This window comes from Pseudomonas sp. VE 267-6A (assembly GCF_024126555.1).
Taxonomy (GTDB): domain Bacteria; phylum Pseudomonadota; class Gammaproteobacteria; order Pseudomonadales; family Pseudomonadaceae; genus Aquipseudomonas; species Aquipseudomonas palmensis.
Window position 1 is genome coordinate 1 of sequence record NZ_JAMYBY010000001.1, and the last position, 57671, is coordinate 57671.

A 57671-nucleotide genomic window follows, 5' to 3' on the forward strand; every position below is an offset into this window, starting at 1 on the left:
TCAACCGAGGCGCGCATTCTACGCTTTCCTCAGAGTCTGTCAAGCGTTTATTTTGAAGTTTTTCGTTTCACTTCAAACACTTGACTCGCTTCGATCTCTCGTAGCGGGAGGCGAATTCTACAGCGTTACAACCTGCTGTCAACCACCTTTTTCACCGCTGCTGATCTTTCGATCGAAGCACCTCCAGCCCGACCTGAAACGTCCAACTCGTTGATATTCAAGAAGTTTTTCGTTCCGACTGCGCCGGAAGTGGGGCGAATTATAGAGAGATTAAATCGTGCGTCAAGGGCTAATTTGAAACTTTCGCAAAACAAAGCAAACCAGCCCTTCTCTATATAGGAAGGGCGGCTTACGCCGCCCTCTCTTTATTCAGCCTTCAGACTGATACGTGCAAACGCCTTCTTGCCCGCCTGACACACATGGGTGGAGCCCAGCTCGAAGACGAAGCCACGATCAACGACCTCACCATCGACCTTCACGCTTCCTGCCGCCAGCAGATCACGGGCTGCCGCCGAGTTCTTGACCAGGCCCGCCTTGTTCAGCACAGCAGAAATCGGCATGGCCTCGGCAGCCAGCACGTCGATCTGCGGCAGGTCCTCCGGCAGCTCGCCATCCTTCATGCGATTACCCGCTGCGCGGTGGGCATTGGCCGCAGCCTCCTCACCATGGAAGCGTGCCACGATCTCTTCAGCCAGCTTGATCTTGATATCCCGCGGGTTGGCACCAGCAGCCACTTCAGCACGGAACCCATCGATCTCTTCCATGGAGCGAAAGCTCAGCAGCTCGAAGTAACGCCACATCAACGTATCAGGGATCGACACCAGCTTGCTGTACATCACCCCTGGCGCTTCCTGGATACCTACATAGTTACCCAGCGACTTGGACATCTTCTTCACGCCATCCAGCCCTTCGAGCAATGGCATGGTGACGATGTTCTGCGCCTCCTGGCCGTAGCCACGCTGCAGCTCGCGCCCCATCAGGAGGTTGAACTTCTGGTCGGTACCGCCCAGCTCGACATCGGCCTTCAGCGCCACCGAGTCATAGCCCTGCACAAGCGGATAGAGGAACTCGTGAATCGCGATCGGCTGGTTGCTGGTATAGCGCTTGTCGAAGTCGTCGCGCTCGAGCATGCGCGCCACGGTGTACTGTGAAGCCAGGCGAATGAAGTCGGCCGGGGTCAGCGCGTCCATCCAGGTAGAGTTGAACGCAACCTCGGTCTTGGCCGGATCAAGAATCTTGAACACCTGCTGCTTGTAGGTCTCGGCGTTCTCCAGCACCTGCTCGCGGGTCAGCGGCGGGCGCGTGGTGCTCTTGCCGCTCGGGTCACCGATCATGCCGGTGAAGTCGCCGATCAGGAAGATCACCTGATGCCCCAGTTCCTGGAACTGGCGCAGCTTGTTAATAAGGACGGTGTGCCCCAGGTGCAGATCCGGCGCAGTCGGGTCGAAACCCGCCTTGATCCGCAGCGGTTGCCCGCGCTTGAGCTTCTCGACCAGTTCGGCCTCGACCAGTACCTCTTCCGCACCACGCTTGATCAGCGCTAGCTGCTCTTCAACCGACTTCATAACAGACCCGCAAGGCTCAGATTCAAAGGGCCCCAACCATACAAGATCAGCCATCAAATACAAGTTTTTGCCCCGGATGTGACCGCACACCCGACTGATGACGTCTGCGCGCTTGCGCTGAAGGGGATTTGGTTATATTTTATACAGTTATTTCATCTTCATCATGTCATTCATCTTTTCCAATCCATCTTTTTCAAAGTCAATCTACCTATGACCAACGAACCGACTAAAGCGCCTCCGCTTTATCCGAAGAGCCACCTGTTGGCCGCCAGCGGTATCGCCGCCCTGCTCAGCCTGGCCTTGCTGGTGTTCCCCTCCAGCGAGGTCGAAGCCAAGAAAACCACCCTTAACCTCGAGCTGGAATCCCCTGCCGAGCAGCTGAAGCAACAGGAAACCACCCAGGCCGACGTCCGCGAAGAAACCACCGCCTCGCCGTTCGCCCAGATTGACACTGCCCCCGCGCCCACCGAAGAAACCGCCAAGACCGAACCCACCCCAACTGCCGAACCCGCCAAGGATCCAAGCCACCGCGAAGTCACCGTGGCCCGTGGCGACACCCTGTCGACACTGTTCGCCAGGGTCGGCCTGCCGGCCAATGTGGTGCACGAGGTGCTTGCCAGCAACAAGCAGGCCAAGCAATTCAGCCAGCTCAAGCATGGCCAGGTACTGGAAATCGAACTGGACAAGGACGGCCAACTGGCCAGCCTGCACAGCAAGGTCAGCGATCTCGAGACCATCCGCCTGACCAAGGGCGACAAGGGCTATGCCTTCAACCGTGAAATCACCAAGCCTGTGGTTCGCTCGGCCTACGTGCACGGCGTCATCAAGAGTTCGCTGTCGGCTTCCGCGCAGCGTGCCGGCCTGAACCATTCGCTGACCATGGACATGGCCCGCATCTTCGGCTACGACATCGACTTCGCCCAGGACATCCGCCAGGGTGACGAATTCGACGTGATCTACGAACAGAAAGTGGTCAATGGCAAGGTGGTCGGCAACGGCAACATCCTGTCGGCACGTTTCACCAACCGCGGCAAGAGCTTCACTGCGGTGCGCTATACCAACAAGCAGGGCAATACCAGCTACTACACCGCCGACGGCAATAGCATGCGCAAGGCGTTCATTCGTACCCCGGTGGACTTCGCCCGCATCAGCTCGCGCTTCTCGGCAGGTCGCAAGCACCCTATCCTGAACAAGATCCGCGCCCACAAGGGCGTCGACTATGCAGCGCCGCGCGGCACGCCGATCAAGGCCGCCGGTGACGGCAAGGTACTGCTGGCCGGTCGTCGTGGAGGCTACGGCAACACCGTGATCATCAAGCACGGCAATACCTACCAGACCCTGTACGGGCACATGCAGGGCTTCGCCAAGGGCATCAAGACCGGCGGCACGGTCAAGCAGGGCCAGGTGATCGGCTACATCGGCACCACGGGGCTGTCCACCGGGCCGCACCTGCACTACGAGTTCCAGGTCAATGGCGTGCACGTCGACCCGCTCGGACAGAAGCTGCCAATGGCCGATCCGATCGCCAAGGCTGAACGCCAGCGCTTCCTGCAGCAAAGCCAGCCGCTGATGGCGCGCATGGAACAAGAGAAGGCCACCATGCTGGCCTCGGCCAAGCGCTAAGCCATGGCCCTGTATCTGGGAGTGATGTCCGGCACCAGCCTCGATGGCCTGGACATCGCCTTGATCAGACAGGAGCAGCGTCTCACGCTGCTCGCTACCCATTACATTCCGATGCCCCAGGCGCTGCGCGACGACTTGCTCGCGCTGTGCGCCAGCGGCCCCGACGAAATTGCCCGCGCCGCCCTGGCCGAGGCTGCCTGGGTGAGACTGGCCGCCGAGGGCATTCAGCAATTGCTGGCCGAACAGCACCTGCAGCCTGCAGATATCCGCGCTATTGGCAGCCACGGACAGACCATTCGCCACGAGCCTGCCCAGGGCTTCACCGTGCAGATCGGAAACCCGGCGCTGCTGGCAGAGCTGACCGGGATTACAGTGGTCAGCGATTTTCGCCGCCGCGACGTGGCTGCCGGCGGCCAGGGGGCCCCCTTGGTGCCGGCCTTTCACGAAGCGCTGTTCGACAATCAGGGCGAGCGCCTGGCAGTACTCAACGTCGGCGGCTTCAGCAACCTGAGCCTGATCGAGACCGGCAAGCCGGTCAGCGGCTTCGACTGTGGCCCGGGCAACGTACTGCTGGATGCCTGGATCAACGAGAAACAAGGTCACGGCTATGATGCCGACGGCGCCTGGGCGGCCACAGGCCACGTCATCCCCGGGCTGCTCGCCAGCCTGCTCAGCGATCCGTTCTTTGCCGGCACCGGTCCCAAGAGTACCGGCCGCGAGGTGTTCAACCTGACATGGCTGCGCAAGCACCTGGCCGGCCAGCCCCCCGGCAGCGATGCCGACGTGCAGGCCACCCTGCTCGAGCTTACCGCCCATAGCATCGTCAGCTCGCTGCAGGCGGCGCAGACAGCCACCCAGGCGCTGCTGGTCTGTGGCGGCGGCGCCCACAACGGCACACTGATGAAGCGTCTGGCCTGCCTGCTGCCCAACGCCCGGGTCAGCAGCACTGCCATCAACGGCGTCGATCCAGACTGGGTGGAAGCCATGGCCTTCGCCTGGCTGGCACACTGCTGCCTGGAGGGCATCGCCGCCAACCGCCCCAGTGTTACTGGCGCCAAGGGCCTGCGCGTTCTGGGCGCGATCTACCCCGCCTGAACGCACACAGCAAAACGCCGCGCAGAGGCGCGGCGTCAGCAGTACTGCCTGTAACTCAGATCGAGAACGAAGAGCCGCAACCGCAGGTGGTGGTGGCGTTCGGGTTCTTGATGACGAAACGCGAACCTTCCAGACCTTCCTGGTAGTCCACTTCCGCGCCCGCCAGGTACTGGAAGCTCATCGGGTCGACCACCAGGGCAACACCCTCGCGCTCGACGATGGTGTCGTCTTCAGCCACATCTTCGTCGAAGGTGAAGCCGTACTGGAAGCCCGAGCAACCGCCACCGGTCACGAACACGCGCAATTTGAGGCGATCATTGCCCTCTTCATCGACCAGGGTCTTCACCTTGTGCGCGGCACCCTGCGTGAATTGCAAAATCGTGGGGGTGAAGGATTCGACGCTCATGCTGACTTTCTCCCGGCGCTGTTGCCGCCTTAATGCGTGATGACGCGCATTATCCGCTTCTCCGAGAAAATCGGTCAACAATAGAAGCAGCGGCAGGCCGCAAGCGACAAGCGGCAAATGCCGCCCTATGCCCGCTTGCAGTCTGCCGGTTGCGCCTTAAGGCAGCAGCCCGGCGTGGGACAGGCCCATACGCTCGTCCAGACCGAACAGAATGTTCAGGTTCTGTACCGCCTGGCCCGAGGCCCCCTTCACGAGGTTGTCGATTACCGACAACACCACCACCAGATCACCCCCTTGCGGGCGATGCACGGCAATGCGGCATACGTTGGCCCCGCGCACGCTGCGGGTTTCCGGGTGGCTGCCGGCTGGCATCACGTCGACGAACGGCTCATTGGCGTAGCGTTTTTCGAACAGCGCCTGCAGGTCGACCGAGGTGTCGGCGACGGTGGCATACAAGGTCGAATGAATACCGCGGATCATCGGCGTCAGGTGAGGCACGAACGTCAGGCCGACATCACCACCGGCTGCCCGGCGCAGGCCCTGACGGATCTCGGGCAGATGGCGGTGGCCTTTCACCGCGTAGGCTTTCATGCTTTCACCGGCTTCACAGAACAGCGAGCCAACGCTGGCACCGCGGCCCGCACCACTGACCCCAGACTTGCAGTCGGCAATCAGGCGCGAGGCATCAGCAATGCCCGCTTCCAGCAACGGCAGGAACCCCAGCTGGGTCGCGGTGGGGTAGCAACCCGGCACGGCGATCAGGCGGGCGCTGCGGATCTGCTCGCGGTTCACTTCCGGCAGGCCATACACCGCATCCTTGAGCAGCTCTGGCGCGCCGTGGGGCTGGCCGTACCACTGCGCCCACTCATCGGCGTCCTGCAGTCGGAAGTCGGCCGACAGGTCGATGACCTTGGTGCCGGCTGCCAGCAACTCGCCGGCCAGTGCATGGGCCACGCCGTGCGGGGTGGCGAAGAACACCACGTCACAGGCCGCCAGGGTCTTGGTGTCCGGCACGCTGAAAGCCAGGTTGTCGTAGTGGCCACGCAGGTTCGGGTACATCTCGGCCACCGGCAGGCCCGCTTCGGAACGCGAGGTGATGACTGCCACTTCAGCCTGTGGATGCTGTGCCAACAGACGCAGCAGCTCGACACCGGTGTAACCCGTGCCGCCGACGATACCGACCTTGACCATATACCTGCCCCTTTCAACGAACCGACTGGAAAACCACGGATAATATGGGCCCACAGCCTTGGTAACAACCGTTCGGGTGACGCCTGCACACACAAGCCACTACTATCTGACGACCGTGAACCTGAAGGACTACCTAAAAATGCTGTTTCTCTGGATCAAAGCCCTGCACATCGTCAGTGTCGTCTGCTGGTTTGCCGGCCTGTTCTACCTCCCTCGCCTGTTCGTCTATCACGCCCAGAGCCAGGACACCATCAGCCAGGAACGCTTCGTCACCATGGAGCGCAAGCTGTACCGCGGCATCATGGGCCCGGCAATGATCGCGACTTTCGTGTTCGGCATCTGGCTGCTCAGCCTCAACCCCGACTTCCTCAAGCAGGGCTGGATGCACGCCAAGCTGACCCTGATCATTCTGCTGACCGGCTACCATCACATGTGCGGCGCCAACGTGAAGCGCTTCGCGCGCGGCGAAAACACCCGCAGCCATGTGTACTTCCGCTGGTTCAATGAAGTGCCTGTGGTCATCCTGTTGCTCATCGTCATCCTGGTCGTGGTCAAACCGTTCTGATCCTCCACTCCGAGAGCCCGCCATGTCATTGCCCGCCCTGCTTGAACAACGCCTGCGCCTGCCCGTGGTGGTAGCGCCGATGTTCCTGATTTCCAATCCACAGCTGGTCCTGGCCTGCTGCAGCAATGGCGTGGTGGGCAGCTTCCCGGCGCTCAACCAGCGTGACAGTGCCGGCTTCAGGGCCTGGCTGGAGCAGATAGAGGCGGGCCTGGCCGGGCTCGACAACCCCGCGCCCTATGCGGTGAACCTCATCGTGCACCCCAGCAACCCGCGCCTGCAGGCCGATCTTGCGATCTGCATCGAGCACCGCGTGCCCATCGTCATCACCAGCCTGGGTGCGGCAAAGGAAGTGGTCGATGCCGTCCACGGCTATGGCGGCCTGGTGTTCCATGACGTGACCACCCGGCGCCATGCCGAGAAAGCCGCCGAGGCCGGCGTGGACGGCCTGATCGCCGTGGCGGCGGGAGCCGGTGGTCACGCCGGTACGTGGAGTCCTTTTGCCCTGATTACCGAAATTCGCCAGTTCTTCGACAAGACGCTGCTGCTGGCAGGCTGCCTGAACAGCGGTCACGAAGTTCTGGCCGCGCAACTGCTGGGCGCGGATCTCGCGTACATGGGCACCCACTTCATTGGCAGTACCGAAAGCCAGGCGCCTGACGCCTACAAACAAATGCTGCTGGATGCCAAGGCAGCCGATATCATCCACACCGCCGCAGTGTCCGGGGTGCCGGCCAGCTTCATGCGCCAGAGCCTGGAAAACGCCGGGTTCGACCTCAACGCTCTGGGCAAGTCGGGCGAAAGCCGGCTCAAGCCACTGGATGACGAGGCCAAGGCCTGGAAGACCGTATGGTCCGCCGGCCAGGGCGTCGGCGCCATCGACAGCCTGGGCACGGTTGATCAACTGATCGCTCGACTCGACCACGAATACCGCCAGGCCCAGGCCGCGGCGATCCAGCTGGGCCAGCACCGGCCTGGCTGAACCACTCTCAACGGCAAAGGAAGCCCGATGCGCGACACCTACATCAACCCCCTTCAACTGAACAACGAAAAGCTCAGGGTCATGAGCGTGCGCGGCCGCATTGGCAGGGTGCGGCTACTGGCCTGGAGCCTGGTGCTGATTGGCGCAGTGTTCGGGACGGTGCTACTGGTCGCACTGATGTCCTCGCTCTCCAAAGACCTGGCCGCCGCCATCGTGCCGATGTTGCTGGCCGCCAAGATCTTCAGCCTGGTGTTCATCGCCCGGCGCATGAACGACCTGGGCTTCAATGGCTGGTACAGCCTGTTGACCCTGATCCCCTACTACATCGGCAACCTGGTTTTCCTGGCCCTGCTGTTGATTCCCGGCAACCCCGCCAGTAATCGTTACGGGCCGCCACCGCCCCCCAACACCAAGGCGGTTATCGTGGTGGCCTCGCTGTGGATACCGTTCATGGCGTGGGGTATCTACATGACTGCCCTCAACGGCTGACCGCAGCCTTTACCTGCTCCAGTCTGTAAACTAGGCGCCAGCCGCACCGCCCCCTGCCGATTGGAGAACTGCATGACCCGTTACGCCATGATCACCGGCGCCTCCAGTGGCCTGGGCCTGGCATTGGCCGAGGCCCTCGCGCGCCGGGGGCGCAACCTGATACTGGTGGCCCGGCAGCGCGACCTGCTGGAAAGCATCGCCCTGGAACTGACCCAGCGCTTCGGCGTGGAAGTGCTACTGCGCGCCTGCGACCTGGGCGAGCCATTGCGCCTGTCCGGCTTTCTGCTGGAGCTCGAGGAAGGTGACAGACAGATCGACCTGCTGGTCAACTGCGCCGGCATCCGCACCTACGGGCACTTCCTGGCCCAGGAATGGGGCGACGAGCAGGACATCATCGAGGTCAACATCCTCGCCCTCACCCGCCTGTGCCATGCGCTGGGCAACGCGATGGCGGTGCAGGGTGGCGGGCAGATCCTCAATGTCGCGTCGCTGGCCGCCTTCGCTCCCGGCCCCTGGATGACCACCTATGCGGCGAGCAAGGCTTATGTGCTGCATTTTTCCGAAGGCCTGCGCGAGGAACTCAAGCAGACCGGTATCAAGGTTTCGGTGTTATGCCCCGGCCCGGTTCGATCGCCGCTGCGGCGCATCCCCCGGCTGGACAACGGCAACCGCTGCATGAGCCCCGAGGAAGTGGCCCTGTACACCGTGCGCGCACTGGAAAAGAACCGCGCACTGATCATCCCCGGTCGGCGCAACCGCTGGCTGGCCGCCAGCCCGCGTTGGCTGTCACGCTGGCTTGCGCGCAAGCTGGCCGGCGCAATCAACCGGGCCTACTGCCCACGCTGAAGCGAATCGGCACTGGGCGAGCAAGCGGCGCCTGAGTACACTCAAGCCCGAACCCCACCATGGAGCAAGCGTTGTGGAAACTCTGTTCACCAAGATCATCAACCGGGAGATTCCGGCCAGGATCATCTACGAGGACGACCAGGTTCTGGCCTTCCACGATATCGCCCCCCAGGCGCCGGTGCACTTTCTGGTCATCCCGAAAAAGCCGATCCGCACCCTCAACGACCTCACCGAAGAAGACAAGGGTCTGGCCGGTCATATCCTGTTCACCGCCCAGCGACTGGCCAGGGAACTGGGTTGCGAGGACGGTTTCCGCGTGGTGATGAACTGCAACGAGCAGGGTGGGCAGACCGTCTACCACATCCACATGCACGTGCTCGGCCAGCGCCAGATGACCTGGCCCCCGGGCTGATCCAACGCAAGCCCTGTCATCTGGATTGGGTTAAACTGTCGGGCACATTCTTGCGGAGGTGCCCGATGGCTACCGAACGTCACTATTCGCCGCTCGACCGCTTGTTGCTGCAGGCCGATACCGCCATGCGCACCTTGCTCCCCTTCAGCGGCCAACCGTCCCGCCCGTCGCCTGCGATCATCCAGCCAGACGCCGACCTGAGCGACGACCAGACCCGCCACGTCGCCGGCCTGATGCGCATCAACCACACCGGTGAAGTCTGTGCCCAGGCGCTGTACCAGGGCCAGGCCCTGACTGCCAAGCTGCCGCAGGTACGCAAGGCGATGGAACATGCCGCCGAGGAAGAAATCGACCACCTGGCCTGGTGCGAGCAGCGCATCCGCCAACTGGGCAGCCACCCGAGCGTTCTCAACCCGCTGTTCTATGGCATGTCGTTCGGCATCGGCGCTGTCGCCGGCCTGATCAGCGACAAGGTCAGCCTCGGTTTCGTCGCGGCCACCGAGCACCAGGTGTGCAAGCACCTGGACGAGCACCTGGAACAGATCCCGGCCGAGGACGAAAAGTCCCGCGCAATCCTCGAACAGATGCGCGTCGATGAAGAGCAGCACGCCGAGTCGGCACTGGATGCTGGCGGCTTTCGCTTCCCCGCACCGGTCAAGTTCGGCATGAGCCTGATGGCCAAGGTCATGACCAAGAGCACCTATCGAATCTGATGGAACACTTCGATGCCAGGGACCTGGCCCGCGCCGTCGATGCCGGCGTACTGAACCCGGGCCAGGACAAGGCCCTGCTTGAATTCCTCAAGCGCCAGCCCGCACAACGGCCCAGCTTCCAGCTGGCCCATGTCGCGTTCTACTTCGGCGCCCTGCTGATCATGGGGGCCATGGGCTGGCTGCTGAGCGAGGCCTGGATGCGCATCGGCGACAGCGCACTGTTGCTGATCGCGCTGGCCTACATGGCCGTGTTGACCGGCGGTGGCCTGGCACTTCAGCGTCGCGGCCAGCGTATTCCTGCCGGTCTGCTGGCAGCGGTGGCGGTCAGCATCGTACCGCTGGCGGTGTTCGCCCTCGAGCGCCTTACCGGCTTCTGGCCCCTGGACGATACCCAGACTCACTACCACAGCTACTACACCTACGTGCAAGGCGGCTGGCTGCTGATGGAAGCGGCCACCGTGATCGCCGGCCTGCTGATGCTGCGCCTGATCCCCTTCCCGTTCATCGTGATGCCCATCGCCGTGGCGCTGTGGTTCATGTCGATGGACCTGACCGAGTGGATCTACGGCGAGCCGTTCAACTGGGCGCAACGCCAGAAGGTTTCGCTATGGTTCGGCCTCGGTCTGTTGCTGGTGTTCCTCGGCATCGATGGCCGAACCCGCGAGGACTATGCGTTCTGGGGTTATCTGGCCGGGCTGCTGGCCTTCTGGGGCGGGCTGACCTCGATGGACAGTGACAGCGAGTTCGGCAAGGCGCTGTACTGCCTGATCAACCTGGGGCTGATGGCGGTCGCCGTGCTGCTGCGCCGGCCATTGTTCATGGTGTTCGGGGCCATGGGCGTTTCGGCCTACCTTGGCTACCTGTCGTATGACGTATTCGCCGACTCGCTGCTGTTCCCGGTAGTGCTGAGCATGATCGGCCTGGGGGTCATCGGCCTTGGCCTGCTCTACCAGAAGCATCGCGAACGTCTGAGTACAAACCTTCGCGCACTGCTGCCGAACGGCCTGCTCGACCTGTTGCCGGGGCTTCGTCGATGAGGGTGCGCCTGCTGCTGATTCGAGCGCTGCAAAGCATGGGGTTGGTGCTGGTGGGCTACCTGTTCATCTTGGCGATGACCGCAAGCCTGCGCGAAACGCCCTTCAGCATGTCGCTGCCCTATCTGGGCGATTCCGACAACAGCGCGCTGGATCTGGCGCTGTTCTGTGTACCCGGAATGCTGCTGTTCGTGTTGCTGGGCAGCATCATCCGCCGGCGCCGCGTATTGGGCGGCGTGTTTGCTGCCATTGCGGCCGTCAGTGCCTGGCTGCTGTGCGAGCTGTTCTCCACCGCGTTCGGCAATACCTGGAGCACAAGCGAAGTACTCGGGCTGCTGGTGCTGAACCTGCACTGGTGGTTGCTGGCGCTGGTACCGGGGCTGATGCTGCTGTTTGCGCTGGAGCGCTTCGCCAGCAAGGCTGGCTCCTATAAGGGACGCGGCATCCGCCTGTAGGAGCCGGCGTTACCGGCGAATGGCCACGCAACGATCAACCCAGCTCGACAATCTCGTAGGCGTGGGTGATCTCGACCCCGGCGCGCCCCAGCATGATCGATGCCGAGCAGTACTTCTCGGCCGACAACTCCACCGCGCGCTTGACCTGGGCCTCCTTCAGGCCGCGGCCCTTGACCACAAAGCGCAGATGAATCTTTGTGAACACCTTGGGGTCCTCGTCGGCCCGCTCGGCCTCGAGAAACGCCTCACAGCTCTCTACCGCCTGGCGCGATTTCTTCAGAATGCTCACCACGTCGAAATTGCTGCAGCCACCCAGGCCCAGCAGGAGCATCTCCATCGGCCGCACGCCCAGGTTGCGCCCACCACTCTCGGGTGGACCATCCATGACCACTACATGGCCACTGCCCGATTCGCCAAGAAACATGGCTTCGCCTGCCCACTGGATACGCGCCTTCATCACCCGGATTCCCTTGCTTTGAAAAAGGCTGTCAGCTTAGACCTTGCGCGCACGTGCGAAAAGGCTAAGCGTTCGAGTAAATATGCCGATACACCTACAGGCGTCTGATAAGCTGGCGCCAAACTGCTGGCACCCGCGCCCAGCGGTCGACAAGAATGCCCACGCGTCGCGTCTTTCCAGGATTCAGCCATGGTTGCAACAACCCTTCCAGCCAAGATCAAGAACATCGACAAGTTGCTCGCCCACTGCCAGCGTCGCCGCTTTGCAGCCAAGAACAACATCATCTGCGCTGGTGATCGGGCCGATACCCTGTCGTTCATCGTCAAGGGCTCGGTGACCATCCTGATCGAGGACGAGGAAGGCCGCGAGATGATCATCGCCTACCTCAACAGTGGCGATTTTTTCGGTGAGCTGGGCCTGTTCGAACCTATCGGCAAGGAACACCAGCGCAGCGCCTGGGTACGCGCCAAGACCGAATGCGAAGTGGCTGAAATCAGCTACGAGAAATTCCGTGAACTGGCCCGCCAGGACCAGGACATCCTTTACGCCCTGGGCAGCCAGATGGCCCAGCGCCTGCGCAACACCACGCAGAAGGTCGGCGACCTGGCGTTTTTCGACGTGACCGGTCGGGTGGCCCGCTGCCTGCTGGAGCTGTGCAAGCAGCCCGATGCCATGACCCACCCCGACGGCATGCAGATCAAGATCACCCGCCAGGAAATCGGCCGCATCGTCGGCTGCTCGCGAGAGATGGTCGGCCGCGTGCTCAAGGACCTCGAAGAACGTAACCTGGTGCATGTCAAAGGCAAGACCATGGTGGTCTTCGGCACCCGTTAATCGCGCTCGATCGCCGCGATCACCTGCGAGTAGGCCTGCTCCAGGCGCGCCAGCAGCGGTGCCTGGGGCACCACTTCATGCAGGGCGATATGACTGTCGGCGCGGCAGCGCTGCTCAAGCTCGCAACATTCATTGAAGCGATTGACTGCCGCCACCATCGACTCGCGCTCGTTGTCCAGCAGCAGGGCGCCATGCACCAGCACCACCGGGCGCTTGCCGCCCAGGCCCTGACGCCAGCGCTGCGCCGTGCCGACCAGCTTGCGACCATTGAGGTTGACGTTGTAGCGCCCATCGCAGAACGCCCCCTCGATCTCCCCCACCGACGCCAGCCCGCCCCATTCGCGCAGCACCTCGCAAAGCGGCAGGCACAGCCGCTCGTAGGCCTTCTCGATACGACCGTGATCACCCTCGCTGCGCGGCGCCACATACACCAACGCGATATTGATTGTCGCAGCCGACTGCGGCACTGGCTCACCGCCGGTCTCGCGCAGCAGCACCGGCCAGCCGGCAACGGCCAATTCGGTGCAGGCGGCCTCGAAACCTTCCAGCCGGCTCATGCGCCGCGGCATCACCAGCGCGCGGTCCGTCGGCTGCCAGAACAGCAGGCCATGTTGCTTTTCGCCCTTGCACACAGCCGCCAGCAGATCCTGCTCGGCCTGCAGGCCCGCCTCCACCGTCACCGCAACAGCTTGATCAGTCATCACACCCACCTTGTCGATACAAAAAAGCCGGCAACGCCGGCTTCAGTGTGGATCAGTCCAGGCCTTGCGCCGGGTTGTGCACCACGCGCTCGGGGAAGAACAGGCGCTGCAGTTCCAGCCCCGGGTGCTCGGCACGCATGAACGCTTCGCCCACCAGGAACGAGTAGACCTCGTTGATCTCCATCAGCTCGACGTCTGCCCGATTGAAAATGCCACTTTCGGTGATTGCCAGGCGATCACGCGGGATGCGCGGCAGCAGGTCGAGGGTGGTTTCCAGGCTCACCTCGAAGGTGTGCAGGTTGCGGTTGTTCACGCCCACCAGCGGTGTATCCAGGGTTTTCAGCGCACGCTCCAGCTCGTCGCCGTCGTGCACTTCGACCAATACATCCAGCCCTACGCTCTTCGCCGTGGCCGCCAGCTCGGCCATCTTCACGTCATCCAGTGCCGAGACGATCAGCAGCACGCAATCGGCACCCAGCGCACGGGCCTCGACGATCTGATAAGGATCGATCATGAAGTCCTTGCGGATCACCGGCAACGTGCACGCGGCGCGCGCCTGCTGCAGGTATGCATCGGCGCCCTGGAAGTAATCGATATCGGTAAGCACCGACAGGCAGGTGGCCCCGCCCTTTTCATAACTGACGGCAATGTCGGCCGGCACGAAGTCTTCGCGAATCACGCCCTTGCTCGGCGATGCCTTCTTGATCTCGGCGATCACTGCCGGCTGCTTGCGCTTTGCCTGCTCGATCAGCGCATTGGCGAACCCGCGCGGCGCATCGGCGACGGCCGCCAGGCGCTCGAGTTCAGCCAGGCTGACGCGGGCACTGCGCTCGGCCACTTCCTGAACCTTGCGCGCCAGGATGTTTTCCAGAACCGTCGGTACGCTCACTCTTCATTCTCCTGCTTGAATACCGCGGTAAAGGCGCCCAGCTCTTCGAGCTTTTCTCGCGCCAGCCCGGTGTGCAGTGCATCATGGGCCAGCTCGACGCCTTGCTTTAGGCTCATGGCATGGTCGGCGGCATACAGCGCAGCGCCGGCATTGAGCACGATCATTTCTGCCGCCTTCTGACCGTTTTCGGTCTTGCGGCGCCCCAGGGCATCGCGAATCAACTCCAGCGACGCGACCGGGCTGTCTACCGCCAGGCCGTGCAGGCTCTGGCTCTTCATGCCCAGGTCTTCGGGCTCTACCCAGTACTCGGTGATTTCGCCGTTCTTCAGTTCCGCAACGAAGGTCGGCGCGGCCAGGCTGAATTCGTCCAGGCCGTCCTTGGAGTGCACCACCAGCACATGCTTGCTGCCCAGGCGTTGCAGCACCTCGGCCAGCGGCCGGCACAATGCCTGGGTGAACACGCCGACCACCTGGTGCCTGACCCCGGCCGGATTCGTAAGCGGGCCGAGCATGTTGAACAGCGTGCGCAGCCCCAGGTCACGACGCGGGGCGGCGGCATATTTCATCGCCTTGTGGTGGGTCTGGGCGAACATGAAGCCGATACCGACACTGTCGATGCAACGCGCGACCTGCACCGGCGTCAGGTTCAGGTAGATACCGGCGGCCTCGAGCAGGTCGGCGCTGCCGCTCTTGCCCGATACCGCACGGTTGCCGTGCTTGGCCACAGTGCAGCCGGCAGCGGCCACGACAAATGCCGAGGCAGTGGAAACGTTGAAGATATTGGCGCCGTCGCCACCGGTACCGACCACATCGACCACCTGGTCCAGGGTCTGCAGTTGTACCTGGTCAGCCAGCTCGCGCATCACCGATACCGCACCGACGATCTCGTCGATGCTTTCGCTCTTCATGCGCATGCCCATCATGAAAGCGCCGATCTGCGCCTCACTGCACTGGCCGGTCATGATCTCGCGCATCACATCGCGCATTTCCTCGGTGCTCAGGTCCAGGTGACCGACGATGCGGCCCAGCGCGCTCTTGATATCCATGGTGTCAAATCCTTAGCGGCGGCCGCCGGTCTGCTTGAGGAAGTTGGCGAACAGCTCGTGGCCCTGCTCGGTGAGGATCGACTCGGGGTGGAACTGCACCCCTTCGATGTTCAGTGTCTTGTGACGCAGGCCCATGATCTCGTCGACCGAGCCGTCGTCCAGGGTGGTCCAGGCAGTCACTTCCAGGCACTCGGGCAGCGTTTCGCGCTTGACCACCAGGGAATGGTAGCGGGTCACCGTCAACGGGTTGTTCAAGCCTGCGAACACACCCTGGTCGATGTGCGACACGGGGCTGGTCTTGCCGTGCATCACCTGGCGCGCCCGTACCACATCACCGCCAAAGGCCTGGCCGATGGACTGGTGGCCCAGGCACACGCCCAGGATCGGCAGCTTGCCGGCAAAGTGCAGGATGGCTTGGAGCGATACACCGGCCTCGGTCGGGGTGCACGGGCCAGGGGACACCACAATGCGCTCGGGCTGCAGTGCCTCGATCTGGGCGATGGTCAGTTCGTCATTGCGAATGACCTTGACCTCTGCACCCAGCTCGCCGAAGTACTGCACGACGTTGTAGGTGAAGGAGTCGTAGTTGTCGATCATCAGTAACATCTGGGTCAACCTCTTGAGTCTGGCGACTCTGAATTCTGTGTTGCGCCGCAGCGGCGCCCTTCTCAGCTGAGCGGTGTCTGTTCAGCCAAGGCTACCGCGCGGAACATCGCCCGACGCTTGTTGATGGTTTCTTCCCACTCCAGCGCCGGCACCGAGTCGGCGACGATGCCGCCACCGGCCTGCACATGCAGCTCACCGTCCTTGATCACGGCGGTGCGGATGGCAATGGCGGTGTCCATGTTGCCGTTCCAGGCCAGGTAGCCGACGGCGCCGCCGTACACGCCACGCTTGACCGGCTCCAACTCGTCGATGATTTCCATGGCGCGGATCTTCGGCGCCCCCGACAGGGTACCGGCGGGCAGAATGGCGCGCAGCGCGTCCATCGCGCTCAGGCCCTGCTTGAGCTGGCCGGTGACGTTGGACACGATGTGCATCACGTTGGAGTAACGCTCGATCACCATCTTCTCGGTGACCTTGACCGAGCCGGTTTCGGAAACGCGGCCGGTGTCGTTGCGGCCCAGGTCGATCAGCATCAGGTGCTCGGCGATCTCCTTGGCGTCCGACAGCAGGTCCTGCTCCAGCGCTCGGTCGGCCTCCTCGTTGGCACCACGTGGCCGGGTGCCGGCGATCGGGCGCACGGTGACCAGGTTGTCTTCGACCCGCACCAGCACTTCCGGCGAGCTGCCCACCACATGGAAGTCGCCGAAGTTGAAGAAGTACATGTACGGCGTGGGGTTGAAGCAGCGCAACGCGCGATACAGATCGATGGGCGCGGCCTTGAAGTCGATGGACATGCGCTGCGACGGCACCACCTGCATGCAGTCGCCGGCCAGGATGTACTCCTTGACGGTATCGACGGCGCGTTCGTAGTCGGCCTGGGTGAAGCTTGAACGAAACTCCGGCTCAGCAGCCAGAGGGCCACCCAGGGCCAGGCCGCGACGCGGGGCGATCGGCTGGCGCAGTTGTTCGAGCAGTTCTTCAAGACGCGCCAGGCCATTTTCGTAGGCGTTGTCCTGGGCGGGGTCGGCCAGCACGATGGCGTGCATCTTGCCGGCCAGGTTGTCGAACACCACCACGGCGTCCGACACCATCAGCAGGATGTCCGGCACGCCCAGCGGATCGGGATTCGGACACTTGCCCAGGCGCTTCTCTACATAGCGCACGCAGTCGTAGCCGAAATACCCCACCAGGCCACCGTTGAAGCGCGGCAGGCCGTCGATGGTCGGTACGTTGTAGCGTTCCTTGAACGCCTCGACGAAGGCCAGCGGGTCTTCGACTTCATGCTGTTCGATCTCGACACCGTCATGGGTGATGCGCACCTGATGGTCATGCACGCGCAACACGGTACGACATGGCAGGCCGATTATCGAATAACGCCCCCACTTCTCGCCGCCCTGCACCGATTCGAGCAGGTAGGAGTTGGGCTGGTCGGCCAGTTTCAGGTAGATCGACAGCGGCGTGTCGAAGTCGGCCAGGGTTTCGCAGGCCAGGGGAATGCGGTTGTAGCCGGCAGTGGCCAGGCGCAGGAATTCTTCGCGGGTCATGATAGCCTCGTGGCAATGGGGCAATAGGTCGTACAGGCAAACGCGCCGGATCAGGCCGGCCAGAAAAAAGTCAGGCGCGCCAACGCCAACGGGCCAGGGCCTTGATGACTTTCATCCAGAGTTTGCCGGGTGCCACCACGATGGAATCTCTATCAGGGGGGGATTGATCGTCCGACATTAGCTCAGTGGCCGAATCTAAGCAACCAGGCAGCAGCGCGCGCAGGTCATCGATCACCAGCGCGGGCGACTCCTCGCTGATCGGGCGGCCATGGTTGTAGCCGTAGCTGAGCGCCACGCATTGCACCCCTGCCGCCCGGGACGCCAGCACATCACTGCGCGAGTCGCCCACGAACAGCGCCTGGGCCGGCGCCACGTTGGCCATCTGCATCACGAACAGCAATGCGGCGGGGTCGGGTTTCTTCTGCGGCAGGGTGTCGCCGCCGATGATCCAGCGAAAGTATCGCCCGATCTTCATCTGGTCCAGCAAGGGAGCGACGAAGCGCTCCGGCTTGTTGGTGATCAGGGCCATTTCCACGCCCTGCTTGTGCAGCCACTTGAGGGTGTCACGCACGCCGGGGTAGACCACCGTCAATTCATGGTTGTCGGCATAGGCCTGCATGAACAGCTCGAGCCCGCGCGCGGCTTCATCGTCGTCCACCCCGGCATGCTCGATGCTGCCGGCCAGGGCGCGGCGTACCAGCACCTGCACGCCATTACCGACCCATTCGCGCACGGCAGCGACACCGGCGGGCTGGCGGCCCATTTCGAGCAGCATGTGATCCACGGCGGCCGCCAGGTCCGGCACCGAATCGATCAGGGTGCCATCCAGGTCGAACATCACCAGCTTGGGCAGGCCCCCGGGGAACAGCTGCTCGAAGCCGCTCATGGGCGGGCCAGGGCCAGTTCGGCGTGCATCCTGGCGATCACCTCTTTGTAGTCCGGGGCATTGAAGATCGCCGAGCCGGCCACGAAGGTGTCGGCGCCAGCAGCGGCGATTTCCCGGATATTGTTGACGTTGACCCCACCGTCGATCTCCAGGCGGATATCACGCCCGCTGGCATCGATCAGCGCGCGGGCTTCGCGCAGCTTGTCGAGGGTGGCCGGAATGAACTTCTGGCCGCCAAAGCCCGGGTTGACGCTCATGAGCAGGATCATGTCGACCTTGTCCATCACGTACTTGAGCGCATCCAGCGAGGCAGCCGGGTTGAACACAAGGCCCGCCTTGCAGCCGCCGTCACGGATCAGCTGCAGCGAGCGATCGACGTGCAGGGTGGCGTCGGGGTGGAAGGTGATGTAGGTGGCGCCGGCTTCGATGAAGTCGCCGATGATGCGGTCCACCGGGGTGACCATCAGGTGTGCGTCGATCGGCGCGGTCACGCCGTACTTGCGCAGGGCGCTGCACACCATCGGGCCGATGGTCAGGTTGGGAACGTAGTGGTTGTCCATCACGTCGAAGTGGACGATGTCGGCGCCGGCTTCGAGCACCTTGTCGACTTCTTCGCCCAGGCGGGCAAAGTCGGCTGAGAGGATGGAGGGGGCAATAGCGTAGGGCTGCATGGCGCACCTGTTGGGCAGAATCACGGTGGCGCGCATTGTACCTCAGGCAAACCGTCAGGGGCTGACTGGCATCAAGCCTGGATCAGGATCGGTAGTGCCCACTTCGCCGGCAAGGCCGGCTCCTACAGGAGCCAGCCCTGCCGGCGAAGGGTCATCTGTTTCAGCCCGGCTGTTGGGTACGCAGCTTCTCGCCACGCCCGCGCAGCCATTCCAGGGTCAGCAACAGCACCACCGAGAACGCGATCAGCAAGGTCGCCGCTGCAGCAATGGTCGGGCTCAGGTTCTCGCGGATACCGCTGAACATCTGGCGTGGCAGCGTGGCCTGCTCCGGCCCGGCGAGGAACAGCGTCACCACCACCTCGTCGAACGATGTCGCGAAGGCGAACAGGGCCCCCGAGATCACACCCGGGGCGATCAGCGGCAGGGTCACCCGGCGGAACGTGGTGACCGGCGAGGCGCCCAGGCTGGCCGCAGCCCGTACCAGGTTGTGGTTGAAGCCTTGCAGGGTGGCCGACACCGTGATGATCACGAACGGTACACCCAGCACCGCATGCACCAGAATCAGCGAGGTGAAGCTGTTGCCCAGGCCCAGCGGGGCGAAGAACAGGTAGCTGGCCACACCGATGATCACCACCGGTACTACCATCGGCGAGATCACCAGCGCCATCACCAGCGATTTGCCGGGGAAGTCGCCACGGGTCAGGCCGATCGAGGCCAGGGTGCCGAACACCATCGCCAGCAGCGTCGCGGCCGGGGCCACGATGATGCTGTTCTTGAGGGCGCGCATCCACTCGGCCGAACCGAAGAAGTCTTGGTACCACTGCAGCGAGAAGCCTTGCAGCGGATACACCAGGAAGCTCCCCGAGTTGAACGACAACGGGATGATCACCAGTACCGGCAACACCAGGAACAGCAGCACCAGCCCGCAAAGGATGCGCAAACTGTAGTACCAGACCCGTTCGACGGGCGACATGTAAGGGCTCAGCATGACAACGCTCCTCAGCTCAGACGCAGGCGGCTTGCGCCAACCAGCCAGCTATAGATCAGGTACAACAGCACGGTGGCCAGCAACAGCAACCCGCCCAGCGCGGTGGCCATGCCCCAGTTGATGCTGGTGTTGGTGTAGAAGGCGACAAAGTAGCTGACCATCTGGTCGTTCGGGCTGCCCAGCAGTGCCGGGGTGATGTAGTAGCCGATCGCCAGGATGAACACCAGCAGGCAACCTGCGCCGACGCCGGCATAGGTCTGCGGCAGGTACACCCGCCAGAAGCTGGCGAACGGATGGCAACCCAGCGAGATCGCCGCACGCATGTAGGTCGGGGAAATGCCCTTCATCACGCTGTAGATCGGCAAAATCATGAACGGCAGCAGAATGTGGACCATCGAGATGTACACGCCGGTACGGTTGAACACCAGTTCCATCGGCTTGTCGATCAGCCCCAGCGCCATCAGGCCGCTGTTGATCAGCCCCCCGGACTGGAGCAGCACGATCCACGCCGCCACCCGCACCAGGATCGAGGTCCAGAACGGCAGCAACACCAGGATCATCAGCAGGTTGCTCTGCCGGGTCGGCAGGTTGGCCAGCAGGTAGGCCAGCGGGTACGCCAACGCCAGGCAGATGACGGTGATCACCAGGCCCATCCACAGGGTGCGGGCAAAGATGTCGAGGTAGATGGCCTGGTCCGGGGTGGTCGGCGCCAGCTCGCCCAGGTCATCGATACGGTGGTCCACCGAGGCCAGCAGGTAGAACGGCGTCACGCTGCTGGTGTTGCGGCGGATCGCCTGCCAGTAGGCCGGGTCGCCCCAACGCTCGTCCAGCTCCTGCAACGCATCCTTGTAGGATTGCGGCTCGGTCTTGAACGGCAGGGCCCGGGCAGTCTTGGCCAGCAGGCTGCGGTAGCCGGCCAGCTCCATGTTCAGACGCTTGGAAACATCGCCCAGGGTCTGATTCTTGCGCGATTCGGCGAGGTCTTCGCTGAGGGCCTTGTACACGTCCTCGCCAGGCAGGCTCTTGCCGTCCCATTCAGCCACCGCGGCGACGGTGCGCGGCAAGCCGCCAACCACCTCGGGGTTGCCGACGCTCTTGTACAGCAGCGCGGCGATCGGCACGATGAAAACCAGCAGCAGAAACACTGCCAGCGGTGCGATCAATGCTTTTGCCTTCCAGCGGTTGACGCGTTCAGCACGCGCCAGGCGCTTCTTGAGGTTGGAACCTGCGCCTTCGTTCAGGGGCACTGCGATGGCCATAGCGAACTCCGAAAATCTTGGAAACAAGAGGCGTCAGCACGATGCCGACGCCCCATTGGCACGGCTTACTTGGCCGCCCAGGCGTTGAAGCGTTGTTCCAGCTGCTCGCTGTTGTCAGCCCAGAACACCACGTCGATCTGCACCTGATTGGCGATGTTCTCCGGCGTGGTCGGCATGTCCTTCTTGACCTCGTCCGTCAGCAACGCCACGGCCTTGCTGTTGGCCGGACCGTAGGCGATGTTCGAGGAGAACACCTTCTGCTGCTCGGGCTGGATCGAGAAGGCGATGAACTTCTTGGCGTCCTCGAGGTTTTTCGCGCCCTTCGGAATGGCCCAGGCATCGAAGTCGTAGATACCGCCGTTCCATACCACCTTCAGGTTGCTTTCCTTCTGCACCGCAGCGATGCGACCGTTGTAGGCCGAGCTCATCACCACGTCGCCCGAGGCCAGGTACTGCGGCGGCTGTGCACCTGCTTCCCACCACTGGATGTTTGGCTTGAGGGCGTCGAGCTTCTTGAAGGCGCGGTCCTGGCCTTCCTTGGTGCCCAGCACCTTGTAGACGTCTTTAGGTGCCACACCGTCGGCCATCAGCGCGAATTCCAGGGTGTACTTGGCACCCTTGCGCAGGCCGCGCTTGCCCGGGAATTTCTGGGTATCCCAGAAATCCGCCCAGCTGGTGGGCGCAGTCTTGAGTTTGTCGGCGTTGTAGGCCATGACGGTCGACCACACGAAGAAGCCCACGCCACACGGCTGGATGGCGCCGGCCACATAGTCGGACTCATCGCCGAACAGGGCCGGGTCGAGCTGCTCGAACATGCCTTCGTCACAACCGCGAGCCAGTTCCGGCGACTCCACTTCCACCAGGTTCCAGCTCACGCTCTTGGTGTCGACCATGGCCTTGACCTTGGCCATTTCACCGTTGTAGTCGGCGGGGATGATCTTGCCGTTGCCGGCCTTTTCCCACGGCTCGTAGAACGCCTTGACCTGGGCGGCCTTGTTGGCCCCCCCGAATGCGACCACGGTCAGGTCGGCGGCGATGGCCTGGCTTGCTGCGAACAGGCCCAGGGTCAGAGCGGTCAGCTTCAAGTGTTTGTTCATTATTGTTCTCTCCGCGTTGCTGGGATGGGTGAGGCGATCCTCACTGGGCTTCCAGAATAGGATCGAGTGCGCGACCGTGCTCGACCTCCCAGCCCAGTGGCACCACATCGCCCACGGCCAGGGCCGGGTCGAGTTCGGCGATGGGTTGCTTCACGAAGAAGTCCGCCTTGCCGCACACTTCCAGACGCACCCGCACGTGGTCGCCCAGGTAGATGAATTCGGCCACCCGCCCAGAGAAGCGGTTGACGCAGCTTTCGCTGTGACCGTTCAGGCGCACGCGCTCCGGACGGATCGACAGGGTGACCGGCTCGCCCGGCTGGCCGACGTTGACGGCCAGTGCCTCGACCTTCTCGCCACGGGGCAGCGCCACCAGGCAGCGATCGCCGGTCTGGCTGAGCAAGCGCCCGTTGATACGGTTGTTCTCGCCGATGAAGTTGGCCACGAAGGTATTCTTCGGCTCTTCATACAGGGTGCGCGGGTCGGCGATCTGCTGGATTTCGCCCTGGTGGAACACGGCCACGCGGTCGGACATGGTCAGCGCTTCGCCCTGGTCGTGGGTCACGTAGACCACGGTCACGCCCAGACGCTGGTGCAGGTGCTTGATTTCCATCTGCATGTGTTCGCGCAGCTGCTTGTCGAGGGCGCCGAGTGGTTCGTCCATCAGTACCAGTTGCGGTTCGAACACCAGGGCGCGAGCCAGCGCAACACGCTGCTGCTGGCCGCCGGAAAGCTGGCCAGGGTAGCGCTGGGCGAAGGTTTCGAGCTGCACCATGTTCAGCACGCGCTTGACCCGCTCGCTGATGTCGGTCTTGCTCAGGTTGCGCACGCTCAGCGGGAAGGCCAGGTTCTCGGCCACGGTCATGTGCGGGAACAACGCATAGTTCTGGAACACCATGCCGATGTCGCGCTTATGCGGCGGCACGTTGTTGATCGAACGCCCGTCCAGCAGGATCTCGCCGGCGGTAGGGGTTTCGAACCCTGCCAGCATCATCAGGCTGGTGGTCTTGCCCGAGCCCGAGGGGCCGAGCAGGGTCAGGAACTCGCCTTTGCGAATATCCAGATTCAGGTCTTTGACGATCAGCGACTCGCCGTCGTAGCTCTTCTGCACACCACGGAAGCTGACCAGCACTTCGCCGGTTGCAGCGTTCGAATTCACCTCACTCATACCTGCACCTTCTTGTTGGATGACTGCTGTGACCCAAGACTAGAGAAGGCAGAAGGTGGCGCAAATCGGGGGTGCTGAGAGAATGCCATCAGCCGGATGGAAACTTGCGGGTAGGGATTGCCCTACAAGGGTGGCGTTTTCAGACACGTTGATAGCCGTGCTGCCCCCTTCGCTGGCAAGCCAGCCCCCACAAGGTTTGTCGGTACACGCCGAACCTGTGGCGGCTGGCTTGCCAGCGAAGGGATCAACCCGATGTCGTTTTTGGAACACTCACACCAGCTTGTGCTCCATCGCATACTTCACCAGCTCGGCCAGCGAAGTCACATTCAGCTTCTGCATCAGGCGCGCCTTGTGGGTGCTGATAGTCTTGTTGCTCAGCGCCAGCTGCTGGGCAATGTCGTTGACGTTCGCCCCCTGGGCCAACCGTTCGAACACCGAGAACTCGCGCTCCGACAGCATCGAGTGCAGGGGGCGCGAATCCGTCAGCCCCACCTCGAACACCATGCGGTCGGCCAGGTCCGGATCGATGTAGCGCCCGCCCCCCGCCACCCGGCGAATTGCGGTCAGCAGCAGCGCCGGATCACTGTCCTTGGTCGCGTACCCCGCCGCGCCGATCTTCAGCGCCCGCGCCGCCATCTGCGCCTCGTCATGCATCGACAGCACCAGGATCGCCGGCGGCGCGCTCAACGCGCGAATTCGCGGTATCGCCTCCAGCCCGTTCACCCCCGGCATCGAGATATCCAGCAACACCACCTCGCATTCGGTGTGGCGCAAGGCTTCGAGCAACTGCTCGCCATTGCCGGCCTCGCCCACCACCTGCATGTCCTTGGCCAGGCCGATCAACTGCTTGATGCCCTCGCGCACGATGGTGTGGTCTTCGGCAACCAATACTCGAATCACTGTCAGCTCCTGTCGTTGTTCAGGGGGATGCGTACGCTCAACGTGGTGCCCTCGCCCGGTTCGCTGTCCAGGCGCATGCTGCCGCCCAGCATGAGCACGCGCTCGCGCATGCCCACCAGGCCGAACGAGGTCGGGCGCTGGTCACTCTGCACGAAACCCACGCCGTCGTCGCTGATGGTCAGGCACAGCATCGCACCGTCCAGGCCCAGGTTGATCTGCACAGTATGCGCGTGGGCGTGGCGCATGACGTTGGTCAGGGCCTCCTGCAGAATGCGGAACAGGCTGGTGGCCTTGGCGTCGCTGAGCGGCGGCAGGTTGTCCGGTACCTCGACCAGGCACGGGATCTGCGTGCGGGCCTCGAAACGCCGGGCCTGCCACTCGATGGCCGAGGCAATGCCGGCATCCAGAATCGGCGGGCGCAAGGCCGTGGCGACGTCGCGCACCAGCTGGAACAGCTGCGCGATCAGGCGCTTCATGCTGCCCAGGCGCTCGTTCAGGCCCGGGTCCAGCCCGGCATAGGCCAGCTCGCACATCGAGGTTTCCAGCTTGAGCACGGTCAGCATCTGCCCGAGCTCATCATGCACCTCGCGGGCGATCCGCGCTTTCTCTTCCTCGCGCACGCTCTCCAGGTGCGCCGACAGTTCGCGCAGCTGCTCCTGGGAGCGCGCCAGTTCCAGCTCGGCGCGCTTGCTCTGGCTGATGTCCCATACCACCCCGTCCCACACCACGCGGCCGTCGCGCAGATTGCGGGTACTGGCCTTGATGTCGGCCCAGCGCTGCTCACCCTGGCGCGTGACGATGCGGCCCTGCCACGACCAGTCCTGGTCGGTGGCCAGCGCCTGGTCCTGCACGCGGTGATAGTCGGCGCGGTCTTCGCTGTGCACCAGGTTGCGCAAGCCCATGTCCGGGTGCTGCAGTTCGATGGGCGAGTAGCCGACCAGGGCCTCGCTGCCTTCGCTGATATAGGGGAACTCCAGGTCGCCGATCGCCGGGTTGCGTTCCAGCCGGAACACCAGCCCCGGCACGTTGCCGGCAATGCCCTTGAGCCGCGCCTCGCTCTCGCGCAGCGCCGCCAGGGCACGGCGGCGCTCGGTGACGTCATTGATGAACACCACCAGGTATTCGGCATCGCGAAAGCGCAAGAAGCTCAACGACACATCCACCGGTACCAGGCTGCCATCGGCGCGCAGGCACTGGGTCTCGAAGCGCTGCGCCGCCTCGTCGCTGGCCCGTGCACGCTTCCACAGGTCCAGCCAGCGGTCCATGTGCAGGTTGGGCTCGATATCGATCAGCGGGCGATCGTTCAGCGACCCAGAGGTATAGCCGAGCATGCTTTCGACCGCGCGGTTGGCATAGCGCACATGGCTGTCCCAATGCACCCACAGGATGCCCACGGTGCTCTGGTCGAGGGAGAACTGGCTCAGGCGCAGCGCCTCTTCGCGGGCCAGGCGCTTGGCGATGTTTTCCCGCGCAGCCAGCAGATTGAGTTCCAACTGCTGCTGCTGGCGCCGCTGCCAGATCACGATGAAGACGCAACTGAAGAACAGCGCTGCGAACAGCAACGCCAGGTTCTGCCAGAACCCCGGTGACTCGCTCAGGCGCGGGTAGCGGGGTTGCAGCCAGCGGTTGTGCAATTGCTCCAGGTCCTTGGCCGGAATGGCCTGCAGGCCGACCTCGATGATGTCGGCCAGCATCGGCCAGTCACGCCGCGAGCCCACCCGCAGCAACTGCGGCAAGCCGATGTCGCCCACCACCACCAGATCGCTGAACTCGTTCTCGCGCGACAACCGGCTCAACTGCGCTTCATCCAGCACCGCGTAGCGCACCTGCTCGCTGAGCAACAGCTGCAAGGCCTGGCGCTCGGCCGGCACGCCTTGAAGATTCAGGTTGGAATAGGTCGCGCGCAGATAGTCGGCCAGCGAACTGGGCATGCGCACCGCCACTCGCTCGTTTTCGGCGAGCCGCTCCAGGTCCACTGCCATCGAGCCGTTGCGCGGGCCCACGATCAACTGCGGTACGCGCATGTAGGGGTCGCTGAACAACCAGCGACGCAGGCTGGCCGGGGTCTGGGTCAGCCCTGGCGCCAGGTCGATCTCGCCGCCGGCCAGGGCATGCTCGAGCGCGGCCTGGTCGGGGAAGTTGCGCCACGTCAGGTCCAGGTCCAATGCCCTGCCCAGCCAGTTCATCAGCTCTACGTTGACACCCGACAGCTGCTGCAGGCGCCGGTCGAACTGCGCGAACGGGGCCTGCAACACCAGGCCTACCCGCAAGCTGCGGTGCTGGTCGAGCCATTGCTGTTGCGCCGGGGCCAGGCGTACCGCAGCCGGTACGGATGCCTGCTCCGCGTTCGCCATAAAGGGCCAGCACAAGCAGCCGATAAACAACAGGCAGCGCAAACGCATCATCTTGAATCTCGTCAATGAAGGGACCGCCATCGAACATGGCCGTCGTCGACAAATACCATTAGGCTGCCGGTATCACTCTGGCCTGGATCGATCAATGTTCGTACTCAAACGCACGGCGCTTTCGGCGCTATGCCTGTCCTTGATACTACCTTGTACCGCACAAGTTCTGGCGCAGGAAACGCCGGCCGCCGACGCCGATGCCGCGCCGGCCACGCGCGAGGCGCTGCCCGAGCGCAGCCAGGAAGACGCCCAGGCCCTGGAGCGGCAAGTGCCCAAGGATGAGCAGCAAACCCTGCAGGCCGGCAGCGACAGCTTCCTGGCCCTGTGGAAACCTGCCAACACCCCGGCACCCGAAGGCGTGGTGATCATCGTCCCGGGTGCCGGCGAGAGCGCCGACTGGCCACGCACCGTCGGCCCCCTGCGGCGCAAGTTCCCCGATGCAAAGTGGGCCAGTCTGAGCCTGAGCCTGCCGGATCTGCTGGCCGAGAGCCCGGTGGCCCGCAAGGAAACCCCGGCACCGCCCCCGCAACCGGACAAGGACGTGAAGGGCGCACCGGCCAAGGCCACGCCGGCCGATGCCAATGCCAACATCGCCCAGGCCACCGCAGCAGAAACCGAAAACAGCGAAAGCGCCGAAGCGCCCGCCAGTACCGATCCGGCGGCCAGTGAAAAGGCCGACGCCGAGCGTATCTTCGCCCGCCTGGATGCCGCCGTCGCCTACGCACAGCAGCAGAACGCACGCAGCGTGGTGCTGCTGGGCAGCGGCAGCGGTGCCTACTGGTCAGCCCGTTACATCAGCGAACGGCAACCGCCGCAGGTGCAAAAGCTGGTGATGGTCGCTGCGCAGAACCCGGCCCGCGTCGAACACAGCCTCGACAGCCTGGCCGCCACGCTCAAGCTGCCGACCGCCGACTTCTACTATGCCAACCAGGCCGGCGCCAGGCAGGCGGCCGTGAACCGCCTGCAGGCCAGCAAGCGACTCAAGGACAGCAGCTACCACCAGGTCGCCCTGACGGCCATGCCCGGCAACCAGGCTGCCGAGCAGGAGCAACTGTTCCGCCGCATTCGCGGCTGGCTGAGCCCGCAAGCGGTCGACTAGAAGCCGCGCCGCTTGCGTACCACCGCGTAGGCCTGATGCAGGTCCCGGGTACGCTCGGTGGCGTCGCGCACCTGCGCCGGGCTCGCGCCGCTACCCACCAGTTTGTCCGGATGATGCCGGCTGAGCAGGCGCCGGTAGGCCTGCTTGACCTGTACAGGCTCGGTCTCGGGTAACACCCCCAGCAAGCGCAGGGCCTCGGGATAGCTGATGCCCTGATTGCCCAGGGCCGCCCGGTGCGGCTCGTAGTCGCTGGCCAATGCCTGCACCCGGGTCGTCGACCAGCCCAGCTGCTGCCCCCACTGCATCAGCAGTTCGCGCTCGTGACGCCCTACCCGGCCATCGGCCCAGACCATGCGCCAGCAGGCACGCAGCAAGCCTTCGGCAGCATGGGGTTGCTGCTTGAGGCGACGCAGGTGCGGATGCAGGCGCTCGCTGCCGCTCTTGCCCCGGTTGAATGCGGCAATCGCGCGCAGACGTGCCGGTTCGCTCATCTCCAGGCGCTGCATTTCCTGACGCGCCTGCTGGATATGTCCGTCGACCACCCGCCCTTCACTCTTGGCCAGGCGCCCAAGCAGCACGAACAGCACTTCGTCGTCGCGCAGCACCGCGCGCCCGCCCAGACGCTCGCGCAGGTGCGCCCAACTGTGCAGTTGCAGACGGCGGTCCATCGCCTGACCGAGCAATGCCCCCAGCAACGCCCCTGGAATGCTGGCGATGGCAAAACCCGCTCCGGCACCAATCACTGTGCTCGGCCACAACATGTCAGCGGCGCTCGGCGAGCAGGCGCTCGACTTCGGCAAGGCGTTCAAGGGTACCGACATCCACCCACTGGCCAGTGAAATGCTCTCCACTGACCAGGCCCTTGGCCATCGCCTGGCGAAACAGCGGTGCCAGCTTGAAGGCGCCGGCCTGGCAACCGTCGAACAGTTCCGGGTGCAGCACGGCGATCCCGCTGTAGGTCAAGGTCGGCGAAACCGCGTCGGCATCCTTGACCTGCCCGGCCTGCAGGCGGAAATCACCTTTGCCGTGATGGCCCGGGTTGTCCACCAGCACCAGGTGCGCCAGCCCGGACAGCGACGCAGGCAGGCGGCTGAAGTCGTACTCGGTCCAGATGTCGCCGTTGATCAGCGCAAAAGGCGCGTCGCCAAGCAGCGGCAGCGCCTTGTAGATCCCGCCACCGGTTTCCAGTGGTTCGCCTTCGGCGGAATAGCGGATGCTCAGGCCCAGTTGCGCGCCATCGCCCAGGTGCTCTTCGATCTGCTGCCCCAGCCAGGCATGATTGATCACCACCTCGGTGAAGCCCGCCCTCGCCAGGGCGCGCAGGTGATACTCGATCAACGGCACGCCGGCTACCGGCACCAGTGGCTTGGGTGTATGCAGGGTCAGCGGGCGCATGCGCTCGCCCTTGCCTGCGGCCAGAATCATCGCCTTCATGCGCGCGCCCCGCCTGCGGCCTGCAGGCTGTCGATCAGTTCATCCAGCTCGGCCAGCTCAGGGCGGCGGGCGATCACTTCATCTATATAAGCAAAGAACCGCGGCACATCGGCCAGGTAGCGCGGCTTGCCGTCACGGTGGCAGATGCGCGCGAAGATGCCGATCACCTTGAGGTGGCGCTGCACGCCCATCAGGTCGCTGGCACGCTGGAAGTCCTCGAAATCGGCCTGCACCGGTACGCCCAGAGCCTGCGCCCGCTGCCAGTAGTCCTTGAGCCAGCCCTCTACCCGTGCCTGCGGCCAACTGAGGAAGGCGTCCTTGAACAGACAGGTGATGTCGTAGGTCACCGGGCCGTACACCGCATCCTGGAAATCCAGCACGCCCGGATTGGGCACACTCTGCATCAGGTTGCGCGGCATGTAGTCACGGTGCACCAGCACCTTGGGCTGGGCCAGGGCGCTGTCGATCAGCAGGCTGCTGATGCGTTGCCAGGCCGCCTGCTGCTCATTATTCATCTGCAGGCCCAGTTCACGGCCCACGTACCACTCTGGGAACAGCTCCAGCTCGCGGCGCAGCAGGGCCACGTCATAACTGGGCAACGGCGCCTGCATCGGCAGTTGCTGGAAGGCCAGCAGCGCCTGGATGGCATCGTCGAACAGGCCATCGGCGTTGTCGCTGGTGATCACATCGAGGTAGGTGTGGTTGCCCAGATCACTCAGCAGCAGGAAGCCGCGCTCGAGATCCTGAGCGTGAATTTGCGGCACATTGACCCCGGCGCTGGCCAATAAATGAGCAATTTCCACAAAAGGCCGGCAGTTTTCCTGCGGCGGCGGGGCATCCATCACAATAAAACTGCGTCCTTCGGCGGCCCAGCGGAAGTAGCGGCGAAAGCTCGCGTCGCTGCTGGCAGCGGTCAGGCAGCCCGCTGGAACCGGACCCCAGCCCTGTTTATGGAAAAGATTTGCCAGCTGTTCGGCCAGCCATACATTCAGGTGTTGCAGGCGTACATCATGTTCGGGCATTACATGGGTCTCCGACGGCCCTAGCCGTCAAGCGGGTCATGCTTTATTATCCAGCATCTTTTTCAGACCATCGAGAGGCGTGCGGCCCCACACGCGGGCAGATGGCACGCAGGAAGCCCGGACTAATAAGATGGCATTGAAATCCCCCGCGTTTCGTAAAAAATTCCCGTTGCTCGTCACCGGCGGTCTGCTGGCGATGCAACCCCTGGCCACGTCGTACGTGGTGGCTGCCGAGCAGTTCGACTGCCAAGTTTCCGCTGCCGGAGGTTGGGACTGCAAGCCCAAGACCAGCACCGCGAACCTGCCACCACGCCCTGTGCATGACGGTGCGGCGGTCAGCTCGGCCGGCGAAACGGCTGCCCAGAGCGCCGACGGCAGTGCCGAAGCGGCGGGCAAGGGCCCAGCACTCGTCACCGAAACCAAGGGGCGCGGCCTGAAGGCACGCAGCGCCGACTACAGCCATCTGGACTGGGTACCACGCGATCAGCTGACCCCTGCCCAGCTCGCCGAAGCCGGCCCGTATTGCTCCGGGGCCTACATCGAGCCAACCCGTCCGGGCATGGATGACACCACGCCCAAGGACGAGTCGCCGACCTTCATCGGTGCCAAGGTATCGCGCTACCAGCAGGAGCAGCAGATCGCCACCCTCGCCGGTGACGTGGTGATGCGCCAGGGCAGCATGCAGGTCGAGGCCGACGAGGCCAATCTGTATCAGGCCGAGAACCGTGGCGAACTGAGCGGCAACGTCAAGATCCGCGACAACGGTTCGCTGGTGGTTGGCGATCACGCCGACATCCAGCTCGACACCGGTGAAGCCAAGGTCGACAACGCCGAGTACGTGATGCACAAGTCGCGTATCCGCGGTAACGCGCTGTACGCCAAGCGTGCCGAAAACGCGATCATTCGCCTCAAGGACGGTACCTACACCACCTGCGAGCCGAACAGCAACGCCTGGCAGCTCAAGGGCAACAACATCACACTGAACCCGGCCACCGGCTTCGGTACCGCGACCAACGTCACCCTGCGGGTCAAGGATGTACCGGTGTTCTACACCCCGTACATCTACTTCCCGATCGATGACCGTCGCCAGTCCGGCTTCCTGCCGCCATCGTTCAGTACCAGCAGTGACACCGGCTTCATGCTGGTCACGCCGTACTACTTCAACCTGGCACCGAACTACGACGCCACCTTGTATCCACGCTACATGGCCAAGCGCGGCCTGTTGATGGAAGGCGAGTTCCGCTACCTGACCAAGTCCAGCGAAGGGCAGTTCGGTGGTGCGTGGCTGAATGACGAGGAGGACGAGCGCAAGCGCCAGTCCGACTACAAAGAAAAGCGCTGGATGATCAACTGGCAGCACAAGGGTGGCCTGGACGAGCGCCTGATGACCGAAGTCGATTACACCAAGATCAGTGATCCGTACTATTTCCAGGATCTGGAATCGGATCAGATCGGTGTCGAAAGCCGTGACTACCTCAACCAACAAGGTGCGCTGACCTACCGCGGCGATAACTACAGAGCGCGCCTGAACGTACAAGATTACCAGTTGGCAACCATCAGCAAGATCACGCCGTATGGCCGCCTGCCGCAGGTTACGTTCAACGGGAAACTGCCCTATAACCCTGGTGGGCTGGACTTTACCTACAACACCGAATTCGTTCGATTCGATCGCGACTTGCGCAAAGGTAGCTTCGTAGATAAAGACGGTATTTCCGCACCTTGGTATGACACCCGTGTTTCGGGCTTGGCTCGTGCCAACGGCGACCGGATCAATATTGCTCCCTCGATGAGCCTGCCGTTAAACGCATCGTATGGTTTCGTCAAGCCATCGCTGAAGTATGTCTACACCAACTATGAGCTGGACCTAGACCGCCAAGGCAAGGATTACCTGTTAACGCCGGCGAACTTAAACTCACCCACCAGGGAATCCTTCAACAGCTCACAAGACCGCAGCGTGCCCATTTTCAGCGTCGACAGTGGCCTTTACTTTGACCGCGACACGCAGTGGTTCGGAAAGGACTACCGCCAGACGCTGGAACCGCGCCTGTTCTACCTGTACGTCCCGTACAAGGACCAGACGGACATCCCGGTTTTCGACACCGGCGAATCGACGTTCAGCTATGCGTCCCTGTTCCGCGAAAACCGCTTCAGTGGCTCTGACCGCATCGGTGACGAGAACAAGCTGTCGCTGGGTGTGACCAACCGCTGGATCGAAGACAACGGCTTCGAACGTCAACGTTTGAGCGTTGGCCAGGCGCTTTACTTCAAGGATCGCAAGGTTCAGTTGCCGCGCATCGATTACCGCACACGCAACGACTCGCAATCCGATGTCTCGCCCTATGCACTTGAGTACCAGTTCCGCTTCAACCGAGACTGGCGCGTGAATTCCGATTTCAACTGGGACCCGGACAGCCGCAGCACGCGCTCCGGCAGCGCAATGTTCCACTACCAGCCGGAAGACAACGTCAACAAGATCGTCAACCTGGGTTATCGCTATCGCAACGACGTGGTTCGCTACGACCAGAGCACCGGCCGCTGGCAGGTGGGTGGTGGCGACTACGGCACCCCAGGCCAACCGGGCTACGTCAAGGACTACTACAAGATCCAGCAGCATGACTTCTCCGTCATGTGGCCGATCGTTCCGCAGTGGACCGCAATCGCCCGCTGGCAGCACGACTACAACCGCAACCGCACCCTGGAAGCCATGGGCGGTTTCGAATATGACAACTGCTGCTGGAAGCTGCGCCTGATCAACCGTTACTGGGTCGACTACGACGAGTTCAGCCAGGACGCACCCTCCAACGAAAAAGGCGACCATGGGATCTTCCTGCAGATCGTGCTGAAAGGCCTCGGTGGTGTAGTGGGTAAAAAGGTCGAAACTTTCCTCGACGAAGGCATTCAAGGTTACCGTGCACGTGAAGACCAAGCTTATTGATTGTCTGCGCCCGCTGATGCTGGGCGCTGTATTACTGAGCAGCACCGCGCACGCCGCGGTGCAGACCCTGGACAAGGTGGTGGCCATCGTCGATAACGACGTGGTCATGCAAAGCCAGCTGGACCAGCGCGTGCGCGAGGTCGAACAGACCATCGCCAAGCGCGGCGGCGCCACACCTCCGCCCGGCGTGCTCGACCAGCAGGTGCTGGAGCGCCTGATCGTGGAAAACCTGCAACTGCAGATTGGCGATCGCTCCGGCATCCGCATCACCGACGAAGAACTCAACCAGGCCATGGACACCATTGCCCAGCGCAACGGCATGAACATGAGCCAGTTCCGTGCGGCCCTGGCCCATGACGGCCTGTCGTTCGATGACGCCCGCGAGCAGGTCCGTCGCGAGATGATCATCAGCCGCGTGCGCCAGCGCCGGGTAGCCGAACGCATCCAGGTTTCGGAACAGGAAGTGAAGAACTTCCTCGCCTCGGACCTGGGCAAGATGCAGTTGTCCGAAGAGTTCCGCCTGGCCAACATCCTGATCCCGACCCCGGAAAGCGCCAACTCGGCGGCTATCCAGGCGGCTGGCCAGCAAGCGGCCGCGATCTACCAGCAGCTCAAGCAAGGCGCCGACTTCGCCCAGCTGGCGACTGCCCGTTCGGCCAGCGAGAACGCACTGGAAGGTGGCGAGATGGGCTGGCGCAAGGCCGCCCAGCTGCCACCTCCTTTCGATCGCCTGCTCAGCACCATGGCTGTGGGTGACGTCACCGAGCCTGTACGCACACCGGGTGGCTTCATCATCCTGAAGCTGCAGGAAAAGCGCGGCGGCCAGACACAGCTGCGCGACGAAGTGCATGTTCGCCACATCCTGATCAAGCCAAGCGAAGTGCGCAGCGAAGCCGCCACCCAGCAACTGGCGGAAAAGCTCTATGAACGCATCAGCGCCGGCGAAGATTTCGCCGAGCTGGCGAAGAGCTTCTCCGAAGATCCGGGTTCGGCACTCAATGGCGGCGACCTCAACTGGGTCGATCCGAACGCACTGGTACCCGAGTTCCGCGAAGTCATGGCCAGCACCCCTCAGGGTCAGCTGTCCAAGCCGTTCCAGACCCAATACGGCTGGCACGTACTGGAAGTCCTGGGTCGTCGCTCCACCGACAGCACCGAACAGGCACGCGAACAGCAAGCCATGAACGTGCTGCGCAACCGCAAGTACGACGAAGAGCTGCAAAGCTGGCTGCGTCAGATCCGCGACGAAGCCTATGTTGAAATCAAGCTTCCTGGCGCCGACCAGGCAGCCCAGTGAAACACCAGCGCTTCGCCCTGACACCCGGCGAGCCGGCCGGCATAGGACCAGACCTGTGCCTGCTGCTCGCCGAGCATGCCCAGCCCCACCCCCTGATCGCCATTACCAGTCGTGACCTGCTCGTCGAGCGGGCCGCGCAACTGGGCGTGGCCGTCACGCTGCTGCCTGTCAGCCCCGACGCCTTCCCGGATGCGCCTGCCCCTGCGGGCAGCCTGTACGTGTGGGACACGCCGCTGGCAAGCCGGGTAGTCGCCGGGCAGCTGGACAAACGCAACGCCGCCTTCGTACTGCAAACCCTGACCCGTGCGGGCCAGGGCTGCCTTGACGGGCACTTTGCCGGGATGATCACCGCGCCCGTGCACAAGGGCGTGATCAACGAAAGCGGCATTGCGTTTTCCGGGCATACCGAATTCCTCGCCGAGCTGACCCACACTGCGCAAGTGGTGATGATGCTTGCCACCCGCGGGCTGCGCGTGGCCCTGGTGACCACGCACCTGCCGCTGCGCGCAGTGGCCGACGCCATCACCGCCGAACGCCTGGAGCGGGTCACGCGGATCCTGCATGCCGACCTGCAGAGCAAGTTCGGCATCGCCCAGCCACGCATCCTGGTGTGCGGGCTCAACCCGCATGCGGGTGAAGGCGGCCACCTGGGCAGCGAAGAAATAGACATCATCGAACCGATATTGGCGCGCCTGCGCAGCGAAGGCATGGACCTGCGCGGCCCGTTGCCTGCCGACACCCTGTTTACCCCCAAATATCTGGAGCACTGCGACGCAGTGCTGGCGATGTACCACGACCAGGGCCTGCCGGTGCTCAAGTACAAGGGCTTCGGCGCCGCCTTGAACGTTACCCTGGGCCTGCCGATCATTCGCACATCGGTGGACCACGGCACTGCCCTGGACCTTGCCGGCACCGGCAGGATCGACACCGGCAGCCTGCAGGTAGCACTGGAAACCGCCTACCAGATGGCCGAGACCCATTTATGACCGAGCAATACCAACACAAGGCGCGCAAGCGCTTCGGCCAGAACTTTCTGCACGACGCCGGCGTCATCGACCGCATCCTGCGCTCGATCAGCGCCAAGGCAGGTGAGCGCCTGCTGGAAATCGGTCCGGGCCAGGGCGCCCTGACCCAGGGCCTGCTCAACAGCGGCGGCCAGCTGGATGTGGTGGAACTGGACAAGGACCTGGTACCGATCCTCAACCAGCAGTTCGCCGGCCGTGACAACTTCCGCCTGCACCAGGGCGATGCGCTCAAGTTCGACTTCACCAGCCTGGGCGCCGCGCCGCGCAGCCTGCGGGTGGTCGGCAACCTGCCGTACAACATCTCCACCCCACTGATCTTTCACCTGCTGGCCAACGCTGGACTGATCCGCGACATGCACTTCATGCTGCAGAAGGAAGTGGTCGAGCGCCTGGCCGCCGGCCCGGGCGGTGGCGACTGGGGCCGCCTGTCGATCATGGTGCAGTACCACTGCCGCGTGGAACACCTGTTCAACGTCGGCCCGGGGGCGTTCAACCCACCGCCCAAGGTCGATTCGGCCATCGTGCGCCTGGTACCCCACACCACCCTGCCACACCCGGCAAAGGATCATCGCCTGCTCGAGCGCATCGTGCGCGAAGCGTTCAACCAGCGCCGCAAGACACTGCGCAACACCTTGAAGGCCCTGCTCAGCAGCGACGAGATCGCCGCCGCCGGTGTCGATGGCAGCCTGCGCCCCGAGCAACTGGACCTGGCCGCCTTCGTGCGCCTGGCCGACAAGCTGGCCGAACAGCCGCAGTAACACCTGATAACGGCCGGTCATGCCCGCATGACTGGCCGGCAACCCCGCCGATAGCCTAGACTGATGCCATTGCCGTATTCGCGTCTGTTGCCAAGGCCCTCTTGAATGTCCGATCCCCGCTATCAGGTCGACGTCGACGTCGTCACCCGCTTCCTCAAAGAACATTCCGATCCCGAAAACGACCGCTTTGCCTTTGCCTACACCATTACCGTGCACAACAACGGTTCGGTGGCGGCCAAGCTGATGTCGCGTCACTGGCTCATCACCAATGGCGATGGCCAGGTGGAAGAGGTCAAGGGCGCCGGGGTGATCGGTCAGCAGCCGCTGATCGAGCCTGGCCAGAGCCACACCTACAGCAGTGGTGCCGTGCTCAGCACCCAGGTGGGCACCATGGAAGGCAGCTATCAGATGTTCGCCGAGGATGGCATCCGTTTCGAGGCCCCGATCAAGGCGTTCCGCCTGGCCGTACCCGGGTCGCTGCACTGATGGCGGTGTATGCCGTCGGCGATCTCCAGGGCTGCCTGCAACCGCTCAAATGCCTGCTCGAGCGGGTGAACTTCAACCCGTCGGTCGACCGCCTGTGGCTGGTCGGCGACCTGGTCAACCGCGGCCCCGAGTCGCTGGAAACCCTGCGCTATCTGTACGCCATGCGCGACTCGCTGGTGTGCGTGCTGGGCAACCACGACCTGCACCTGCTGGCCGCCTGGCACAACATCGAGCGCCTGAAGAAAAGCGACACCCTGCGCGAGATTCTCGATGCCCCGGATGCCGACGAACTGCTCGACTGGCTGCGCCGGCAAAAGCTGCTGCATTACGACGAGCAGCGCGGCGTGGCGATGGTGCATGCCGGCATTCCACCGCAGTGGACCCTGGGCAAGGCGCTGGAGCTGGCTGGCGAGGTCGAAGAAGTGCTACGCGATGACAATCGGCTCAAGCTCTATCTGGACGGCATGTACGGCAACGAGCCGAACAAGTGGAACAAGAACCTGGGCGGGGTCGAACGCCTGCGGGTCATCACCAATTATTTCACCCGCATGCGCTTCTGCACCGCCGAGGGCAAACTGGACCTCAAGGGCAAGGAAGGCGCCGACACCGCCCCACCCGGCTACAAACCGTGGTTCGCCCACAAGGGCCGTCGCTCGCGTCACGTGAAGATCATCTTTGGACACTGGGCAGCCCTCGAGGGCCGCTGCACCGAGCCAGGCGTGTACGCACTGGATACCGGCTGTGTGTGGGGCGGTGCGATGACCCTGTTCAATGTCGATACCGGCCAGTACCACCGCTGCGAGTGCACCGAAGAAGGCACCGTACGCCCGCTGGCCAGCCCCGTGCAACCGGCTAGAATAGCCGATCAATCCTGAAGGACCCGCCCATGAGCGAATTCAAACGTATCCCTCCAGAGCAGGCTCAGGCGCTGCGTGCGCAAGGCGCCGTGGTGGTCGATATCCGCGACCAGCCCACCTTTGCCAACGGCCACATCACCGGCGCCCGCCACCTGGACAACCAGTCGGTCGCCGATTTCATCCGCGGCGCCGACCTCGACGCCCCCACCGTGGTGGTCTGCTACCACGGCAACTCCAGCCAGAGCGCGGCCGCGTATCTGGTCAGCCAGGGTTTTTCCGACGTCTACAGCCTCGACGGCGGCTTCGAGCTGTGGCGCGCCACCTTCCCGGCAGAAACCGCCCAGGGCTCTGCCGAATAATTTTTTTGTTGGCCTGCAGCCCGCGCCCTGCGCGGGCTCGCGCCAGACCAGACGAACGGTCGTGGCGAACTAATCGCCCAACCGCCCTTGACCTCGCCGATTACCAACTATCCTTAAGCCCAGGCCATCCAAAAAGGGGAGAGCCGGTACACCGGCGTGCGGGTCATCGGTAAGGTTCCAAGGGTGTTCTGGGGGGTATACAGCAGGCGGCAGTGCCGTCTGCATGCCAGCATCAACTGATCGATCCGACGTCGGCTCCACGTATCGAGCGAGGTGACGTCATGAGTATTTTTAGCCACTTCCAACAACGTTTCGAGTCCACCCGTCAGGAAGAGCTCTCGCTGCAGGAGTATCTTGAGCTCTGCAAGCAGGACCGTAGTGCCTATGCGTCGGCGGCCGAACGCCTGTTGATGGCTATTGGTGAGCCGGAACTGGTCGACACGTCGAACAATTCGCGGCTGTCGCGGATCTTCTCCAACAAGGTGATCCGGCGCTACCCCGCCTTCGAAGACTTCCATGGGATGGAAGAATGCATCGACCAGATCGTTTCCTACTTCCGCCATGCCGCACAGGGCCTGGAGGAAAAGAAACAGATCCTCTACCTGCTCGGCCCGGTGGGTGGCGGCAAGTCGTCCCTGGCTGAAAAACTCAAGCAACTGATGGAAAAGGTGCCCTTCTACGCCATCAAGGGCTCGCCGGTGTTCGAGTCCCCGCTGGGGCTGTTCAACGCCACCGAGGACGGCGCCATCCTCGAAGAGGACTTCGGCATCCCGCGCCGCTACCTGAACACCATCATGTCGCCCTGGGCGACCAAGCGCCTGGCCGAGTTCGGCGGCGACATCAGCCAGTTCAAGGTGGTCAAGCTCTACCCCTCGATCCTCAACCAGATCGCCGTGGCCAAGACCGAGCCGGGCGACGAGAACAACCAGGACATCTCGGCGCTGGTGGGCAAGGTCGATATCCGCAAGCTCGAGGAATTCCCGCAGAACGACGCCGACGCCTACAGCTATTCGGGCGCACTGTGCCGGGCAAACCAGGGCCTGATGGAATTCGTCGAGATGTTCAAGGCACCAATCAAGGTCCTGCACCCGCTGCTCACCGCCACCCAGGAGGGCAACTACAACAGCACCGAGGGCCTCGGCGCCATCCCCTACTCCGGGATTCTGCTGGCCCACTCCAACGAATCGGAATGGCACAGCTTTCGCAACAACAAGAACAACGAGGCGTTCATCGACCGGATCTACATCGTCAAGGTGCCGTACTGCCTGCGCGTGAGCGACGAGATCAAGATCTACGACAAGCTGCTGTTCAACAGCTCCCTGGCCAAGGCCCACTGCGCACCCGACACCCTGAAGATGCTGGCCCAGTTCACGGTGCTGTCGCGCCTCAAGGAGCCGGAGAACTCGAACATCTACTCCAAGATGCGCGTGTATGACGGCGAGAACCTCAAGGACACCGATCCGAAGGCCAAGTCGATCCAGGAGTACCGCGACTCGGCCGGTGTCGACGAAGGCATGAACGGTCTGTCGACCCGCTTCGCCTTCAAGATCCTGTCCAAGGTGTTCAACTTCGACCCCCATGAAATCGCGGCCAACCCGGTGCACCTGCTGTACGTGCTGGAGCAGCAGATCGAACAGGAACAGTTCCCGGCCGAGGTGCGCGAGCGCTACCTGCGCTACCTCAAGGAATACCTGGCACCGCGCTACATCGAGTTCATCGGCAAGGAAATCCAGACCGCCTACCTGGAGTCCTACAGCGAATACGGGCAGAACATCTTCGACCGTTATGTGCTGTACGCCGACTTCTGGATTCAGGACCAGGAGTACCGCGACCCCGAAACCGGCGAGATCCTCAACCGCATCGCCCTCAACGAGGAGCTGGAGAAGATCGAGAAACCGGCTGGCATCAGCAATCCGAAGGATTTCCGCAACGAGATCGTCAACTTCGTGCTGCGCGCCCGGGCCAACAACAACGGCAAGAACCCGACCTGGCTGAGCTACGAAAAACTGCGGGTGGTGATCGAGAAGAAAATGTTCTCCAACACCGAAGACCTGCTGCCGGTCATCAGCTTCAACGCCAAGGCGAGCAAGGAGGACCAGCAGAAGCACAACGACTTCGTTACGCGAATGGTCGAACGCGGCTACACGGACAAACAGGTCCGGCTGCTCTCGGAATGGTACCTGCGGGTCAGGAAATCGCAATAAGCGGCAAGCGTCAGGCTGTCAGCGGCAAGCCCGGAGTACGCGCCGGGCCTGCAGCGACAGCGCTGCCCATCTTGAAGCTAGAAGCTTGAAGCTTGCAGCTACTGCCTACTCCCGGAGGGGCCTATGAGCTATGTGATCGACCGACGCCTGAACGGCAAGAACAAGAGCACGGTCAACCGCCAGCGCTTTCTGCGGCGTTACCGTGACCACATCAAGAAGGCCGTCGAAGAGGCCGTGAGCCGTCGCTCCATCACCGACATGGAGCATGGCGAGCAGATCAGCATTCCTGGCCGGGATATCGACGAACCGGTACTGCACCATGGACGCGGCGGCAAGCAGACCGTCGTACACCCGGGCAACAAGGAGTTCACCGCCGGCGAGCATATCGCGCGCCCGCAGGGCGGCGGTGGAGGCGGCGGCAAGGGCAAGGCCGGCAATTCCGGCGAAGGCATGGACGAGTTCGTCTTCCAGATCACCCAGGAAGAATTCCTCGAGTTCATGTTCGAAGACCTCGAGCTGCCCAATCTGGTCAAGCGTCACCTGACCGGCACCGACACCTTCAAGACCGTGCGCGCGGGCATCAGCAATGAAGGCAACCCCTCGCGCATCAATATCATCCGCACCCTGCGCTCAGCCCATGCGCGGCGCATTGCGCTGTCGGGCAGCAGCCGCGCCAAACTGCGCGCCGCCCAGGAAGAACTTGCACGTCTGAAGCGCGAAGAGCCGGACAACTTCGGCGATATCCAGGAAATCGAAGGGGAAATAGAACGTCTGAGTGCACGTATCCACCGCGTACCCTTTCTCGACACCTTCGACCTCAAGTACAACCTGCTGGTCAAGCAGCCCAACCCCAGTTCCAAGGCCGTGATGTTCTGTCTGATGGACGTGTCCGGCTCCATGACCCAGGCCACCAAGGACATCGCCAAGCGCTTCTTCATCCTGCTGTACCTGTTCCTGAAGCGAAACTACGACAAGATCGAGGTGGTGTTCATCCGCCATCACACCAGCGCGCGCGAAGTGGATGAGGAAGAGTTCTTCTATTCCCGCGAGACGGGCGGCACCATCGTCTCCAGCGCCCTGAAACTGATGCAGGAAATCATGGCCGAGCGCTATCAGGCCAGCGAATGGAACATCTACGCGGCCCAGGCTTCGGACGGTGACAACTGGAACGACGACTCGCCCATCTGCCGCGAGATCCTCACCAAGCAGATCATGCCGTTCGTGCAGTACTACACTTATGTCGAGATCACCCCTCGCGAGCACCAGGCCTTGTGGTTCGAATACGAACGCATCGGCGAAGCCTTCGCCGATACCTTCGCCCAGCAGCAGCTGGTGTCGGCCGGCGATATCTACCCGGTCTTCCGTGAACTCTTCCAGCGCAGGTTAGCCACATGACCGCCAGAGAGCAGAAGCGCCAACCCCTTTCCACCGGGTCCGAGTGGACGTTCGAGCTGATCCAGGCCTACGACCGCGAAATCAGTCGCCTGGCCGAGCGCTACGCCCTGGACACCTACCCCAACCAGATCGAGGTGATTACCGCCGAGCAGATGATGGACGCCTATGCGTCGGTCGGCATGCCCCTGGGCTATCACCACTGGTCATACGGCAAGCATTTCCTGAGTACAGAAAAATCGTACAGTCGCGGCCAGATGGGCCTGGCCTACGAAATCGTGATCAATTCCGACCCCTGCATCGCCTACCTGATGGAGGAGAACACCATCTGCATGCAGGCGCTGGTGGTAGCGCACGCGTGCTACGGGCACAACAGCTTCTTCAAGGGCAACTACCTGTTCCGCACCTGGACCGACGCCAGCTCGATCATCGACTACCTGGTGTTCGCCAAGCAGTACATCACCCAGTGCGAGGAGCGCCACGGCATCGACGCGGTGGAAGACCTGCTGGACTCCTGCCATGCCCTGATGAACTACGGCGTCGACCGCTACAAGCGGCCCTACCCGATCTCCGCCGAAGAAGAGCGTCGCCGCCAGAAGGACCGCGAAGAACACCTGCAAAAGCAGATCAACGACCTGTGGCGCACCATTCCCAAGGGCACCGACAAGTACAACGAGAAAGACAACGCGCGCTTCCCGGCCGAACCGCAGGAAAACATCCTGTACTTCATCGAGAAGCACGCCCCGCTGCTCGAACCCTGGCAACGCGAGATCGTGCGCATCGTGCGCAAGATCGCACAGTACTTCTACCCGCAACGCCAGACCCAGGTGATGAACGAAGGCTGGGCGACCTTCTGGCACTACACCCTGATGAACGACCTGTACGACGAAGGCCTCGTGACCGAGGGCTTCATGATGGAGTTTCTGCAGTCGCACACCAGCGTGGTGTTCCAGCCAGGCTTCGACAGCCCCTATTACAGCGGCATCAACCCCTATGCCCTGGGTTTTGCCATGTACCGCGACATCCGGCGCATGTGCGAGCACCCCACAGAGGAAGACCGCCGGTGGTTCCCCGAGATTGCCGGCAGCGACTGGCTGTCGACCATCAAGTTCGCCATGAGCAGCTTCAAGGACGAGAGCTTCATCCTGCAGTACCTGTCGCCCACGGTGATTCGCGACCTCAAGCTGTTCAGCATCCTGGACGACGACCAGAAGGACGACCTGCTGGTACCGGCCATCCACGACGAAGCAGGCTACCGCACCATCCGCGAGATCCTGGCCGCGCAATACAACCTGGGCAACCGCGAACCCAACGTGCAGATCTGGAGCATAGACCGGCGTGGCGACCGCTCGCTGACGCTGCGTCACCAGCAACATGACCGCAAACCGCTGGGCGACTCCACCGACGAGGTGCTCAAGCACCTGCACCGCCTGTGGGGCTTCGACATCCATCTGGAGACCCTGCAAGGCGACCAGGTGATGAAGACCCACCACGTCCCCCCAAAGGGCGAACACGGCGAAGGTGACTACGGACGGCTGGACCTGGCTGTCGTCCACCTGTAGCCGCCCGCGCCAACCTCCGTTGTGGCCAGACAGGGTATCCTGTGGCCTCAACGGAGGTTTTTTCATGCAGATCTATAAAGTCGGTGGTGCCGTGCGCGACCGCCTGCTGGGCAGGCCGGTCACCGATATCGACTGGGTGGTGGTGGGTGCGACGGTCGAGCAGATGCAGGCCCAGGGCTACCGTCCGGTGGGGGCCGACTTCCCCGTCTTCCTTCACCCTCACAGCGGTGAAGAATATGCACTGGCGCGTACGGAGCGCAAAAGCGGGCGCGGCTATGGCGGCTTCACCTTCCATGCCAGCCCCGAGGTCACACTGGAAGAAGACCTGGTGCGGCGCGACCTGACCATCAATGCAATGGCCGAGGACGAACAGGGCCGGATCACCGACCCGTACAAGGGCCAGCAGGATCTCCAAGACCGGATTTTACGCCACGTTTCCCCCGCGTTCGCCGAAGATCCCCTGCGTGTGCTGCGCGTAGCGCGTTTCGCCGCGCGCTATGCCGGGCTGGGTTTCCAGGTAGCCCCCGAAACCCTCGCACTGATGCGCGAGCTGAGCGAGTCGGGTGAACTGCAGGCCCTTACCGCCGAGCGCAGCTGGAAGGAAATCGCCCGCGCCCTGATGGAAGAGCAACCCCAGGTGTTCATTCAGGTGCTGCGTGATTGCGGGGCGCTGAAGCAGTTGATGCCCGAACTCGACGTGCTGTTCGGCGTTCCGCAACCTGCGGCGCATCATCCTGAAATCGACACCGGCGTGCATACCCTGTCGGTGCTGGAGCAGGCGGCCCGTCACAACCAGCCGCTGACGGTACGCTGGGCCTGCCTGCTGCATGACCTGGGCAAAGGCCTGACCCCCGAAGAGGAGTGGCCGCGGCATATCGCCCATGAGCACCGCGGGCTGAAGGCGATCAAGGCGGTCAACCAGCGCTTCAAGGTACCGCGCGACTGCCAGGAACTGGCCTTGCTGGTGGGCGAGTACCATACCCATGGCCACCGGGCCCTGGAGCTGAAGGCATCGACCTTGCTGGAGTTGCTGCAGCGCTTCGACGTGTACCGGCGCCCGCAACGCTTTGAAGAGTTCATCGCCGCGTGCGAGATGGACGCGCGCGGGCGACTGGGGTTGGAGGAGCGTGATTATCCACAGGCCACCTACCTGCGTGGCGCAGCAGATGCCGCGCGGGCAGTGGCGGTGCAGCCACTGGTAGAGAAGGGCTTTGCCGGCCAGGGCCTGGGCGAGGCGATCAAGCGCGAGCGGCTGAATGCGCTCAAGGCCTACAAGGAAAGCGCCAAACCCTGAATAGTTAGGCCGGCAAGGGCGGCGATTCCTGATCGCCGCCCCTGACCGTCAGTCCAGCGGCAGCGCCTTGCCATTCCAGGTGAATGGCACCGGTTCGAGCACCTGGTCGATCTGCGCCTGCTGCCACAGCTGGGCCATGCTCTTGCCTGCTCCAGGGTGCACCAGTTCCGGCGCGATCAGCGACAATGGCCACAAGACGAACGCATTCTTGAGAATTTCGGCCCTTGGCAACACCAGGCCGTCGAAACTGCCGTGCAGGTCACCATACATCAGCACGTCGATATCCAGCGGCAGCCCCTTGCGGTCCGGAGCATAACGGCCGTTGTCGGCCTCGATGAACTTCAGGCGACGGTCCAGTTCAAGCAATGGCAGGTCGGTCAGGCCGGTGACCACCAGATTGAAAAACGGCCCGCTCTTGATGCCCACCGCCTGGCTTTCGAACACCGTCGAGCAGCGCATGTCCCTGAGCATCGCAGCCAGCGCATCGAGCCCGGCGCCGAGGTGCCGCTCGCGCTCGATGTTGCTGCCAAGGCCTAGGTATACCGGGGTCAGAGACATCCGCGCTCGATCTCCACGCCCACCCCGCTTGCCGCCGCGATGGCGCCAGGCTTGGTCAGCTTCAGTTGCAGCCAGGGAATCTGGAACTCGTCCATCAGCACCTTGGCCAGGCGTTCGGCGAACGTCTCGACCAGCTCATAGCTGGCCTGTTCGGCAAATGCCTGGATACGTGCCGTGACGCTGGCATAGTCCAGGGCCAGGCTCAGGTCGTCGCCGGCCGCCGCCGGGCGATTGTCCCAGGCGAACCGCAGGTCCAGGCGCAGGCACTGGCGAATACCGCGTTCCCAGTCATAGGCGCCGATCACGGTGTCGACTTCCAGCCCTTCGATGAACACTCTGTCCAAGCACTTCTCTCCACAGCACGACAAGGGCGCCTTGCGCCGCTAGAATCAGGGCGTCCTCGCCCGGAATAGTTAGCATGTTTTGGTTACTGGCGTCGCTCGCCTACCTGCTCGGCTCGCTGTCCTTCGCCATCGTTCTCAGCCGCCTGAGCGGCAGCCCCGACCCGCGTGCCTGCGGCTCAGGCAATGCCGGCGCCACCAACATGCTGCGTCTGGCAGGCCGCAAGCTGGCGATCCTGACCCTGCTTGGCGACCTGTGCAAGGGCCTGTTGCCCGTGCTGATCGCCAGCCTGGTCGGCCTCAACGAGCAGCAGCAGGCCTGGATAGGCCTGTGCGCGGTGGTCGGCCACCTGTTTCCGCTGTACTTCCGCTTTCGCGGCGGCAAGGGCGTGGCCACTGCCGCCGGCGTGCTGCTGGGGCTCTACCCCCCGGCCGCCCTGCTGGCCATCAGCGCATGGCTGCTGACCTTCTACCTGACCCGCACCAGCTCGCTGGCCGCCTTGATCGCAACGCCCCTGGCCCTGCCCCTGCTGGCCTGGCGCGAACCCGAGGCGCTGCTGCCGATGAGCGTGCTGACCGTGCTCATCGTATGGCGCCATCGCGGCAATCTACGCGACCTTTTTGCCGGGCGCGAACGGCATTTCTGAGGCGTTCACATGAGCGGCGCTCATGCTCACAGCCCCTGCAACTGCTCCATCGGCCAGCGTGCCTGCACGCTGATCGCCAGGGTTTCCCGCTGCCCGGCCGCCAGACGCTGGCACCCGGCATAGGCGATCATCGCGCCGTTGTCGGTGCAGAACTCGGGGCGCGCGTAGTACACATTGCCCTTGAGCCCGGCCAGCATCTCCTCCAGCGAGGCACGCAGGGCCTTGTTGGCACTCACCCCACCTGCGATCACCAGGCGCTTGAGCCCGGCCTGCTTGAGGGCGCGCTTGCACTTGATGGTCAAAGTCTCCACCACCGCCTGCTGGAACGCCAGAGCGATGTCGCAACGGGTCTGCTCGGTGTCGTCCCCGGTACGCTGGCACTGCTGCCAGGTGTTCAGGGCAAAGGTCTTCAGGCCGCTGAAGCTGAAATCCAGGCCCGGACGATCGGTCATCGGCCGCGGGAACACGAACCGACCCGGCACGCCCTGCAGCGCCAGGCGCGCGATCTCCGGGCCACCGGGATAGTTCAGGCCCATCATCTTGGCCGTCTTGTCAAACGCTTCGCCGGCCGCATCGTCGAGGGACTCGCCAAGCAGTTCGTACTGGCCGATGCCATCTACGCGCACCAACTGCGTATGGCCACCCGACACCAGCAAGGCGACGAACGGAAACTCCGGCGGTTGTGCCTCGAGCATCGGTGCCAGCAGGTGGCCCTCCATGTGGTGCACGCCCAGGGCCGGGATGCCCCAGGCAAAGGCCAGCGCCTGGGCGCACGAAGCCCCCACCAGCAGCGCCCCGACCAGGCCAGGGCCTGCCGTGTAGGCGATGGCGTCGATCTCGGTGGCCACGCAGTCGGCCTCGGCCAGCACCTGGCGGATCAACGGCAGCATGCGCTTGACGTGATCACGCGAGGCCAACTCCGGCACAACCCCGCCATACGCGCGGTGCAGGTCGATCTGACTGAACAGTGCATCGGCCAGCAGGCCGCGTTCGCTGTCGTATAATGCGACACCAGTTTCGTCGCAGGATGTTTCCAATCCCAGTACTAGCATGGGTTTGCGCCTTGTTGGGGCTGAATTCGAAGGCGCGCATGATAGTCCTCGCTCCCGGTGCCGACCAGCGGTTTTCGATCAGAGGCTTTGCATTCAGGCCAGCTAAGGGTTAACATCCGCAACCCTTAAAAACCGACGTTCTCCAGTGCACATATTTGCCACGAGTTCGTTGACCCCCGGTAATGAATGAAGGTAGCTCTGGATGCCAGCCGTCAAAGTTAAAGAGAACGAACCCTTCGACGTAGCTCTGCGTCGTTTCAAGCGCTCCTGCGAAAAAGCCGGTGTACTGGCTGAAGTTCGTAGCCGCGAATTTTACGAGAAGCCAACTTCCGAGCGTAAGCGCAAGGCAGCAGCCGCTGTCAAACGCCACGCCAAGAAAGTTCAGCGCGAACAGCGCCGCGCCGTTCGTCTGTACTGATACAGACGTTCGTCGCCAGCTTCTGCCATGCCCGGTGCAAGCCGGGCTGTCGGCAGTTGATGCTGTTTCCTCTGGCCTGGACCTTCGGGTCGAGCGCCTGAGATGCCCAAACTGCTATGCAGCAAGGGCAAGCCTGCCTCACACGTCAGACCTGGCCTAACCGCCAGCAGTGCACGTCACCCCTGACGAGCCTTCACCGGCTGCAGACGAGCACACCCCTTTCCTTTTTTGTGTCACGTCATTCGAGCTTGCATCGAATGCGTCGCTGTTCCCGCAGCATTAGCGATTACACTTGATTGTCGCCTGATGACGAGAGTGCCATGGCCGGGCTGATTCCCCAGAGTTTTATTGACGACCTCCTCAACCGCACCGACATCGTCGACGTGGTGAGTTCGCGTGTAAACCTGAAAAAGTCCGGCAAGAACCACACGGCCTGCTGCCCGTTCCACAAGGAGAAGACCCCCTCCTTCAGCGTCAGCCCCGACAAGCAGTTCTACTACTGCTTCGGTTGCGGCGCCGGCGGCAACGCCTTGGGCTTCATCATGGACCACGACAACCTGGACTTCCCCCAGGCTGTCGAAGAGCTGGCCAAGGCCGCCGGCATGGAAGTGCCGCGCGAAGAGAGCAGCCGCGGGCAAAAGCCCCGCCAGCCCACCGATTCGCCGCTGTACCCGCTGCTCGAGGCCGCTGCCGAGTTCTATCGCCAGGCCCTGAAGAACCACCCGACACGCCGCTCGGCCGTCGAATACCTCAAGGGCCGCGGCCTGTCCGGCGAAATCGCTCGCGACTTCGGCTTGGGCTTCGCGCCGCCGGGCTGGGACAACCTGTTCAAGCACCTGAGCAGCGACGCCCTGCAGCAAAAGGCCATGGTCGACGCCGGCCTGCTGATCGAGAATGCCGAGACCGGCAAGCGCTATGACCGCTTCCGCGACCGCGTGATGTTTCCCATCCGCGACAGCCGTGGCCGGGTCATCGCCTTCGGTGGGCGGGTGCTGGGCGACGACAAGCCCAAGTACCTGAACTCCCCCGAAACCCCTGTGTTCCACAAGGGCCAGGAGCTCTACGGGCTGTACGAGGCACGCAAGTTCAACCGCAACCTCGACGAGATCATCGTGGTCGAGGGCTACATGGACGTCATCGCCCTGGCCCAGCAAGGTTTGCGCAATGCCGTGGCCACCCTTGGCACCGCCACCAGCGAAGACCACCTCAAGCGCCTGTTCCGCGTGGTGCCCAGCGTGCTGTTCTGCTTCGACGGCGACCAGGCCGGCCGCAATGCCGCCTGGCGCGCCCTGGAAGCCACGCTGTCGAGCCTGCAGGACGGGCGCAAGGCGCGCTTTCTGTTCCTGCCCGAAGGCGAAGACCCGGACACCCTGGTGCGTGCCGAGGGCACCGACGCCTTCCGTGCGCGCATCAACCAGCATGCTCAGCCGCTGGCCGATTACTTCTTCCAGCAACTGACCGAAGAAGCCGACCCGCGGTCGCTCGAAGGCAAGGCGCACATGGTGACCCTGGCCGCGCCGTTGATCGACAAAGTGCCCGGTGCCAACCTCAAGGCCCTGATGCGCAACCGCCTGCGCGAAATAACCGGCCTGGACCTGCACCAGGTCGAACAACTGGCCCACAGCGCCCCCAGCGAGGCGCCACCAGCGTACGACCCGGGCATCGACTACGATGCGATTCCCGACTACAGCCCGGATTACAGCGACTTCCACCAGCCCGAGCATTTCCAGCCGCAGCAGCAACAATGGACGCCAAGCCAGGGCGGGCAGAAGAAGAAGTGGGAAGGCAAGCCCTGGGACAAGAAGGGCAAGCCGTGGGACAAGAACGGCAAACGCGACTTCCAGCCACCGCCGCGGGTGCCGACGTCGGTGGAACCGCCGACCTTGAGCGCCCTGCGCACCCTCATGCACCACCCACAACTGGCCAAGAAGGTCGAGGATGCCAGCCATTTCGCCGCTGAAGAGCATGTGTATGCCCAGTTGCTGGTGGCGTTGCTCGAAGCCTTGCAAAAGAATCCTGAGCTACGCTCCTTACAGCTGATCGCGCGTTGGCACGGCACCGAACAGGGCCGATTGTTGCGCGCATTGGCAGAAAAGGAATGGCTGATCGATGCCGACAACCTTGAACAACAGTTTTTCGACACCATAACTAGCTTGTCCGCTCGCCAACGCGAGCGCAGCCTGGAACATCTGCTCAGGAAAGCACGTCAAAGTGAGTTGAGCGCAGACGAGAAAAATCAGCTGCGTGACCTGTTAAGCCGGAATGTTCCCGCACAAACCCCGACCTCAACTGGCGCGTGAGGTCCTAGCTCGGGTATAATCCTCGGCTTGTTTTTTGCCCGCCAAGACCTTCAGTGGATAGGGTGTTATGTCCGGAAAAGCGCAACAGCAGTCTCGCATCAAAGAGTTGATCACCCGCGGTCGTGAGCAGGGCTACCTGACTTACGCGGAGGTCAACGACCACCTGCCAGAGGATATTTCAGATCCGGAGCAGGTGGAAGACATCATCCGCATGATCAACGACATGGGGATCAACGTATTCGAGAGTGCTCCGGATGCGGATGCCCTTTTGTTGGCCGAGGCCGATACCGACGAAGCCGCCGCCGAAGAAGCTGCCGCAGCGTTGGCGGCCGTGGAGACCGATATCGGTCGCACGACAGACCCGGTGCGCATGTACATGCGTGAAATGGGTACCGTCGAGCTTCTGACCCGCGAAGGCGAAATCGAAATCGCCAAGCGTATCGAAGAAGGTATCCGTGAAGTGATGGGCGCCATTGCGCACTTCCCGGGCACCGTCGACTACATCCTCGGCGAATACGACCGCGTCACCACCGAAGGTGGCCGTCTGTCCGACGTGCTCAGTGGCTACATCGACCCGGATGACGGCATCGCGCCGCCGGCCGAAGTACCGCCGCCTGTCGATCCAAAAGCCCCGGCCAAGGCCGATGCGGACGACGACGAGGAAGAAGAGAAGGAAGGCGCCAGCGATGAAGAGGACGAGGTCGAAAGCGGCCCCGATCCGGTCGTCGCCCAGCAGCGTTTCGGCGCTGTCGCCGACCAGCTGGAAGCAACCGCCAAGGTCCTGAAGAAGCACGGTCGCCACAGCAAGCAAGGCATTGCCGAGCTGCTGCAACTGGCCGAGCTGTTCATGCCGATCAAGCTGGTGCCCAAGCAGTTCGAAGTACTGGTGGAGCGCGTGCGCAGCGCCCTGGAGCGCCTGCGCGCCCAGGAACGCGCCATCATGCAACTGTGTGTGCGTGATGCCCGCATGCCACGTGCCGACTTCCTGCGTCTGTTCCCGAGCAACGAAGTGGACACCACCTGGAGCGGCGATCTGTCCAAGCGCAGCGCCAAGTGGGCCGAAGCACTGGGCCGCCTGGACGCCGATATCGTGCGTTGCCAGCAAAAGCTGATCGACCTGCAGGAAGAGACCGGCCTGACGATCGCCGAGATCAAGGACATCAACCGTCGCATGTCGATCGGTGAGGCCAAGGCCCGCCGCGCGAAGAAAGAGATGGTCGAAGCCAACTTGCGTCTGGTGATCTCCATCGCCAAGAAGTACACCAACCGTGGCCTGCAATTCCTCGACCTGATCCAGGAAGGCAACATCGGCTTGATGAAAGCGGTGGACAAGTTCGAATACCGTCGTGGCTACAAGTTCTCGACCTATGCCACCTGGTGGATCCGTCAGGCGATCACTCGCTCGATCGCCGACCAGGCCCGCACCATCCGTATTCCGGTGCACATGATCGAGACGATCAACAAGCTCAACCGCATTTCCCGGCAGATGCTGCAGGAAATGGGTCGTGAACCGACCCCGGAAGAGCTGGGTGAGCGCATGGAGATGCCTGAGGACAAGATCCGCAAGGTACTGAAGATCGCCAAAGAGCCGATCTCCATGGAAACCCCGATCGGTGACGACGAAGATTCGCACCTGGGTGACTTCATCGAGGACTCGACCATGCAGTCGCCAATCGATGTGGCCACGGTCGAAAGCCTGAAGGAAGCGACCCGGGACGTGCTCTCCGGCCTGACCGCACGTGAAGCCAAGGTGCTGCGCATGCGTTTCGGTATCGACATGAACACCGACCACACCCTCGAAGAGGTAGGCAAGCAGTTTGACGTGACCCGCGAGCGGATCCGTCAGATCGAGGCCAAGGCGTTGCGCAAGCTACGCCACCCGACGCGAAGCGAGCATCTGCGCTCCTTCCTCGACGAGTAATGACGAACCCCGGCAAATGCCGGGGTTTTTCTTTTTCAGGCCCTGACGTTTTAACCCCTGCGTTCTTCGCCCTTCGGTCAAACCCCCGTCTACACTCGAATCTATCCACTTGAGTGACGAGGCCGCTATGCCCAGACTGCCGGCCCTCGTGCTGCCCCTCCTGCTGATGTGGAGTGCAGCGGCCGGCGCCTTGACCCTGAACGACGAAGAGAAAGCCTGGCTCAGTGCGCATCCGCAGCTGCGCCTGGGCGTCGACGCATCCTGGCCACCCTTCGAATACCGTGACCAGGACGGCAAGTACCAGGGATTGGCCGCCGACTACATTGCGTTGATCCAGGAGCGCCTGGGTGTTGTGTTCACGCCGATCGAGCCGAGCAGTTGGTCGGCCGTGCTCGAGCAGGCCCGGCAGGGCCAGCTGGACCTGCTGCCCGGCATCATGTCCACCCCCGAACGCCAGGGCTACCTGGCCTTCACCCGCCCTTACCTCGACTTCCCCATCGTGATCCTGGCCCACGAAGGCGGGCCCAGGCCACGTGACCTCAAGGAGCTGTACGGCCTGAAAGTCGCCGTGGTGGAGAACTACGCCCCACACGAACTGCTGCGTACCCACCACCCTGACCTCAACCTGGTGGCGCTGCCCAATGTCAGCTCGGCGCTTCAGGCCCTGGCCACCGACGAAGTCGATGCCGTGGTCGGCGACCTCGCCTCCAGCGTCTGGAGCCTGCGCCAGCTAAAGCTCGAAGGGCTCTACGTCAGCGGCGAAACCCCTTACCGCTACCAGCTGGCCATGGCGGCCCCGCGCCAACAGAAGATGCTGATCGGCATCCTCGACAAGGTGATTGCCGACATGAGCCCGGCCGAGCTCAGTCATATCCAGGAGCGCTGGGTCGGCAAAGTGCTGGAAAACAGCAACCGCTGGCGCGACCTGCTGCTCTACGGCCTGCCCGGCATCCTGCTGCTGGTGGCGATACTGGCGGCGGTGATGCGCGTCAACCGCCGGCTAAGCTCGGAAATTTCCCGGCGCATAGCCCTGGAACAGGAGCTGCGCAGCAGCGAGTACCACTACCGCGGCCTGGTCGAGAGCCTCTCGGCGATTGCCTGGGAAGCCGATGCCAACAACTTCACCTACAGCTACGTCTCGCCCCACGCCGAAGACCTGCTCGGCTACCCGATCAGCCAATGGCTCAAGCCCGGCTTCTGGCGCGACATCCTGCACCCGGACGACGCCCTCTGGGCACAGGCCTACTGCGACAGCGAAACCGCCGCCGGCCGCGACCACAGCCTGGACTACCGGGTGATCCGCGCCGATGGCAGGGTGCTGTGGGTACGCGACATCGTCAGCCTGATCGAGCATGGGCACACCCCGGTGATGCGCGGGCTGATGATCGACATCAGCGAAACCAAGAACACCGAGCAGGCCCTGCGTCTGTCGGAGCAGAAGTTCGCCTCGGTGTTCCAGCAATGCCCCGACATCCTGCTGATCGCCCGGGTCAGCGATGGCTGCCTGCTGGAGGTCAACGAAGCCTTCGAGGACCAGATCGGCCTGAGCCAGGACCAGGTGATCGGCCGCACCGCCGCCGAGCTCAACCTGTGGGGCATCGAAGACCAGGGGCCAGCCCCGCTGCAGCGCCTGCAGGGCGGCAATATCCGCAACCTCGAAATGCCTTTTCGGCGCAGCAACGGCCAGCTGTTCACCGGGCTCACCTCGGCGGAGATCTTCGACCTGGACAGCACCCCGGCGCTGGTGGTGGCGGTGCGCGACATCAGCCAGCTCAAACAGACCCAGGAGCAACTGCAGACCTCCGAAGAAAAGTTCGCCAAGGCCTTCCACGCCTCCCCTGACGGCCTGCTGCTGTCGCGCCAGAGCGACGGGCTGCTGATCGAGGTCAACGACGGGTTCTGCCGCATCACCGGCTTCGATAGCCAGGTACTGGACCACAGTACCCTGGAGCTGGGCATCTGGGTAGACCTCAACGAGCGCCGGCAACTGCTCGAGCTGCTGAACCGAAACGGCTTCGTACGCGACTTCAGCTGCCACATCCGCCGCGCCGACGGGCAGATCCGCCTGTGCGAAGTCTCGGCGCGGCCGCTGCCGATTGCCGGCGTGGACTGCATGCTGACCATCGCCCGCGACATCACCGAACGCCATCTGATGCAGGAAAAACTGCAACTGGCGGCCACTGTGTTCGAAAACACGGCCGAAGGCGTACTGATCACCGACATCGACCAGCACATCAGTGCGGTCAACCGCGCGTTCAGCGAAATCACCGGCTACAGCGAGTTCGAAGCGCTGGGCCAGACCCCGCGCCTGCTCGCCTCGGGCCAGCACGACAGCGCCTTCTACGCCGCCCTGTGGCATCAGCTGACCGCCGAGGGCCACTGGCAGGGCGAAATCCAGAACCGGCGCAAGAGCGGCGAGCTCTACCCTGCGTGGCTGACCATCAGCGCCGTGCGCAATCACGAGCGTGAGATCACCCACTTCGTCGCCGTGTTCGCCGACATCTCCAGCCTCAAGCATGCCCAGGCCGAGCTCGACTACCAGGCCCACCATGACCCCCTCACCGGCCTGCCCAACCGCACCCTGTTCGAAAGCCGGCTGCAGGCCGCACTCAGCAGCCCACAGCCTTCGGGTCGCCAGGGCGCGGTACTGTTCCTCGACCTGGACCGCTTCAAGCACATCAACGACAGCCTCGGCCACCCGGTCGGCGACCTGCTGCTCAAGGCAATCGCGCAGCGCCTGAAAGAACAGGTGCGCGACAACGACACCGTGGCACGCCTGGGCGGGGACGAATTCATCATCCTGCTGCCCGGCCTGCACCAGCCAAGCGATGCCGAGCATATCGCCAACAAGCTACTGGCCTGCTTTGGCGCACCGTTCCAGGCCGGCGAACACGAGTTCTTCACCAGTGCCAGTATCGGCACCAGCCTGTACCCCCAGGACGGCACCGACGTGGCCTCGTTGATCCGCAACGCCGATGCGGCCATGTACCGCTCCAAGGCCAAGGGGCGCAACCGGGTCGAGAGCTACACCCGCGACCTGACCGCCCAGGCCGCCGAGCGCATCGCGCTGGAGCACGAACTGCGCCGCGCCATCGAGCGCAAGGAACTGAGCCTGAGCTACCAGCCCAAGTTCAGCCTCAAGACCCAGAGCCTGGTGGGCGCCGAGGCCCTGATTCGCTGGCGCCACCCAACCTTCGGCGACGTACCGCCGGAGCACTTCATCTCGCTGGCTGAAGAAAACGGCATGATTCTGCAGCTGGGCGACTGGGTGTTGGAGCAGGCGTGCCGGCAGATGCAAGCGTGGAAGCACAGCTACCTTGCGTTCGGGCCACTGTCGGTCAACCTGGCGGGCGCGCAGTTGCGTCAGCCGTTGCTGGTACAGCGCATCGAGCAATTGCTGCGCACTCACCAGCTCAAGGCGGGTGACCTGCAGCTGGAGATCACCGAGAACTTCATCATGAGCCAGGCCGAGGAGGCGCTGGCCATCCTGCACCAGCTCAAGCGCATCGGTGTGCAACTGGCCATCGACGACTTCGGCACCGGCTACTCCTCGCTCAGTTACCTCAAACGCCTGCCTCTGGACATCCTCAAGATCGACCAGTCGTTCATCCGCGGCCTGCCGGATGACCCGCACGATGCGGCAATTGCGCGGGCGATCATTGCGCTGGGGCGCAGCATGCAGTTGACCATCATCGCCGAGGGCGTGGAGAACCAGGCGCAGCAGCAATTTCTGGCGGCCGAGGGTTGCGAACAGATCCAGGGCTACATCGTCAGCCTGCCGCTGGCGGCGCCTGAATTCGCCGCGACCTTTCTACGCCGGGCAGTTTCGGATCTTTCGGATAGCACAGCCTCGAAACCCTCGCTATAATCCGCGACCACTGGGGCCTATAGCTCAGTTGGTTAGAGCAGAGGACTCATAATCCTTTGGTCCACGGTTCAAGTCCGTGTGGGCCCACCATACTCAAAGCCGCGCATTGCGCGGCTTTTGCGTTTTTGGCGGGATCGCCTCAGATACGCAGTGCTCATTTGCAACTCGTAAACCCGAGTGCGAGCCGGGTCCTTTCCTCATCCGTTTTTGTGGGGCCGGCATCGCCTACGCCGCCCGGCCTGACTTTTGCTCGACGACTATTCGCACACAATCTACTCGTCAGCCGGCTCGAAGCGCTCGCCGCGAAACACCCGACGTGGATTGCCACGCTCGATGCGGTGATGGAACAACCGCCGCTCCGCGCGCAGTTCGCTGTCGACCTGCTCTGCCTGTTGCGCCAGGCGTTGCCCGATGAGCAGCAGCGCCAAGCGTTTGTTGGCGTGCTGGCTACGCTCGCTCTGTACCTTGACGCTGACGCCGCTGGCCAGGTGCGTGGCGCGCACTGCCGAGTCGGTGGTGTTGACATGCTGACCACCCGGCCCGGACGAACGCAAGGTCTCAAAGTGGATCTCGCTCGCCAATTCCGGTGCCGGTGGCGCAAACCGTGCGCCACCAAAGAACCAGTTCTTGCGCGCATGCCCCGGCCGGTACGGACTGCTGCACGTCCATTGCAGCGAGCCCGTCCAGTGATCCGCCAGGCGCTCGGCCTGCTCGCCATCCAGTGCCAGCAACACCGAGCGCAAGGTACCGCGCCGCGGCCCCGGCTCTTCTTCGAGTATCCGTACCGCCACGGCCTGGGCATCCGCTTCGGCCTGCAGCCTGAGCAATGCCTTGGCCACTGCCAGGGCACATTCTTCCGGCCCCTGAGCCGCCGAGAGTTGCAGCAGGATCATCAGCAGCACCCTCCGCGCGTCTTGTAGGTCAGCACCGGTTTCAGTCGTGCCAGCACGCGAACCAACCCCGCTTCACGCAAGGCACCCACCACCGAGTCGATAGCCTTGTAGGCCTCCGGCGCTTCCTCGTAGATCAGCGCCCGGTCGGCGCAGATCACGCGGCTGCCTAGTGCCGTACGACTCAGTTGCTCGACGCTGTAGCGCGAGGCGAGGCGGTCCTTGCACTCGCTGCGCATCCATTTGCGTCCGGCGCCATGGGCCAGGGACAACAGGCTGCGCTCGTCGGCGATCGGCTGTACCAAGTAGCTGTAGTCGCCGCGCGAACCAGGGATCACCACCGCCCCCTGATCCGACGGTGTGGCGCCTTTGCGATGCAGCCAACCATCGAGCCCGTCGACCTGCGCTGGCGACACCAGGTTGTGGTTGATGTCGAGCAGTACATAGCCATCGGCACGCAAGCGGTCGAGCATGCGCCGGGCAATCAACTGACGGTTGGCTTCGGCAAAACGCAGCGCGCCGTCGTGCCGGCCCAGGTAATGAGTGCTGGCCTCGCTGCCCGCCTCCAGCCCGTGATGACCGAACAGGTCGACCTGCTCACGCAAGATCGCCTCGCCCAAACCACGCGAGCCGCTGTGCACCAGCAACAGCAGGTGTTTGCGCTCGATGCCCAAGGCTGCCAGGGCCGCATCGTCGTAGCTTTCATCAAGTTGCTGCAGCTCGGCGAAGTGGTTACCACCACCAATGGTGCCTAGAGAACGCTCGTGCCCCGTGGCAGGCAAACCGAAGCTGGCGACGGCCTCCTGCCACGTCTCGTCGAGCGGCAGGTCGAGGTTGCCAAGGCGTTTCTCCAGCTTGTCCAGATGCAGCTTGGCGGTCGGGATGTCCGTACGCCACAGCGCCATGCCACAGCCGATGTCATTGCCGACCAGCGCCGGGTACAAACGCCCCACGGAAAAGAATGCCGCGCCGACCGGATAGCCACGCCCCGGATGCAGGTCCGGCATGCCGGCCACCCGATGCATGCCCCCTAGGCGAGCGGTGGTTTCGAGTTGTTGGATCGCTTTTCCTTCGATCCAGGTGTCGTCCGCGGCGACCAATACGGCGCCGTCGGACAAATTGCGAATGCAA

General features: G+C 63.2%; 53 protein-coding genes and 1 tRNA gene (1 of these 54 running past the window's edge). 29 read left to right on the forward strand and 25 right to left on the reverse strand.

The window, feature by feature from the left end; translation table 11 throughout:
• Positions 1-365 precede the first annotated feature (365 nt).
• Complete coding sequence (gene tyrS / locus NJH59_RS00005; protein ID WP_253086198.1) at positions 366-1565, reverse strand: tyrosine--tRNA ligase; 1200 nt, start codon at positions 1563-1565, stop codon at positions 366-368.
• A gap of 210 nt (positions 1566-1775) precedes the next feature.
• Here tyrS and NJH59_RS00010 point away from each other — a divergent pair, with 210 nt between their 5' ends.
• A complete protein-coding gene (locus NJH59_RS00010) occupies positions 1776-3188 on the forward strand; it encodes a peptidoglycan DD-metalloendopeptidase family protein (protein WP_253086199.1) in 1413 nt (470 codons plus the stop codon).
• A gap of 3 nt (positions 3189-3191) precedes the next feature.
• Positions 3192-4283 (forward strand): anhydro-N-acetylmuramic acid kinase, encoded by a 1092-nt coding sequence (locus NJH59_RS00015; protein ID WP_043859835.1) that lies wholly within the window; start codon positions 3192-3194, stop codon positions 4281-4283.
• 55 nt (positions 4284-4338) lie between these two features.
• Here the strand turns inward: NJH59_RS00015 and erpA are convergent, their stop codons facing one another.
• Positions 4339-4689, reverse strand: coding sequence for an iron-sulfur cluster insertion protein ErpA (gene erpA / locus NJH59_RS00020; protein WP_043859834.1), 351 nt, complete (start codon positions 4687-4689; stop codon positions 4339-4341).
• 156 nt (positions 4690-4845) lie between these two features.
• On the reverse strand, positions 4846-5880 hold the full coding sequence (gene argC / locus NJH59_RS00025) for an N-acetyl-gamma-glutamyl-phosphate reductase (protein WP_043859833.1): 1035 nt from the start codon (positions 5878-5880) through the stop codon (positions 4846-4848).
• 139 nt (positions 5881-6019) lie between these two features.
• Here argC and hemJ point away from each other — a divergent pair, with 139 nt between their 5' ends.
• The 8 genes from hemJ to NJH59_RS00065 all read left to right on the forward strand — a co-directional run bounded on the left by hemJ (position 6020) and on the right by NJH59_RS00065 (position 11373).
• Positions 6020-6445, forward strand: coding sequence for a protoporphyrinogen oxidase HemJ (hemJ, locus tag NJH59_RS00030; protein ID WP_043859832.1), 426 nt, complete (start codon positions 6020-6022; stop codon positions 6443-6445).
• Between the two features lie 22 nt (positions 6446-6467).
• Complete coding sequence (locus NJH59_RS00035; RefSeq protein ID WP_253086200.1) at positions 6468-7424, forward strand: nitronate monooxygenase family protein; 957 nt, start codon at positions 6468-6470, stop codon at positions 7422-7424.
• Between the two features lie 27 nt (positions 7425-7451).
• Entirely contained in the window at positions 7452-7913 is a 462-nt protein-coding gene (locus tag NJH59_RS00040) for a DUF805 domain-containing protein (RefSeq protein WP_052504188.1), read from the forward strand.
• A gap of 72 nt (positions 7914-7985) precedes the next feature.
• Positions 7986-8759 carry an SDR family oxidoreductase gene (locus tag NJH59_RS00045; protein ID WP_043859830.1) on the forward strand — a complete coding sequence of 258 codons (774 nt, stop codon included), beginning with the start codon at positions 7986-7988 and terminating at the stop codon, positions 8757-8759.
• 73 nt (positions 8760-8832) lie between these two features.
• Positions 8833-9171, forward strand: coding sequence for a histidine triad nucleotide-binding protein (locus tag NJH59_RS00050; RefSeq protein ID WP_123753462.1), 339 nt, complete (start codon positions 8833-8835; stop codon positions 9169-9171).
• A 65-nt stretch (positions 9172-9236) separates the two neighbouring features.
• Entirely contained in the window at positions 9237-9884 is a 648-nt protein-coding gene (gene coq7 / locus NJH59_RS00055) for a 2-polyprenyl-3-methyl-6-methoxy-1,4-benzoquinone monooxygenase (protein WP_054915949.1), read from the forward strand.
• The gene (locus NJH59_RS00060; RefSeq protein WP_078480909.1) at positions 9881-10921 is read left to right on the forward strand and encodes a DUF2157 domain-containing protein; all 1041 of its coding nucleotides are present in this window, start codon (positions 9881-9883) and stop codon (positions 10919-10921) included. The genes coq7 and NJH59_RS00060 overlap by 4 nt, the downstream gene beginning before the upstream one ends.
• Positions 10918-11373: a hypothetical protein gene (locus NJH59_RS00065; protein WP_043859827.1), complete on the forward strand. Its 456-nt coding sequence runs from the start codon at positions 10918-10920 to the stop codon at positions 11371-11373. The genes NJH59_RS00060 and NJH59_RS00065 overlap by 4 nt, the downstream gene beginning before the upstream one ends.
• Positions 11374-11407: 34 nt before the next feature.
• Here NJH59_RS00065 and NJH59_RS00070 read toward each other — a convergent pair whose 3' ends face one another.
• Positions 11408-11830, reverse strand: a complete 423-nt coding sequence (locus tag NJH59_RS00070) for an OsmC family protein (RefSeq protein WP_043859826.1) — start codon at positions 11828-11830, stop codon at positions 11408-11410.
• 189 nt (positions 11831-12019) lie between these two features.
• Here NJH59_RS00070 and crp point away from each other — a divergent pair, with 189 nt between their 5' ends.
• Positions 12020-12664, forward strand: a complete 645-nt coding sequence (gene crp, locus NJH59_RS00075) for a cAMP-activated global transcriptional regulator CRP (RefSeq protein ID WP_043859825.1) — start codon at positions 12020-12022, stop codon at positions 12662-12664.
• Here the strand turns inward: crp and NJH59_RS00080 are convergent.
• The 13 genes from NJH59_RS00080 to NJH59_RS00140 all read right to left on the reverse strand — a co-directional run bounded on the left by NJH59_RS00080 (position 12661) and on the right by NJH59_RS00140 (position 26821).
• On the reverse strand, positions 12661-13365 hold the full coding sequence (locus tag NJH59_RS00080) for a lipoate--protein ligase family protein (protein ID WP_054915952.1): 705 nt from the start codon (positions 13363-13365) through the stop codon (positions 12661-12663). The two genes, crp and NJH59_RS00080, sit on opposite strands and share 4 nt — an antisense overlap.
• Positions 13366-13417: 52 nt before the next feature.
• Entirely contained in the window at positions 13418-14254 is an 837-nt protein-coding gene (gene trpC, locus NJH59_RS00085; RefSeq protein ID WP_054915953.1) for an indole-3-glycerol phosphate synthase TrpC, read from the reverse strand.
• Complete coding sequence (trpD, locus tag NJH59_RS00090) at positions 14251-15300, reverse strand: anthranilate phosphoribosyltransferase (RefSeq protein ID WP_078480906.1); 1050 nt, start codon at positions 15298-15300, stop codon at positions 14251-14253. Before trpD ends, trpC begins: the two co-directional genes overlap by 4 nt.
• A gap of 12 nt (positions 15301-15312) precedes the next feature.
• Positions 15313-15906, reverse strand: coding sequence for an aminodeoxychorismate/anthranilate synthase component II (locus NJH59_RS00095; protein WP_043863771.1), 594 nt, complete (start codon positions 15904-15906; stop codon positions 15313-15315).
• Between the two features lie 62 nt (positions 15907-15968).
• Positions 15969-17450 (reverse strand): anthranilate synthase component I, encoded by a 1482-nt coding sequence (gene trpE, locus NJH59_RS00100; protein WP_213606410.1) that lies wholly within the window; start codon positions 17448-17450, stop codon positions 15969-15971.
• A gap of 70 nt (positions 17451-17520) precedes the next feature.
• On the reverse strand, positions 17521-18336 hold the full coding sequence (locus NJH59_RS00105; protein ID WP_043863769.1) for a phosphoglycolate phosphatase: 816 nt from the start codon (positions 18334-18336) through the stop codon (positions 17521-17523).
• Complete coding sequence (gene rpe / locus NJH59_RS00110; protein ID WP_043863783.1) at positions 18333-19007, reverse strand: ribulose-phosphate 3-epimerase; 675 nt, start codon at positions 19005-19007, stop codon at positions 18333-18335. Before rpe ends, NJH59_RS00105 begins: the two co-directional genes overlap by 4 nt.
• Positions 19008-19167: 160 nt before the next feature.
• Positions 19168-19995 carry an ABC transporter permease gene (locus tag NJH59_RS00115; protein ID WP_043863768.1) on the reverse strand — a complete coding sequence of 276 codons (828 nt, stop codon included), beginning with the start codon at positions 19993-19995 and terminating at the stop codon, positions 19168-19170.
• An 11-nt stretch (positions 19996-20006) separates the two neighbouring features.
• Positions 20007-21254, reverse strand: coding sequence for an ABC transporter permease (locus tag NJH59_RS00120; RefSeq protein WP_043863767.1), 1248 nt, complete (start codon positions 21252-21254; stop codon positions 20007-20009).
• 65 nt (positions 21255-21319) lie between these two features.
• Positions 21320-22351, reverse strand: coding sequence for an ABC transporter substrate-binding protein (locus NJH59_RS00125; protein ID WP_054915954.1), 1032 nt, complete (start codon positions 22349-22351; stop codon positions 21320-21322).
• 40 nt (positions 22352-22391) lie between these two features.
• Positions 22392-23516 carry an ABC transporter ATP-binding protein gene (locus NJH59_RS00130; RefSeq protein WP_043863765.1) on the reverse strand — a complete coding sequence of 375 codons (1125 nt, stop codon included), beginning with the start codon at positions 23514-23516 and terminating at the stop codon, positions 22392-22394.
• 270 nt (positions 23517-23786) lie between these two features.
• The gene (locus NJH59_RS00135; protein WP_043863764.1) at positions 23787-24416 is read right to left on the reverse strand and encodes a response regulator transcription factor; all 630 of its coding nucleotides are present in this window, start codon (positions 24414-24416) and stop codon (positions 23787-23789) included.
• 2 nt (positions 24417-24418) lie between these two features.
• Positions 24419-26821 (reverse strand): transporter substrate-binding domain-containing protein, encoded by a 2403-nt coding sequence (locus tag NJH59_RS00140; RefSeq protein ID WP_253086201.1) that lies wholly within the window; start codon positions 26819-26821, stop codon positions 24419-24421.
• Between the two features lie 94 nt (positions 26822-26915).
• Here NJH59_RS00140 and NJH59_RS00145 point away from each other — a divergent pair, with 94 nt between their 5' ends.
• A complete protein-coding gene (locus tag NJH59_RS00145) occupies positions 26916-27920 on the forward strand; it encodes an alpha/beta hydrolase family protein (RefSeq protein WP_253086202.1) in 1005 nt (334 codons plus the stop codon).
• On the opposite strand, the gene NJH59_RS00150 is transcribed toward NJH59_RS00145, so the two are convergent.
• Genes NJH59_RS00150 through NJH59_RS00160 form a run of 3 tightly spaced genes read right to left on the reverse strand, consistent with a single transcriptional unit; the run spans position 27917 to position 30376 of the window.
• Positions 27917-28681: a TerB family tellurite resistance protein gene (locus NJH59_RS00150; protein WP_043863761.1), complete on the reverse strand. Its 765-nt coding sequence runs from the start codon at positions 28679-28681 to the stop codon at positions 27917-27919. The genes NJH59_RS00145 and NJH59_RS00150 overlap by 4 nt on opposite strands.
• 1 nt (position 28682) lies before the next feature.
• Positions 28683-29354, reverse strand: a complete 672-nt coding sequence (murU, locus tag NJH59_RS00155) for an N-acetylmuramate alpha-1-phosphate uridylyltransferase MurU (protein WP_043863760.1) — start codon at positions 29352-29354, stop codon at positions 28683-28685.
• Positions 29351-30376, reverse strand: a complete 1026-nt coding sequence (locus tag NJH59_RS00160) for a phosphotransferase (RefSeq protein WP_253086203.1) — start codon at positions 30374-30376, stop codon at positions 29351-29353. The genes murU and NJH59_RS00160 overlap by 4 nt, the downstream gene beginning before the upstream one ends.
• Before the next feature lie 130 nt (positions 30377-30506).
• Between NJH59_RS00160 and NJH59_RS00165 the strand changes: the two genes are divergently transcribed.
• The 11 genes from NJH59_RS00165 to NJH59_RS00215 all read left to right on the forward strand — a co-directional run bounded on the left by NJH59_RS00165 (position 30507) and on the right by NJH59_RS00215 (position 44545).
• The gene (locus tag NJH59_RS00165; RefSeq protein WP_253086204.1) at positions 30507-33311 is read left to right on the forward strand and encodes an LPS-assembly protein LptD; all 2805 of its coding nucleotides are present in this window, start codon (positions 30507-30509) and stop codon (positions 33309-33311) included.
• The gene (locus NJH59_RS00170) at positions 33292-34608 is read left to right on the forward strand and encodes a peptidylprolyl isomerase (protein ID WP_043863757.1); all 1317 of its coding nucleotides are present in this window, start codon (positions 33292-33294) and stop codon (positions 34606-34608) included. Before NJH59_RS00165 ends, NJH59_RS00170 begins: the two co-directional genes overlap by 20 nt.
• Positions 34605-35594: a 4-hydroxythreonine-4-phosphate dehydrogenase PdxA gene (pdxA, locus tag NJH59_RS00175; RefSeq protein ID WP_253086205.1), complete on the forward strand. Its 990-nt coding sequence runs from the start codon at positions 34605-34607 to the stop codon at positions 35592-35594. Before NJH59_RS00170 ends, pdxA begins: the two co-directional genes overlap by 4 nt.
• Positions 35591-36391, forward strand: a complete 801-nt coding sequence (rsmA, locus tag NJH59_RS00180; RefSeq protein WP_253086206.1) for a 16S rRNA (adenine(1518)-N(6)/adenine(1519)-N(6))-dimethyltransferase RsmA — start codon at positions 35591-35593, stop codon at positions 36389-36391. The genes pdxA and rsmA overlap by 4 nt, the downstream gene beginning before the upstream one ends.
• A gap of 105 nt (positions 36392-36496) precedes the next feature.
• Positions 36497-36877 carry a Co2+/Mg2+ efflux protein ApaG gene (gene apaG, locus NJH59_RS00185; protein ID WP_043863754.1) on the forward strand — a complete coding sequence of 127 codons (381 nt, stop codon included), beginning with the start codon at positions 36497-36499 and terminating at the stop codon, positions 36875-36877.
• Positions 36877-37752, forward strand: a complete 876-nt coding sequence (locus tag NJH59_RS00190; protein ID WP_116052338.1) for a symmetrical bis(5'-nucleosyl)-tetraphosphatase — start codon at positions 36877-36879, stop codon at positions 37750-37752. The genes apaG and NJH59_RS00190 overlap by 1 nt, the downstream gene beginning before the upstream one ends.
• A gap of 11 nt (positions 37753-37763) precedes the next feature.
• Complete coding sequence (gene glpE, locus NJH59_RS00195) at positions 37764-38093, forward strand: thiosulfate sulfurtransferase GlpE (RefSeq protein WP_043863752.1); 330 nt, start codon at positions 37764-37766, stop codon at positions 38091-38093.
• Between the two features lie 281 nt (positions 38094-38374).
• Positions 38375-40297 (forward strand): PrkA family serine protein kinase, encoded by a 1923-nt coding sequence (locus NJH59_RS00200; protein WP_043863751.1) that lies wholly within the window; start codon positions 38375-38377, stop codon positions 40295-40297.
• 123 nt (positions 40298-40420) lie between these two features.
• Entirely contained in the window at positions 40421-41692 is a 1272-nt protein-coding gene (locus NJH59_RS00205; protein WP_043863750.1) for a YeaH/YhbH family protein, read from the forward strand.
• Positions 41689-43251 carry a SpoVR family protein gene (locus NJH59_RS00210; RefSeq protein WP_043863749.1) on the forward strand — a complete coding sequence of 521 codons (1563 nt, stop codon included), beginning with the start codon at positions 41689-41691 and terminating at the stop codon, positions 43249-43251. The genes NJH59_RS00205 and NJH59_RS00210 overlap by 4 nt, the downstream gene beginning before the upstream one ends.
• Positions 43252-43315: 64 nt before the next feature.
• On the forward strand, positions 43316-44545 hold the full coding sequence (locus NJH59_RS00215; protein ID WP_236177190.1) for a multifunctional CCA addition/repair protein: 1230 nt from the start codon (positions 43316-43318) through the stop codon (positions 44543-44545).
• A 48-nt stretch (positions 44546-44593) separates the two neighbouring features.
• On the opposite strand, the gene folK is transcribed toward NJH59_RS00215, so the two are convergent.
• Entirely contained in the window at positions 44594-45103 is a 510-nt protein-coding gene (gene folK, locus NJH59_RS00220; RefSeq protein ID WP_043863747.1) for a 2-amino-4-hydroxy-6-hydroxymethyldihydropteridine diphosphokinase, read from the reverse strand.
• Positions 45094-45447: a dihydroneopterin aldolase gene (folB, locus tag NJH59_RS00225; protein ID WP_043863746.1), complete on the reverse strand. Its 354-nt coding sequence runs from the start codon at positions 45445-45447 to the stop codon at positions 45094-45096. The genes folK and folB overlap by 10 nt, the downstream gene beginning before the upstream one ends.
• A gap of 74 nt (positions 45448-45521) precedes the next feature.
• Here folB and plsY point away from each other — a divergent pair, with 74 nt between their 5' ends.
• On the forward strand, positions 45522-46091 hold the full coding sequence (gene plsY, locus NJH59_RS00230) for a glycerol-3-phosphate 1-O-acyltransferase PlsY (RefSeq protein WP_043863745.1): 570 nt from the start codon (positions 45522-45524) through the stop codon (positions 46089-46091).
• 26 nt (positions 46092-46117) lie between these two features.
• Here the strand turns inward: plsY and tsaD are convergent, their stop codons facing one another.
• Complete coding sequence (tsaD, locus tag NJH59_RS00235) at positions 46118-47143, reverse strand: tRNA (adenosine(37)-N6)-threonylcarbamoyltransferase complex transferase subunit TsaD (protein WP_054915962.1); 1026 nt, start codon at positions 47141-47143, stop codon at positions 46118-46120.
• 202 nt (positions 47144-47345) lie between these two features.
• Between tsaD and rpsU the strand changes: the two genes are divergently transcribed.
• From rpsU to NJH59_RS00260, 5 genes are all read left to right on the forward strand, one after another.
• Positions 47346-47561 (forward strand): 30S ribosomal protein S21, encoded by a 216-nt coding sequence (rpsU, locus tag NJH59_RS00240; protein ID WP_002551877.1) that lies wholly within the window; start codon positions 47346-47348, stop codon positions 47559-47561.
• A 320-nt stretch (positions 47562-47881) separates the two neighbouring features.
• The gene (dnaG, locus tag NJH59_RS00245; RefSeq protein ID WP_043863743.1) at positions 47882-49861 is read left to right on the forward strand and encodes a DNA primase; all 1980 of its coding nucleotides are present in this window, start codon (positions 47882-47884) and stop codon (positions 49859-49861) included.
• A gap of 67 nt (positions 49862-49928) precedes the next feature.
• Entirely contained in the window at positions 49929-51782 is a 1854-nt protein-coding gene (gene rpoD, locus NJH59_RS00250) for an RNA polymerase sigma factor RpoD (protein WP_043863742.1), read from the forward strand.
• Positions 51783-51909: 127 nt separating this feature from the next.
• Positions 51910-55650: a bifunctional diguanylate cyclase/phosphodiesterase gene (locus tag NJH59_RS00255; protein ID WP_043863741.1), complete on the forward strand. Its 3741-nt coding sequence runs from the start codon at positions 51910-51912 to the stop codon at positions 55648-55650.
• 13 nt (positions 55651-55663) lie between these two features.
• Positions 55664-55740 (forward strand) — tRNA-Ile (locus tag NJH59_RS00260).
• 182 nt (positions 55741-55922) lie between these two features.
• On the opposite strand, the gene prfH is transcribed toward NJH59_RS00260, so the two are convergent.
• Positions 55923-56543, reverse strand: a complete 621-nt coding sequence (gene prfH, locus NJH59_RS00265) for a peptide chain release factor H (RefSeq protein ID WP_043863775.1) — start codon at positions 56541-56543, stop codon at positions 55923-55925.
• Positions 56543-57671: the 3' portion of an RNA ligase RtcB family protein gene (locus NJH59_RS00270; protein WP_253086207.1), read on the reverse strand. Its footprint extends 8 nt past the window's final position; the window shows 1129 of its 1137 coding nt (coding positions 9-1137); its start codon lies off the right edge, out of view — the gene reads right to left on this strand; the stop codon is at positions 56543-56545. Before NJH59_RS00270 ends, prfH begins: the two co-directional genes overlap by 1 nt.

Bases quoted from the DNA above. Each gene is read 5' to 3' on its own strand.
- tyrS (WP_253086198.1), bottom strand. From the start codon at position 1,565: ATGAAGTCGGTTGAAGAGCAGCTAGCGCTGATCAAGCGTGGTGCGGAA.
- NJH59_RS00010 (WP_253086199.1), top strand. From the start codon at position 1,776: ATGACCAACGAACCGACTAAAGCGCCTCCGCTTTATCCGAAGAGCCAC.
- NJH59_RS00015 (WP_043859835.1), top strand. From the start codon at position 3,192: ATGGCCCTGTATCTGGGAGTGATGTCCGGCACCAGCCTCGATGGCCTG.
- erpA (WP_043859834.1), bottom strand. From the start codon at position 4,689: ATGAGCGTCGAATCCTTCACCCCCACGATTTTGCAATTCACGCAGGGT.
- argC (WP_043859833.1), bottom strand. From the start codon at position 5,880: ATGGTCAAGGTCGGTATCGTCGGCGGCACGGGTTACACCGGTGTCGAG.
- hemJ (WP_043859832.1), top strand. From the start codon at position 6,020: ATGCTGTTTCTCTGGATCAAAGCCCTGCACATCGTCAGTGTCGTCTGC.
- NJH59_RS00035 (WP_253086200.1), top strand. From the start codon at position 6,468: ATGTCATTGCCCGCCCTGCTTGAACAACGCCTGCGCCTGCCCGTGGTG.
- NJH59_RS00040 (WP_052504188.1), top strand. From the start codon at position 7,452: ATGCGCGACACCTACATCAACCCCCTTCAACTGAACAACGAAAAGCTC.
- NJH59_RS00045 (WP_043859830.1), top strand. From the start codon at position 7,986: ATGACCCGTTACGCCATGATCACCGGCGCCTCCAGTGGCCTGGGCCTG.
- coq7 (WP_054915949.1), top strand. From the start codon at position 9,237: ATGGCTACCGAACGTCACTATTCGCCGCTCGACCGCTTGTTGCTGCAG.
- NJH59_RS00065 (WP_043859827.1), top strand. From the start codon at position 10,918: ATGAGGGTGCGCCTGCTGCTGATTCGAGCGCTGCAAAGCATGGGGTTG.
- NJH59_RS00070 (WP_043859826.1), bottom strand. From the start codon at position 11,830: ATGAAGGCGCGTATCCAGTGGGCAGGCGAAGCCATGTTTCTTGGCGAA.
- crp (WP_043859825.1), top strand. From the start codon at position 12,020: ATGGTTGCAACAACCCTTCCAGCCAAGATCAAGAACATCGACAAGTTG.
- NJH59_RS00080 (WP_054915952.1), bottom strand. From the start codon at position 13,365: ATGACTGATCAAGCTGTTGCGGTGACGGTGGAGGCGGGCCTGCAGGCC.
- trpD (WP_078480906.1), bottom strand. From the start codon at position 15,300: ATGGATATCAAGAGCGCGCTGGGCCGCATCGTCGGTCACCTGGACCTG.
- NJH59_RS00095 (WP_043863771.1), bottom strand. From the start codon at position 15,906: ATGTTACTGATGATCGACAACTACGACTCCTTCACCTACAACGTCGTG.
- trpE (WP_213606410.1), bottom strand. From the start codon at position 17,450: ATGACCCGCGAAGAATTCCTGCGCCTGGCCACTGCCGGCTACAACCGC.
- NJH59_RS00105 (WP_043863769.1), bottom strand. From the start codon at position 18,336: ATGAGCGGCTTCGAGCAGCTGTTCCCCGGGGGCCTGCCCAAGCTGGTG.
- rpe (WP_043863783.1), bottom strand. From the start codon at position 19,007: ATGCAGCCCTACGCTATTGCCCCCTCCATCCTCTCAGCCGACTTTGCC.
- NJH59_RS00115 (WP_043863768.1), bottom strand. From the start codon at position 19,995: ATGCTGAGCCCTTACATGTCGCCCGTCGAACGGGTCTGGTACTACAGT.
- NJH59_RS00120 (WP_043863767.1), bottom strand. From the start codon at position 21,254: ATGGCCATCGCAGTGCCCCTGAACGAAGGCGCAGGTTCCAACCTCAAG.
- NJH59_RS00125 (WP_054915954.1), bottom strand. From the start codon at position 22,351: ATGAACAAACACTTGAAGCTGACCGCTCTGACCCTGGGCCTGTTCGCA.
- NJH59_RS00130 (WP_043863765.1), bottom strand. From the start codon at position 23,516: ATGAGTGAGGTGAATTCGAACGCTGCAACCGGCGAAGTGCTGGTCAGC.
- NJH59_RS00140 (WP_253086201.1), bottom strand. From the start codon at position 26,821: ATGATGCGTTTGCGCTGCCTGTTGTTTATCGGCTGCTTGTGCTGGCCC.
- NJH59_RS00145 (WP_253086202.1), top strand. From the start codon at position 26,916: ATGTTCGTACTCAAACGCACGGCGCTTTCGGCGCTATGCCTGTCCTTG.
- NJH59_RS00150 (WP_043863761.1), bottom strand. From the start codon at position 28,681: ATGTTGTGGCCGAGCACAGTGATTGGTGCCGGAGCGGGTTTTGCCATC.
- murU (WP_043863760.1), bottom strand. From the start codon at position 29,354: ATGAAGGCGATGATTCTGGCCGCAGGCAAGGGCGAGCGCATGCGCCCG.
- NJH59_RS00160 (WP_253086203.1), bottom strand. From the start codon at position 30,376: ATGCCCGAACATGATGTACGCCTGCAACACCTGAATGTATGGCTGGCC.
- NJH59_RS00165 (WP_253086204.1), top strand. From the start codon at position 30,507: ATGGCATTGAAATCCCCCGCGTTTCGTAAAAAATTCCCGTTGCTCGTC.
- rsmA (WP_253086206.1), top strand. From the start codon at position 35,591: ATGACCGAGCAATACCAACACAAGGCGCGCAAGCGCTTCGGCCAGAAC.
- apaG (WP_043863754.1), top strand. From the start codon at position 36,497: ATGTCCGATCCCCGCTATCAGGTCGACGTCGACGTCGTCACCCGCTTC.
- NJH59_RS00190 (WP_116052338.1), top strand. From the start codon at position 36,877: ATGGCGGTGTATGCCGTCGGCGATCTCCAGGGCTGCCTGCAACCGCTC.
- glpE (WP_043863752.1), top strand. From the start codon at position 37,764: ATGAGCGAATTCAAACGTATCCCTCCAGAGCAGGCTCAGGCGCTGCGT.
- NJH59_RS00200 (WP_043863751.1), top strand. From the start codon at position 38,375: ATGAGTATTTTTAGCCACTTCCAACAACGTTTCGAGTCCACCCGTCAG.
- NJH59_RS00205 (WP_043863750.1), top strand. From the start codon at position 40,421: ATGAGCTATGTGATCGACCGACGCCTGAACGGCAAGAACAAGAGCACG.
- NJH59_RS00210 (WP_043863749.1), top strand. From the start codon at position 41,689: ATGACCGCCAGAGAGCAGAAGCGCCAACCCCTTTCCACCGGGTCCGAG.
- NJH59_RS00215 (WP_236177190.1), top strand. From the start codon at position 43,316: ATGCAGATCTATAAAGTCGGTGGTGCCGTGCGCGACCGCCTGCTGGGC.
- folK (WP_043863747.1), bottom strand. From the start codon at position 45,103: ATGTCTCTGACCCCGGTATACCTAGGCCTTGGCAGCAACATCGAGCGC.
- plsY (WP_043863745.1), top strand. From the start codon at position 45,522: ATGTTTTGGTTACTGGCGTCGCTCGCCTACCTGCTCGGCTCGCTGTCC.
- tsaD (WP_054915962.1), bottom strand. From the start codon at position 47,143: ATGCTAGTACTGGGATTGGAAACATCCTGCGACGAAACTGGTGTCGCA.
- rpsU (WP_002551877.1), top strand. From the start codon at position 47,346: ATGCCAGCCGTCAAAGTTAAAGAGAACGAACCCTTCGACGTAGCTCTG.
- dnaG (WP_043863743.1), top strand. From the start codon at position 47,882: ATGGCCGGGCTGATTCCCCAGAGTTTTATTGACGACCTCCTCAACCGC.
- rpoD (WP_043863742.1), top strand. From the start codon at position 49,929: ATGTCCGGAAAAGCGCAACAGCAGTCTCGCATCAAAGAGTTGATCACC.
- NJH59_RS00255 (WP_043863741.1), top strand. From the start codon at position 51,910: ATGCCCAGACTGCCGGCCCTCGTGCTGCCCCTCCTGCTGATGTGGAGT.
- prfH (WP_043863775.1), bottom strand. From the start codon at position 56,543: ATGATCCTGCTGCAACTCTCGGCGGCTCAGGGGCCGGAAGAATGTGCC.